The organism is Acinetobacter sp. 24-47-62 (assembly GCF_056779765.1).
This window is the reverse complement of record NZ_JBWYIN010000006.1, coordinates 1-57,671: the sequence shown is the minus strand read 5'-3', so window position 1 is coordinate 57,671 and position 57,671 is coordinate 1. Positions and strand designations below refer to the sequence as shown.

Genomic DNA, 57,671 nt, shown 5'->3' with positions numbered 1-57,671 from the left:
ATGAACATATGGATGAAATCAATTCTAAAGGAATTGAAGTTCGTTATATCGCGTGGCCACGTGGAGAACAGTATTTCCCAGCAATGGAAAGTGTCTGGTGTAGTAAAAATCGTAAAACTGCATTTGATCAAGCTATTGCAGGTCAACAATTAAACAATACCAACTGTGAAAATCCTGTTAAAGATCAGTACCAAATGGGTTTAAAAATGGGTGTCAATGGAACGCCTGCAATTTACAGCTCAGAAGGTGTTTATCTTGGTGGATACATGACAGCAGATGAAATACTAAGTAGCTTAAATAACTAATATTTATGAGATAAATTACTGCTTTTTATACATCAATATTTAACTCGATTGACCCTAGAGTCTGCCTCTTTTTTTAGCTATGATCTAGGTTCAATAAAATTTTACATATTTTTTGGAGTGTGACGTGAAACCAGTTCGTCTGGCAATACTCGGTCTAGGAACCGTAGGTGGTGGTGCCCTTAAACTATTACAAGAAAACGCTGCTGAAATTAGACGTCGCACCGGTCGTGAAATTCAAATTACTTATGTGGGTACTCGTCGCCCTCGCCCAGATTTAAATCTTCCAGACTCAGTTAAACAAAGTGCCGACCTTCTTGATATCGTTCGTCAACCTGATGTTGATGTTGTTGTTGAAGTCATGGGTGGTATTCACCCTGCTTATGAAGTCATCAAAGAAGCAATTGTTCATGGCAAACAAGTTGTCACTGCCAATAAGGCGCTTTTAGCTGAACATGGTAACGAATTATTTAAACTTGCTGAAGACAATGCTGTGCAGATCGCCTATGAAGCAGCTGTTGCTGGCGGTATTCCAATTATCAAAGTAATTCGTGAAGGCTTAGCTGCCAATAAAATCGAGTGGCTTGCAGGCATCATTAATGGTACAGGCAACTTTATCCTAAGTGAAATGCGTGAAAAAGGACGTGCTTTTGCGGACGTTTTGAAAGAAGCGCAAGAACTTGGCTATGCTGAAGCAGATCCAACTTTTGATGTAGAAGGGATTGATGCTGCTCACAAGTTAACCATTCTTGCATCTTGTGCATTTGGTATTCCACTTCAATTTGATAAAGTTTTTACTGAAGGAATAGGCAAAGTTACTGCTCAAGATGTGAAGTACGCCGAAGATCTTGGCTTCCGTATTAAGCATTTAGGTATTGCACGTCGTGCAGAAAAAGGCATTGAACTACGTGTTCACCCAACGCTCATTCCAGATGACCAGTTGATCGCAAATGTAAACGGCGTTAAAAATGCTGTTCTCGTACAAGCGAACGCAGTCGGCCCAACTTTATATTATGGTGCTGGTGCTGGTGCTGGTCCAACTGCTTCTGCCGTAGTCGCTGACGTTGTCGATATCGTTCGTGACATTTCTTATACTGAAGACGGTGCTGGAACTATTCCACAATTAGCATTTGAAGCACTCACAGACTTACCAATTCTAAGTCGTGAAGAAATGACAACGGGTTACTACATCCGTATTAATGCTGAAGATCAAACAGGCGTACTTGCTGAAGTTACTACGATCTTGAGTCGTGCAGGAATCAGTATTGATGCCATTATGCAGCAACCTCGCTTAAAAGACCTTATTCCTATCGTGATTCTGACAGATCCTATTGTTGAATCAAAAATGGATGAAGCGCTTTCACAAATTCAAGCATTACCCGTCATCCATGGCGAAATTGTACGAATTCGTTTAGAATCGCTTGATAATTAATCATCTCGGGTAGAGGGTACTGCTGCCCTCTCCAGCTCTACACACAATTGGAACATCATCATGTCTAATGCCAATCGTTACACTGGTTTAGTTGACCGTTATCGCGACCGTTTACCAGTGTCTGCAACTACTCGTGCAATCTCCCTAGGCGAAGGTAATACACCACTGATTAAGCTTGCGAATATTCCACGTTTAATTGGCAAAAATGTTGAAATTTATGTGAAGTACGAAGGCTTAAACCCGACTGGTTCATTTAAAGACCGTGGTATGACCATGGCAGTCACTAAAGCTGTTGAAGAAGGCTCTAAAGCGATTATCTGTGCATCTACAGGTAATACCTCTGCTGCCGCTGCCGCTTATGCTGCTCGCGCTGGTATTAAAGCATTTGTTTTAATTCCAGAAGGCAAAATTGCAATGGGTAAAATGGCTCAAGCAATGATGTATGGTGCGATCACAATGCAAATTCGTGGTAACTTCGATGACGGTATGCGCCTTGTTAAAGAAGTTGCTGACCAAGCACCTGTAACTATCGTAAACTCAATCAACCCTTACCGTTTGCAAGGTCAAAAAACGATTGCATACGAAATCGTTGATGAATTAGGTCGTGCACCTGACTATCACTGCTTACCAGTAGGGAACGCAGGTAACATCACTGCTCACTGGATGGGTTATACTGAAGCTGTTGCAAACCAACCTGCGGATCAATTTGAGCAAGTAATTTATGATGCTGAAACTGATCAGTTCACTGGTCCTAAACCTGAAGGTTTACCGACGATGGTTGGCTATCAAGCTTCTGGCGCAGCACCATTCTTACGTGGTGCACCTGTTCAAAACCCTGAAACTGTTGCAACAGCAATCCGTATTGGTAACCCACAAAGCTGGAACCATGCGAAAGCGGTAGTACGTGACTCTCAAGGTTGGTTTGATGAATTAACAGATGCTGAAATCTTAGAAGCTCAACGTTTGCTTTCTATGTATGAAGGTGTATTTGTTGAGCCTGCTTCTGCAGCTTCGATTGGTGGTGCAATCCGCGATATTAAAGCGGGCAAAATTGCTGAAGGCTCAGTCATTGTTTGTACTGTAACAGGTAATGGTCTTAAAGATCCTGATACTGCTATCAAACAGTGTTCTGATGCAGTCATGCTTTCAATAGATGCAACGATGGATCAAGTACGCGATTCAATTTTGTCTAATATGTAAGATTGCATCATAAAAAACCCTGCATCTGCAGGGTTTTTTATTTATGGTCTAGATCGCACGTGGTAACTGACTGGTCCAACGCATTAAGCGAACAGCATCATCATTACGAGCTTGAGTATTGCTTGCTCCTAAAAGCACAACTACAGCTGGACGATTATTCAAAGTCGTATGCATCACCACACAACGCCCAGCCTCATTAATAAATCCCGTCTTTGAAATGTTAATATTCCAGCCACCGTTACGAACGAGAGAGTTCGTATTGTTCGATTTCAACACACGATAACCGAGGTTAAAATCATAGGTTGGCGTCGTAGAAAATTGACGAATAAGACCGTACTGTGATGCGGTACTCACCAAGATGCCCAAGTCCCGCGCAGAAGCAACATTGCGAGGATCTAGACCTGTAGACTCAGTAAATTTAGATGAATGCATCCCTAAGGCACGTGCTTTATTATTCATAGCAGAGACGAAAGCCGCACGACCTCCTGGATATGTTCGAGCCAAAGCCGCAGCTGCAGGGTTTTCAGATTTCATTAAAGCGAATAATAAGGCTTCAGCACGATTCATTGTGTCACCTACACGCAATGTCGAGCTTGAGTTTTTACCACCCGCACCTGCAAAATCAATGCTTTGCAGCGTAATATTTTCAGACATATTTAATTGTGCATCTGCGATCACAACAGCTGTCATTAATTTTGTAACAGACGCAATCGGTAGAACAGTATTCGTGTTCTTACTAAATAAGACCTCACCCGTATTTGCATCCATGACCAATGCTGCACGCGCGTTCACAGAAGGTTGATTACTATAGCGACTGTTATCAAGAATCTGAGAGGTTGGTGATGTTGAGGTCGCAGGGCCTGTAGATTTACGAATTGTTGTTGTAATCGTGGTTGTTGCTTGAGGGGTATACTCTTCTGAAGAGGAAGTAGAAGCTTTGAGACTATCATTATTTAAGAATTGGCTTGCATCTTCAGATGACCAACTGATGCTCGCCTGCCCCGGTGCAGAATTAGCATGATTAATTAATTCTGCAAAGCTCAATGAGCTCATAGAGAGTAGTACTGATGTAGTCAGCACATGCATTAGCGTTAATTTCTGTTTTTTCACGATAACTTACTCATCTTACGGAGGCATTTTGCATCATTGCTAATCACCTCAAATATGACTTACATTTAGGTACAAACGTGATTAATATTAAACCACGTGATTATGCACAGTATTTTAGTAAAGATTAGGAATAGCATTGCTATTTTTGTTAGTCCAATGCAAGCAATTTTTGCATCATGTAACAAAAAAGTAAGAATAGATTTCAGAGGAGGTGTTTGTGATCACGGTATTAGTGGTAGATGACCATGAGTTAGTTCGTACAGGTATTTGTCGTATGCTTGAAGATCAAGCAGATATTCAAGTCATTGGTCAAGCAGAGTCCGGTGAAGAAGCCATTAGTCTTGTTCGTCAACACCACCCTAATGTCGTCTTGCTCGATGTGAATATGCCTGGTATCGGTGGCGTAGAAACCACTCGCCGTTTATTACAAACAGCACCTGACACCAAAGTTCTCGCCGTCAGTGGCCTAGCGGAAGAACCCTATCCATCACTACTGTTAAAAGCGGGGGCTCGTGGTTATATCACGAAGGGAGCTCCGATCACAGAAATGGTGCGTGCAATTAATAAAGTCATGCAAGGTGGTAAATACTTCAGTGCAGATATTGCTGAACAGCTTGCGAGTTCTTATTTATCTGATACACAAACCTCTCCTTTTGACGCACTTTCTGAACGTGAAATGCAAGTCGCGATGATGGTTGTGAATTGTATTAGTGCCCAAGAAATTTCAGACAAACTTTTCGTTAGCGTAAAAACAGTGAATACTTATCGGTATCGTATATTTGAAAAATTAGGAATCGATAGTGATGTCAAACTGACTCATTTGGCAATTCGTTATGGTTTGATTAAGCCTTAATTTGATCTGAGTATTCCAATGACGTCTGCTGCTTCAATTTCTATTTACCAAACGATCTACCGTCTTGGAACACTATATTCAAGTTATCGTGTCATTATCGCCCTAAGCTTAACGCTCATATTCCTACTGACGATTGATTCTGAACGTTATTTTTATCAATATGAATCAATCTATTTTTACGCTTTACTCCTTTATGTTGCAAGCAGCATCGTACAAACGATCGTTTTAAAATACTTACCACAAGCCATTTCTAAACAAATTATCACCTTATTTGCAGTTGACCTGCTCTTTCTAAATACCCTTACTTTTGCACTCGGTGGTCCCAATATCGCAATTGGGTTATTGTTTGTCATTTCCGTCTTTGCAGCAAATTTTTTACTCAGTAAAAACCAAGCCTTATTCATCACATTGGTCGCGGTGATTGGGGTCGTATATCAACAGTTTTTTGGTAGTTTGTTCTCCATTGAAAGTCTAAATAATATTGGTGACAGTGCCTTTCTTGCTTTTTTATTTTTTGTGGTTCATGGCATTGGTCAAGTATCAATACAACGATTTCAAGTACTCGAATCGGTCAATATACATCAAGCTAACGAACTCTTTAAATTACAAAATATTAATCGTTATATTCTTGAGCAAATCGAAGTTGGTTATCTGGTCTTAGATGATCACTGTAAAATTATCGTCTGCAATCCTGCTGCATGTTCCCTACTCGGTATTTCGCCACTCTATGCTCATGAACAATATAATCTTGCAAATTTTCAACCAGATCTCTATGAAATTCTCAAAAATACATTAGTTGCTCATGGAGAGCGCTTTCAATTTGAATCGCATCAATCATCCTATACGGTTGATATTCGCATTCAAAAACTGGTTACACCTCAACAAGCGCTCACGCTATTAATTTTGGAAGATGCGCAAAAGCTTAATCAGAAAGTTCAACAAATGAAATTAGCTTCTCTTGGTCAATTATCAGCCAGTATTGCACATGAAATACGTAATCCTTTAGCGGCAATCGTACAAGCTAATGAACTTAATGATGATTCGGATGAAGAACAAAAACGTATGCTCAATCAAATGATTGCCAAGCAAGCAAAACGTATTGATAAAATTGTCAAAGACACATTGGATATGGCAAAGAATAAAAAAACTGCTGGTGTACTAATTCATTTTGAACAGTTTATGCATGATCTTATTCACCAAGATTTAGCAGATATCAGTTCTCATATTCAATTACAGCTTGAAGCTAATCTTGAAGTTTATTTTGATGAAATCCAACTGCGACAAGTTCTGATTAATTTAATTCGTAATGCTATTCGACATAACGATCCGACCGCAGAATACATTTTTGTCAGAAGTAGTCATTCAGAAAATCAAATTTTTATTGATGTTATCGATTTTGGCAAAGGCATCCAACAACATGATTTATCTCAATTATTTCAACCATTTTTTAGTACTGAAACCAATGGAACTGGTTTAGGATTATATTTATCACAAAGTATTTGTGAAGCTAACCAAGCAAAATTGAGTTATATCGAGCAAGAACAGCAAGGTGCATGTTTTCGTATTACATGCCATAAGACAGACGTTTAGATGGATAAGATCAGGTTATGGTAAAGCAACAACCTTTAGTACTTTTAGTCGATGATGAACCTGATTTATGTATGTTGATGCAAATGACCCTTTCTCGGATGGGCATTAAAACGCATATGGCACATCATTTGAAACAAGCGCTACATTTTCTAAGAGAATATAAATACGATGCGTGTATCACCGATTTCAATTTACCAGATGGCAATGGCATCGATTTAGTTAAATACGTCACCCAGCACTATCCGAAGACGCCCATCGCGGTACTGACCGCCTATGCCAATATGGAGTTGGCAATCTCCGCTTTAAAAGCAGGCGCTTTCGATTTCGTCAGTAAGCCCATTAATCAACAACATTTGCATCAATTGCTTAAGAAAGCATTACATACCCCTGCAGTGGATGATGATCTCAATCAGCTTCCACTTGAGGAACAACTGCTGATTGGTGTCTCAGAACAAACTCAACAGCTTCGTACAGCAATCAAAAAAATAGCTCGATCACAAGCACCCGTCTTTATTACAGGTGAATCAGGGACTGGTAAAGAAATCGTTGCGAATCTTATTCATCAACTCAGTAATCGTCATGATCATGCCTTTGTCGCGATCAATTGTGGTGCGATGAATGAAGACCTGATGGAAAGTGAATTATTTGGTCATATCAAAGGCAGTTTTGTGGGTGCTGACCAAGACAAACAAGGGTTAATTCAAACAGCTGACGGTGGAACATTATTTTTAGATGAAATTGCAGAGCTTTCACTCGCCATGCAAGCTAAATTGCTACGAGCAGTTCAAGAAAAGAAAATACGTCCGATTGGCAGTGATAAAGAGCTTGATGTTGATTTTAGAATTGTCAGTGCAAGCCATCAAAATCTTGAGCAATTGGTTCAGCAAGGCAAATTTAGACAAGATCTATTTTTTAGAATTCATGTGATGGATTTACGTCTTACCCCACTCCGCGATAGACCCAAAGATATTCCCGTTCTAGCTCAACATTTTATTGATAAAATCAGTAGTGAATGGCGTATTGAAGCCCCTCAACTGTCTCAAGAGGCGATAAAATTCCTTAAACAACAACCATTTACAGGGAATGTACGCGAACTTAAAAATATCATCGAGCGTGCACTTACACTTTGCGATGATAAGCTCATCGCAGTCGAGCATGTAAAAAGCCCTTCATTAAGCTTAACATCCCCACCTTTAGCACAACAACCAAATAGTCCAATTGAAGCAACTACTGATTTACCTTCTCAGACACCCAAAGGTTTGCCCGAAGAGGGATTAGAGCAATACCTTGAGAAAGTAGAAAAGGAAGTTTTAATTAATGCGTTAAACTCAACGCATTGGAACAGAACCCTGGCCGCCAAAAAATTGGGAATGACATTCCGCTCATTACGATATCGTTTAAAAAAATTTGGTTTAGATACTGAAGATGAATAACTTAGCATCACCCCGATATTGATGATATTTAACGGCTTCTTAACAACAAATCGGCTGCGTGTTGGAGGTAAACCTCCTCCTTCATATCCTGCGGCCAAGGATATTCGATATTAGGGGCTATGCCTTGCCCATCAATCTCGACACCATTCGGTGTTAAGTAATGAGATACTGTCATTTGTAGTGCCGCACCATTTTCAAGTGGAAAGAGTTTTTGCACAACACCTTTACCATAACTCTTTTCACCAATGATTACGGCGCGTTGATGATCTTTCATTGCTGCCGTAAATACTTCTGCTGCAGAAGCCGAACGTTGATTAATCAATACTCCGACTTTAAGCCCTGTAAATTCATGTCCAGGTAAAGCTTGGAATTGTTGATCACCTTCTGAACGGCTACGTGTAGATACAATCAAACCCTGATTTAAAAATAAATCTGCCGTTTCCACAGCAGAAGATAATAATCCACCCGGATTATTTCTTAGATCTATTAAAACAGCTTTGAGTTGTTGGCTATGATGCTCATCGATATAACGTTTTATTTCATTCGCAGTATCTTGCTGAAAAACTTTCACCTTTAATAGTAAAACTTGATTACTCAGCATATGTGCTTGTATATCGGCAACATCTAGTTTTTGATTTCTCACTAAAATAATTGGAGATGAGTTCGGTGATCTTTGTAAACTGATGGTTGATCCAATCGAGCCGCTGAGCAAGTCTTTGACTTGATCTTGGTTTAACAATCTAAGCTCTTGTCCATCAATTTTGTAAAGTGTAACGCCGTTGGCCAATCCTAATTTTGCCGAGTCACTATCGGGATCTAAATTTTCGATCTGCCATAAACCTCGTGAGGTATCAAAGCTAAGATCAAAATCGATACTCGCTAAATCCTCCTCGGTATATTTGAGGAGTTGGCGATAATCTTCTGGAGATAAATAGCGAGAGTAACGATCTAGCCCACTCACCAAACCTTGGATCGCTTGTAAAAATAACTGATCGTCAGTGACTTCAGTGACATAGTTTTCTTTTACTGTACCGTAAATCTGAACAAACTGCTGTATAGATTCAATCGGAACTTCTGAACTGTTTGATGACCAGTCTTCTTCTAATGGATCAACTGCTGGACCCTTAGATCCAGCAGCGAAAGCATGAACCCCATTCAAACTTAAAGCTAGACCTAACATGAGTTTGAATAACAATGGATTCATACTGAATTCCTTCTTATTTTTTAAACTAAAGTCACTAAATTGCGACCTTTCATTTCAGCAGGAACAGGCAACTGCATTAAATTCAATAATGTCGGTGCAACGTCTGCAAGCACCCCACCCTCTGCAATTTTTGCTTGAGTTGGACCTACATAAATAAATGGCACATGCTCAGTTGTATGTTGAGTATGGACTTGACCACTTTCATAGTCCTGCATTTGTTCAACATTACCGTGATCCGCAGTGATCAACATATGGCCTTTCTTCGCCATCACTGCATCATAGACACGACCTAAGCTGACATCCACTGCTTCTACTGCTTTAACGGCAGCATCGAATACCCCTGTATGTCCAACCATATCGCCGTTTGCATAGTTCACAACGAGTAAGTCAAATTCACCTGAATTAATTGCATTCACTAACTCATCAGTGACTTCATAAGCACTCATTTCTGGTTTTAAATCATAGGTTGCAACATTTGGTGATGGAATCAAAATACGTTTTTCACCTGGATACTCATCTTCACGACCACCACTGAAGAAGAAAGTCACATGGGCATATTTCTCAGTTTCCGCGATACGCAATTGAGTTTTACCTAAATTAGACAGGTATTCACCAATTGAATTGACCAACGGTTCTGGCATATATGCCACCGGCGCATTAATTGTCGCTTGATAGCGCGTTAACATGACAAATTTCGCAAGCTGAGGCACAACTTTACGCTCGAAACCATCGAAGCCTTGTTCAACAAATGCTTTTGTCAATTCGCGAGCACGATCTGCACGGAAATTCATAAAAACAACAGCATCGCCATCTTGTACTGCGGCTACATCCCCAATACGTGTTGCTTTCACAAACTCATCTGACTCTTCAGCAGCATACGCTTGTTCGAGACCTTCCACAGCAGACTCAACTACGCGAACAGCCTCACCTTCTGTTAATAAACGATATGCTTGTTCGACACGATCCCAACGATTGTCACGATCCATTGCGAAATAACGACCGATCATCGTTGCAATTCGACCCTGACCTGGATATTGGGCAAATAGTGCATCTAATTTCTCTAAAGACGGCTGTGCACTTTTTGGCGGAGTATCACGACCATCTAAAAAAGCATGTAAATAGACTTGAGCACCTCTTTTTAGTGCCAACTCTGCCATAGCAACAATATGGTCTTCATGAGAGTGAACACCACCTTCAGACAACAATCCAAAAATATGTACTGCTTTTTGATTTTCTTTTGCTTTTTCTACAGCATCAACCAATACTTCATGTTTATAGAAATCACCAGTACGGATATCTTTGGTAATACGAGTGAAATCTTGATACAACACGCGTCCAGCACCAAGATTCATATGACCAACTTCTGAATTCCCCATTTGGCCATCTGGAAGACCAACATCTTCACCTGAACCTGAAATCAGACCATGTGGATGATTCTGTTTCATTGCAGTTAAATTAGGTGTTTTCGCTGCAAGAAAAGCATTATCTTCGACCGCTTCACGATGACCCACACCATCCATAATGACTAAAACGTGAGGGATTTTGCCAGCAGTTGCATCCGTCATGATATACACTCTTTTCTGTTTACAAATTAATCAACGTATCTTAACGAATTTTTCATTAAGACTCTATCTGAACACGATGGCTTTGATTGATCTAGACCATCTATTTTTCAATTTAAAAATTCTCTAGCGCGCTCGATATAGCAAATAGCTACCTACCGCAAAGATAAGCACAATTGGCAGAAAAACAAACCAAGCGGGAGATGGTGAATACACCAAACTCGCGTACCCTAAGAAGTCTTGTAGGTAGTAAAAACCAAGCCCTACAAATAACGCAATCACTAAACGAAAACCCATAGACTGTTGCCTTAAAGGGCCAAAAATAAAAGAGCAAGCAATCAGTACGAGTGCCAACAATGCAAATGGCGAAGCCACTTTTTGCCAGAATGCAAGTAAATACGTTTTAGGAACTTGACTATATTCATCCATATAGCGCATAAAACTGATCAATTGGCTTGGAGCTAAATCTTCAGGATCAATCGTCACCATATGAACATATTTAGGTTGAAGCGCTAAAGCAACATCCTGCTGAGGAGTTTGAATCAGTCTCGAATAGCCTTCAGGAAAAATATCCATCTGACTGGCTTCAATTAAAGACCATTGTCCATTTTGTACAAATTGACCTTGATTCGCAGTCAAGACTGACTTCAGACGATAATCTTGATCAAAGTCCATCATCTCAACTTGACGTAACTGCCCTTGCGCATTTGCATAGTCAATATAAATAAATCGTTGACCTTCTCTAGTCCAATACCCTTTGACTTCGCCAAGCTCAGCAACAGAACGACGGTCTTTAATACTTTCCGCCCGCTCATTGGTGTAAGGAATAACATATTCACTGAGTAAAAATGAAAGCAATACCAAGAGCATTGCTGAGCGCATGACCCAACCCACAATACGCCACAGGCTAATCCCTGAAGCGCGCATAACAATCAGCTCACTATTTGAAGCCATTGAACCCAAACCGAGCACTGCACCAATCAATGCTGAAATAGGTAAAATTTCATATAAATATTGCGGTGAAGCCCATAGAACATGAAGAAGCGCTTGCCAAGCTCCATACCCTTCTTTGAGGCTGCCTAATTCACCCATATAGGTAAAAAGAATTTGAAGGGCTGATAAAATCGCTGTAGCACCCAACATCGCCAGCGCTGTGGTTTTCGTCACATGTTTTGCGACAATTCGACGTGCCAACATTATGATTTCACCTGCTCAATTCGTTTTTTTAACTTAGGCGCTAGTTTTTGTTTACGCGAGAAAATCGCCGCACCCACTGCATAAACAATCAAGATAGCGGGATAAGCCCAAATACCAATCTCATCTTTACTAATTCTGGTTTTAATCGCCATTAATGCCACAATCAAACTGGCAAAAATTAAGAGTGCAGGAAATAATTTTAAATATCGTCCTTGGCGTGGAGTAACCTCAGACAATGCCGTTGCTAACATCAATGCCACAATCAATGTAAATGGCACAAATATTCTCCAGCCCAATTCACTGGCTACTACAGGGTCTTCACGAGTTTCAATCAACTTCGAAATTGGTAACGCTTCTACATCACCACTTTCGAATTTCGCCTCTTTATCACTTTCAAGACGCAAACGATATGAAGCAAACTCGGTATGACTATATTTCGGACTATCTTGATAAATTTCGTAACGACGACCTTGGGTTAAATCAACAACACTCGCTGTTTCACCGACCATTTCAACACGTGTCGCTTCTTTCGCTAAAATCATGATGTCAGGTTTTTCAGGCTTATCTGCACGCTGATAGAAGAAAATTTCTTTTAAGTTTTTACGATCTTCCGAAAGTGCACCAGCATAAATGGTATAAGGACCTGAGGAAATAAACTCTTTTGGACGTACCAAATCAAAGCCTGATCGAACCGCTTGGGTCGTCGTAAGCTTTTCAAATTCACGTATACCCCATGGAGACATCCATACCATTAATACCGTTTGAATGGCCAAATAAATGGCTGTGAGAGGTAACAATAAACGAGCCAATTGATTACGACTAACACCACTGCCATTGAGAACCGCCATTTCATGATCTACATACAGTCGGCCAAACACCAACATGAGACCAATGAAAAAACCTAAAGGTAAGATCAATGTCAAAAATTCTGGAAGACGGTAGCCAATGATGCTAAATAAAATACTTGCATCCATTCGACCCTGAGCTGCCACGCCAAAATACTTGATCAAACGCCCACCCAACATGATGAGTGTAAGCAATGAAATCACAACCACAGAGGTAGATACCACTTGTTTGACGAGGTAACGTCTTATAATCAAAGTAATCTTCCAAAATTAGGTTAAATCGGCTAGCGCTAGTTTACCCGAATGTTAAAAATATAAAACCTCATTGAAATTCTATCATTGGTAGTGTTTCAATGGTTTAATGATTTAAACGGTCTCAATAGGCACACAACAAGCATATGAAACTTTCAATTAATACATCATTAGCACAAATTTCAGAAAGCCAACATTTGGTTATTTTAGTCGACTCTGAAAACACCCATGCAGTTAAAAGCAACTATCAAATCAACAATTTAGACAGCCTAACTGAAGCAGCTCAATTCAAAGCAGGTTTCAATGAGTCTTTATCGTTATTGGGTCAAATTGAAAATCAACCGAATAGCATTTTACTTGGCTTAGGTAATGCACAAGAAGTTAAAGCTGCAAAATTAGCAAAAATTGCACAAACTATTATCAAAGCTTCACAAAAAAAATTCAAACAAATCAGTGTTGATATTTCAGCTTTGCCGAATGAATTGCACTACTTATTTGCACTTAAACTCACTCAATCTGCTTATGCTTTTGACGAGTTTAAGTCGAAAAAAAATGACTTTATACTCGAACAAGTTCATTTAATTGCATCAAACTCTACGCTAACGTCAAATCAACTCAACTTAATTCAAGCAATTGAAAGCGGTCAAAACGTTGCACGTGATTTAGCAAATCGTCCAGGAAATATTTGTTTTCCTGAATATTTAGCGGATCATGCAGTTGCATTGGCAGCAGAATTCCCAGATTTATTAAAAGTAACCGTACTAGATGAACAGCAAATTGCTGATCTTGGCATGAATGCATTCCTTGCAGTCAGCAAAGGTTCAGATCGCCCTGGACGTATCATTACTCTAGAATATCAAGGTCAACTTGAACAAGCTCCTATCGTCCTCGTGGGTAAAGGGATCACTTTCGATACGGGCGGTATTTCATTAAAACCAGGTTTAGGCATGGATGAAATGAAGTACGATATGGGTGGTGCAGCCTCAGTTTTAGGAACCATGCGCTCACTCTGTGAAGCTCGCCTTCCAATTCATGTTGTAGGTGCAATTGCGGCGGCTGAGAACATGCCATCAGGTCATGCAACTCGACCAGGTGATATCGTCACCACGATGAGTGGTCAAACTGTTGAAATTCTAAATACAGATGCCGAAGGTCGCTTAGTCCTCTGTGACACGCTGACCTATGTCAAACGCTTTAACCCAGAACTTGTAATTGATATCGCAACATTAACAGGCGCTTGTGTTGTTGCCCTAGGCTCTGTTTTAACAGGTATGTTCACACCAGATGATGAACTGGCAAATGAACTTTCTCAAGCTGGTGAACAATCATTTGACCGTGTATGGCGTATGCCTGTCTATGATGACTACCAAGAACAGCTTGACTCTCCATTTGCCGATATTGCCAATATTGGTGGTCCAAAAGCTGGTGCTGTTACAGCTGCTTGCTTCTTGCAACGCTTCACGCGTGAATATCGTTGGGCACATTTAGATGTTGCTGGTACAGCTTGGACATCTGGCGCAGCAAAAGGTGCAACTGGTCGCCCAGTTCCATTATTGGTTCAATTTCTCGCAAATCGCGTAAATTAATGTCTAAAATCAGCTTCTACTTATTTGAAAAGAGTCCAGAACGACAGGTCCAAAGTGCCTGTCGTTTATGTCGAAAAATTCTGCGTCACCCTGCAAAAATATGGATTCATTGTCCAGAATTGAGCATTCAAAACGAACTCGATGATTTACTTTGGAGTTTCGATCCGCAGAGTTTTTTGACACATGGCATTGATGATCAATCAGCAGCTATTTGTATTTCGTCTAAGCTCCCTGAAACTCAGGAATGGATCGTGTTTAATTTTCACATTCATGCACTTGAAGATCCTTCACGTTTCAGTCACATTATCGAAATTATTGAAAACAACGAAGCTGCCAAAGAAATTGGACGAGAGAAATATAAAACCTATCGAAAATTAGGTATCTCACCTCAAACACATAAACTTTAGCGCGTTGTCATTGGAAAAAGGAGAATCACGGTGGCCATTAATGTCGGTCAAGATTTTAAAAAACGTTGGTTGAAAGCGCCAGAAGCGGTTCGCCAAGCTTTTATCGACGACCTTAATCGCATCAGTGATTTACTCGAATCTCAAACTCAACCAGAGCAATGGTTAGACCATGATAATCGTGCCCAGCAAGTGGCTCAATTGAAGGTTGAACAGGCTTATGCAGATGAAAAAGCACGATTAATTGAAGAAGCTCGTATTCGTAAGCAAATGGCTTTAGAAAAATCATTAGCAGAAAAACGTGCACTGCAAGAGGCTTATAATCAAAAGCTTCTACAAGATGAATATCTTAAATTTCAACAACAAACCGATTCGCTCGTACAGTTACGACAAGTGATTGATGCAGAAATCGATGAATATACTGAAAAATACCAAAAAGTGACTACACCCCATCGGGACTTTTCAGGAAACTCTCCCGCGCATTTATCAATTCATCAAGATTTAGATACGATTCGTTTACGTCTCGAGCTTGAAGCTGAAACCATGATTGAAGATGCCGTACAAATTTTTAAATCAAAACTCCAAGCAGCAGCAAAAGAAGAGATCGAACTTATTTTAAAAAATACATCTCTACCCTCTTAGAGGCTCGAACGGTGGATGCTTAGTGTCATCAAAATGAAACATATTTGTCACACCATGAATGTGATTTAAATGCTCTCTGCGATTTGACGGACATGAGGAAAGTATCACCATGGATCTTTTAAGCAACATCTCTGAACGAATCACTCATTTGAAATCTGGCGAACATGTCACGATCAGTGCTCAAGAACTATTGATTAGTCGAGCAGATTTTCAATCGGTTTTAGTGTATTTAAAACATGAGTCAAAAAAAGGCGACTTTTTAATTCAAGATGAAGCTTTGGTAGAGAATTGGTTTGATCGCACATCACTCACCATTAATAAAATTTAAAAGAGCCCACTGAGAGCTTTTTTTATCAGGTTTGAAGTATCAATTTAAGCAAAAAAATCTAAAACGGCTGAGAATATATTTCCCATGCCATACCCCATACCTAGTAAAAGTGCGATCCAAATCCAAGCACCAATAATATTGTAAAACATGAAACTGCTATAGCTCATATATCCAGAGCCAGCAGCGAATGGTGCAAAAGAACGTACAAAAGGGATAAAGCGCGCCATTAAAATGGTCTTACCACCATGTTTTTCGAAATAAGCATTGGTTTTGGCAATATACTCAGGTTTTAACCAACGTGAGTGCTCGCTAAAATATTTAATACCAAGCCATCGCCCTGTATAGAAATTGAGAATATAACCTAGGACTGAGGCGATAAATAATAACAATCCCATATAGTGCAAATGAATCAACTCAGTGGTCGAACATAAAGCACCGATGGCAATGAGCAAACTGTCCCCAGGTAAAAAAAACATGAAAACGGAACCATTTTCCGCAAATATCACTAAAAATAAAATTGCGTAAATCCATACGCCATATTGCTCTAATAAACTCGGTAAAAGCTGCTCCAAATGCAGTAAAAAATCAATCATTCTGAAGTTCTCTGAGCATGTTGCTTTCTCCTTTAGATAGATTGTATACCTAATTTATTTAAACAAAAAAACAGCCTAAAAATTTAGGCTGTTTTCTATTTTAATCATTTTTTAACGTAAAAAGCCATTCTGTGCTAAAAATTCCATGCTCAATTTAGACTCAGGTTTATGTTCAGCAGCCTTATCCCCAAGCAATAAACGTTCAATATATCGTGCAAGTACATCGACTTCTAAGTTTACTTTAGTCCCAACTTTCCACGTACTAATATTGGTCCGCTCTGCAGTATGAGGAATAAGATTTAAACTCAACACATTGCCACGTAGATGATTGATTGTAAGACTAATTCCATCAACTGTGATGGAACCTTTCTCCGCTAAATATTTTGCAATTTCAGGCGGGGCCGTTACCTCAAAATAGAGTGAACGTGCATCTTGACGTTGCACCGTAATTTCACCAACTACATCTACATGTCCACTAACAATATGACCACCAAAGCGAGTTGTTGGTAACATCGCTTTTTCTACATTGACGGTTTGCCCAACCTTCCAACTCGATAAAGTTGTACGATGAATACTTTCAAGTGACACATCTGCTTCGTACCATTGATTGCCCCATGCAATAACAGTTAAGCAGATGCCATTAGTCGCAATAGAATCACCCAAGTGAACATCAGACATATCAAGATCAGTCTGTATACGCAAGCGGATATCACCACCTACATTTTGTAAACTTTCGACTTTTCCTAAACTTTCTACAATGCCTGTAAACATAATGGGTACTCTTAAATTTGTTCTATTTTTACCATAAATCCAATTGTTCAGCGACGCCTGTAGTGTCAACACCACCCAATTCAGCATAGTGGTGTAACTGACCAAGTAACTGTCGAATTGGCGGTCCTGATTTTGCGTGCGTGTCTGTAATCACGATAAACTCAAGAACGCGCGCACGCTCAGACTGACGCTGCTTACTCACACGATATCTTGGAACATCTTGAGTCAAAATGGTGACTCGTCCACGCTCTAAATTCGCTTTAAGTAAATCACCAGCCTCAATATTTCCATCTGTTGAATAGCTGGTCAAAATATAGCGTGCATTAATGGTTTGCAAAAGCTTTTCATACGCTTCTTTGGCATGTTTAGAAGAATTGTATGGGCTTGGTCGTTCTTTACGCCAAGCACGGTCGATTCCGCTCTTGAAACCCTTAGTATCTGGACTTGGTAAATCTACCTGATCCCATAAAGTCAAAGCATTCAATACATGATAGTTGCTACTATACGCATGCTGATTATAGGGTGGATCCAAATATGCCACATCGACTTCGAAACCACTCATTTGGTTTGCTAAGTGTTGAGCATCCACACACCACATTTCAGCTGCTGGGCCTGTCAGATTTGAATTTTCACAAAAACGACTTGGGGTCAGCCATAGTAATGATTCAATTCGCTCTAAAGCCGTCTGAGTTTTACCGCCCCAGCCGTGATGGAAACTCTTAAATACGCCTGACGTATTACTCACAAAACTTGCTGAATACAATAAAGGTGCAAGTAAAGCGCTCATTTCCACATCATCAATTGCACCTTGAGCTTGCCAAGTTGCAATTTGTTGACGAATTGCATCAATCCGCATGCCATTTCGACGTTTGAAGAATAAACGGTCTCGTGAAGGATCATAGATCTCATCATTACGAGGACAGAGATTGTGTGTTACCCATCCTTTAACTTCAGGCAAGCGATTAAGATAATCAATTGCTTTCTGATATCCGCCTAATTCTTTAAAAGCAGGAGCTTCAGTACATGACAATATGGCATGATTAAGTGCGTGGCTGTAAGGCTCCCAATCGTTCGCTATTACTCGGTAGCCATTTTGACGAGCCAAACGAGAAACCACACCGCTTCCAGCAAAAAAGTCCGCAAAGATAGGCGCTCGACCTGAACTCGTATTCAAAGTTCCAGTGCTTTCTAATGCCTCAAGAATCAAATGTAATAAACGACGCTTGTTGCCTAAATAAGGCACAAGTTGATTAAACAAATACTCATCTGTCGTACGTGCTGCATGGCGACGTTTATGATAAACCGTTGACTCTGTACTCATAGCGACTCTTGATCAGGGATTAATTTTAAACGGATGTCATCACCTAACTGAGTTACATCTTGAAGTTTAAAACGGAGTTGTTCTGTCATTTGTTTAAATTCAGCATTAAACATTGGACGAGCTGATTGACCTAATAGTGTAGGCGCAATATAACTAATCAATTCATCTACCAAATTTTCCTGCAAAAATGCAGTAGATAGGGTTGCACCAGCTTCCACCATCACATCATAGATTTGAAAATCTTTTAAAACTTTTAGCAACTCAACTAAGGGCTGAACTTCGAGTTGAATCACGCCAAGTTGTCCAAGCTCTGCTCGAAATGGCCCCATGACCATGACAGTATCAGGATTCTCTAACACTTTAGCATCTAAAGGTAAGCGACCTTGACGATCTAAAATCACACGTTTAGGCTGCACAACTCGTTCTAATTGAATATTCGGTAAAGCTCGGACATTCAACTGACAATCATCAGCCAACACTGTTTCAATACCCGTGATCACCGCACCAGAAATTGCACGCCAATGTTGAACATCCTGACGTGCCAATTCACCTGTAATCCACTTCGACTCCCCTGAAGCCATTGCTGTACGACCATCGAAACTCGACGCGACCTTTAAACGTACATAAGGTAATCCCTTAGACATAGCTTTAAAGAAGCCTAAGTTCAAAGGATGCGCTTCCAACTCACAGATCCCGACTTCAACGTCTATACCTGCCTGTTGTAGGATAGCCACACCTTTACCAGCAACCAATGGATTAGGGTCTGAACAAGCCACTATCACTTTTGCAATGCCCGCTTCGACCAAACCTTTCGCACAAGGAGGAGTACGACCATAATGCGCACAAGGTTCTAATGTGACATACGCGGTTGCACCCTGTGCTTGCTCCCCTGCTTGACGAAGTGCAAACACTTCGGCATGTGGTTGCCCAGCTTGGGGGTGAAAGCCTTCACCAATAATCTGTCCGTCTTTGACAATGACACAACCTACATTAGGATTTGGTTTTGTCGAATATTGACCTTGCTTCGCCAATGCTATTGCACGACGCATCCACATTTGATCTTGATCGATCTTTTGTTGCGAGAACTCAGACATTCATAACCTTGAAGTTGAATTTGGGGCGAGATTAATGTTCTTGATCTCGGTGTTGCATTTGTTCGATTTGACGGCGGAACGCTTCTACATCTTGGAAATCTTGATATACAGAGGCAAAACGTACGTATGCGACATGATCGAGTGCAAATAAAGCCTTCATTACAATTTCGCCTATAGTACGCGAACGCACATCACGTTCACCTAGTCGACGAATTTGAAGTTGAATATCACTGACCACCGTTTCAATTTGTTCTTGTGTCACGGGACGTTTTTGTAAAGCATGCATGAGTGAACGACGAAGTTTCGCTTCATCATAAGGTTCATTTTTACCATCGGACTTAGTGACACGAGGCATCACCACTTCAAAACTTTCAAAAGTTGTAAAACGCTCATTACAACTAATACATTCACGACGACGGCGAATTTGGCAGCCTTCAGCAGCTAAACGTGAATCAATCACCTTACTATCAGCGGCGTTGCAAAATGGACAATGCATAGCAGTTTAATTGAACAAATTCTATTTACACCAAGTGTATCAAAAAATTCTGCTCATGTTGAGCTTTCATCAATATATAGCAAAAAAACAGCCCCAAAGGGCTGTTTCACACTATATATTGATTTTTGTGTTTAATCGTTATTCAACACGCTCACCATGTTGACTTAAATCCAGACCCATACGCTCATCGTCTGACTCAACACGAATACCGATGATTAGATCAATGACTTTTAAGATGATGAATGTCAGGATTGCTGAATAAGCGATTGTTGCAAGAACACCTTCAACTTGTACCCATAATTGGCTTAATACGTTTGTAGGTGCTGCATCGCCCATGATGAACTCACTTGCAAAGAATGCGGTTAGAATTGCACCGACGATACCACCAACACCGTGAAGTCCAAAGGCATCTAATGAGTCATCCGCTTTCAATGCACGTTTTAATGCAGTAATACCCCAGAAGCACACAACACCACCAATAAGGCCCATGGCCAAAGCACCACCTACTGTCACGAATCCAGCAGCTGGCGTAATCACAACCAGACCAGCTACCGCACCTGATGCCGCACCCAACACTGAAGCTTTGCCACGAACGACTTTTTCAGTGATTAACCATGAAATGGCAGCAGCGGCAGCAGCAACTTGAGTTACAACTAATGCATAACCTGCTGAACCATTTGCACCTAATGCAGAACCACCATTGAAACCAAACCAGCCGACCCAAATTAAACTCGCACCAATGACAGTCAATGTAAGGTTATGTGGTGCCATTGATTCTTTGCCTAGCCCCATACGCTTACCAAGCATATACGCCGCAACTAAACCAGCAACACCTGAGTTAATATGAACAACAGTACCACCTGCAAAATCAAGTGCACCATCGTTACCTAACCAACCACCACCCCATACCCAATGTGTAATAGGAGCATAGACAACCACCACCCAAATTGCGATAAACGCAACAAAAGCACTGAATTTCATACGCTCAGCAATAGAACCACTGATAATGGCAACGGTAATGATTGCAAATGTCATCTGGAAGATGACAAATAAAATTTCTGGAATTGTTCCACTCAATGCTTCTGTAGTGATACCAGACAACATAAATTTATCTAGACTTCCAATAAAGGCATTACCTTCACCAAAAGCAAGTGTGTAGCCAACCACTACCCAAGCGATACTGACCACCGCAGCAGCGACAAAGCTGTGTGCCATGGTACTTAAGACATTTTTTTTACGTACCATACCGCCGTAGAACAGCGCTAAACCAGGAATGGTCATGAGTAAAACGAGTGCAGTTGAAACTAAAATCCAGGCAGTGTCACCCGTATCAAGAACTGCGGCTTCTTCAGCAGGAGCTTCTTCTGGAGCTGCTGGTAATGTTTCAACCAAATTAGAATCTGTAGATGAAGCCTCAGTTTCAACAACTGCAACTTCAGTAGAAGTTGGTTCTGACACTGCTTCTTCAGCCCATGCGACAGAACCACCTAAGAGTGCGCCAGACAAGCTCAGCGCCATTAGCATTTTTTTCATTCGTATCCCCCAACCTAGTTTTTGTGAGTTATTCGCTACTCAGCAAACTTCATGCCAAATTAAACTGCGTCAGCACCAGTCTCACCAGTACGGATACGGATAACTTGTTCTAGATTCGTCACGAAAATTTTTCCGTCACCAATTTTGCCAGTACTAGCTACACGTGTAATTGATTCAATCACTGAATCAACCATTTCGTCACTGATTGCGATTTCAATTTTTACTTTAGGTAAAAAATCAACCACATATTCAGCACCACGATAAAGTTCAGTATGACCTTTTTGACGACCAAAACCTTTTACTTCAGTTACGGTGATCCCTTGAACGCCAATTTCAGAGAGTGCTTCACGCACGTCATCTAATTTGAATGGTTTTACAATTGCTGTTACGAGTTTCATGTTGTTTTCCTTCGGCTTTTTTCACCAGTAAGGTTTTATGTTCAAATTTCATGCCAAACTTCATAATGGTTGGGGATATTAATCAGCCAGCATGAACTTATTTATAACCTATTTTATACGCCTACACGGTCTTATGTTCTAAAAATATTGGGAATTTTGATGGATTTTTTTTATGTTCTTATTGGTTTAACCTATGAAATGTAGTTAACACTAGGGTCAATCCAAAACGGATGTTAAACTTCAATGTTGATGACTTATTATTCGGAAGAACTATGATTGAAACTTTATTACAGGCAATCTTAGAACAGGTTGACCAACCCAAAAAAGATTTAGAAAAAAATGTGAGAGCGTTGTTAAACGAAGCGATTAGTAAAATGGATTTGGTTTCTAAAGAAGAAATCGAACGTCAGAAAACTGCACTAAACAATGCCAATTCCCGTTTAACAGAACTTCAAACGCAATTAAAATCACTAGAAAGCTTAATTTCCGATCAAAAATAAGCAACATTGCACCAATACAGTGCTTAAACACAAAGTCAGTGATTAAAAATAAAGCAATTCTAAAAATAATATAATAATGGTTCAGTTTTATGTCATTTGCAAAAATTTATACCCGAGGTCTTCTTGGTTTACATGCACCACTGATTGAAGTCGAGGTTCATGTCAGCCAAGGATTACCTTCACTCACCATTGTAGGTCTTCCAGAAGCTGCTGTTCGAGAAAGTAAGGATCGTGTCCGTTCTGCAATCATTAATAGCGGTTTTCAATTTCCAACCAAACGGCTGACGATCAATCTAGCCCCTGCTGATTTACCCAAAGATAGTTCAAGGCTTGATTTACCTATTGCTTTGGGGATTTTAATCGCTTCAGGGCAACTACATGATCAAAGTATTGACCGTTTTGAATTTATAGGTGAATTGGCACTCGATGGTCTGTTAAGACCTGTAACTGGAACTTTGACAATCGCAATGGCATGTCAAACCGCAGGTCATGAGTTAATGATTCCTGTGAATAATTTGGATGATGCAGCACTTCTTCCCAATTTTGAGGTGTATACAGCCAAATCTTTAAAAGATGTTTGCCAGCACTTTGATCAGTCGAGTCCAATTCAACCCATATTAGCGAATAAAACGATCCAACCTCAAAAAAATCGATTTGATCTCGCTGATGTCAAAGGTCAATTACGTCCAAGACGTGCCTTAGAAATCGCAGCAGCTGGTGGACATTCGATTTTATTTAAAGGCCCGCCAGGCACTGGTAAAACACTGCTTGCCTCAAGATTGTCTGGCATCTTGCCCCCATTAACCAATCAAGAACACTTAGAGGTCGCAAGTATTTACTCCATTGCAAATACACCTTATCAATTTGGTCATCGCCCCTTTAGAGCGCCACATCATACGGCATCCGCTGTGGCCTTGGTTGGTGGTGGATCACACCCTCGACCAGGTGAGATCACCTTAGCCCATTTAGGTGTACTTTTTCTCGATGAATTACCTGAGTTTGACCGAAAAGTCTTAGAAGTATTGAGGCAGCCTCTTGAGTCGAAAGAAATCGTCATTTCCAGAGCATCAAGACAAATTACTTTCCCAGCTAATTTTCAATTTGTCGCTGCAATGAATCCATGTCCATGTGGATATGCCTTCAATCAAGACAGTCGTTGTCAATGTTCACCTGAATCAATTAAGCGCTATCAAAATCGAATTTCTGGCCCTTTACTAGATCGGATTGACTTACATATTGATGTGCCACCTTTACCTCCCCAAGACATGCAAAGCACTACACCGATGGAGAATTCTGAAACAGTCAGAAAACGGGTGATTCAGGCCTATGAGTTGCAAATTCAACGACAAGGTGTGACAAATCAAAATCTAAGTTCTCAACAGCTTGATCAAGTGGCTCAACTAGATGATTCTGCAAAAAAGATTATCGCTATGGCTCAGCAACGTTTGAATTTATCAGCACGTTCTTACCACCGAATCTTACGTGTCGCTCGTACAATTGCTGACTTAGCGAGTTCTGAACATATACAAACAGCTCACTTAACCGAAGCACTCTCTTATCGTAAACAGGAATAAAAAAAGCGACTCAGTTGAGTCGCTTTTTTTATTTGAGTTGAGTTTAGAAGCTATAACCCAATGCTAATACCATTTTATTCTTTAAATTGTTTCCATAACGATCATCACCACCAATAATATAATTCATGCTTGCTGTGACACCTGTTTCCCCTAAAGCTTTACTTAGACCAATATCAAAGTGACGGAAATTAAAACTTTCTGACTCTGGTGTTTCTGCAACATACTTACCGTCTTTTTCATAAACATATAAACCCAAAGCTGTGTCCAAGCTAAAATCGTTTGGTAGAGGATAACTATATGTAGCTTTTAAATATGTGTCTCCAGCGTTCCCCCAACCTGTATCTTCCAACAAAGTTTGAGCAGTTACTCCAACATCTTTGTAATTCAGACCAAGTAATAATTCAAAGCCATCATAAACTGACGTTTCAACGTCATAATAATAGTAATAAGTTGTACCTACAGTAAAACCAGTGTTTTCATTGATTGAACCGTTGTAACCCACATAAAAATTATTTTCCATTGGATTGGTAGTACCGTAAGCATCTGTACCTAACGTAGATGTCCACCACCCTGCGTACAATCCAGAACTATGGCTATAGTCTAATCCACCTTGTAATGTAGCTTCAGTATTTTCAGGAGCTGCCGTATTACCACGCAATATATAACTTGATAAAACACTGATATTACCCGATACAGAATGCGGTGAAGTTGGTACCTCAGCAAAACTAAATGTTGATGCAGATGCTACAACTGCTAGACCCAATGCTTGAATTGCTAATTTCATATTTATGTTACCCCACATCATGATTAGATGCTTTTTCGGTTTATTTGTTGAACTCATATGTGAATTAGCAATAGCTATGCCAAAGTTAAAGGTGTTTAGATAAAAAAGGAATTTAAACAACGAGATAAAATAATTTAAATTAATGATTTTATTATTATATTTATTTAAATTTCTTATTTTCAAAAATATTCAAAGAAATTTTTTTTGACGATCCACTTGAGTTAAAGGCATATCTTTTTAGATTACACATTCATTTACAAGATGCATCATTTTAAGGCTATTTTTTAATCAACTTTAAAGTTGGAGTATCAAATTAGTGCAACACTAAAAGAAAATGATGTCTTAACCACATTAAAATTAAATGAAAATGAACTGAATAAATATCATTCTTATTTAAAATCCTTTATTCATCCTTATTTACTTCTGATGTTACAAAAAAAAACGTGCCAGATTGACTAAATTAAATAAAAAAAAGAATATCAGGTTAAAAATAAATATATGTTATTAATAGTTAAATTTAATTTTATAATACTTTTAATCTTTAATAATTCACAACTTAGTTCAATTTATATACTTTTTGCTTATGACTTTAGGTGCGAAATTGTGAATAATAGAGCCAATTTTGTTATACATTACGTATACAAATACTAAACATTAACCATAATCATTTTGTATGAGGCTCTCTCCCAATGCAAAAATTCCAAAAACTAAGCTTAGCAGTTCTTATTCAAACTGCTTTAATTTCTACTGCATTTGCGAGTGAGCAAAGTGAATCAAAGGGATTCGTAGAAGATGCTGAAGGATCAGTATTATTCCGTACAGGTTTCTTGCATCGTGATAAAAAGAACGGTGTCGAAGATACCAGCTCAGCAGCTCAAACAGCCATGGTTAAAATTGAGTCTGGTTTCACGAAAGGTATCGTTGGTTTCGGTGTTGGTGTTATTGGTGATGCTTCTTTCAAAATAGGAAAAAATGGTCACACAGGCAATCAAATGATTCCTGTTAAAGATCAGTTAAATTCAGATGGCACTAAAGATGCATATGATCACTGGGCTAGAGGTGGTGCATTTATAAAAGCTAGAGTATCAAACACTACTGCAACTTACGGCACTCAAGTTTCTGAAATTCCTGTAATCGCAAGTAATACAGCACGTTTAACTCCTGAATATTACACCGGTCTCTCCATCGTTAGTAACGAAATTGAAAACTTAAGTTTATATGCTGGAAAATTTACAAAAAATCAGTGGTCTAACGAGATTAGTTCTGATGAACAAGAATTAGATCGTGCAGTCTATTGGGGCGCTAAATATAAGTTTAATGATCAACTAAATACTTCGTATTATGGCGTTGATGTTAAAAATAAATTAGACCGCCATTATGCGAATATAAGCTATACCCAACCTTTAAAAAATGATTCATCACTAGTTTTCGATGCTATGGGATATCATACTAAATGGGCTGCTCAAGCAGCTACTGGATCACATTTAACCAATGATCTAAAAGATCGTCAAAATACAATTTGGGGTGTCTCAGCTACTTACAGTAAAGATGTTCACAATGTCATGATAGCTTATCAAGACAATGCTGGAAACACAGGCTATGACTATGCTTATAACAAAGATGGCTTACAAAGTATTTGGGTTCCTAACTCGTATTTATCTGACTTTAATAGTAATGATGAGAAATCTATAGGTCTTCAATATAACTACAATTTCAAAAATCATGGTTTAGCTGGTCTGAATTGGACGACTGCTTTTGTGTATGGTTGGGACATTGATTTAGCCGATCGAGATAACCGTACTCAAATTATCGATCAAGCTGAGGAACATGAATTCTTCAATCAAATTAAATATACCATCCAAACAGGTGCTTTGAAAGATGCTAGTTTACGTTTGCGTCATTCATACTTGCGTGGCAGTGACTCATTTAATAACCCTAATTTCACAAGTGAAGGAATTGGGGACACCAACGAATGGCGTATTTGGTTAGACATCCCAGTGAAATTATTCTAATTTTCAACTAAAAAGATCAATAAAAAAACCTGCACTTTGTGCAGGTTTTTTATAAAAGCTACAAGATCAAAGTTTGTAGCTTTATTTATACATCAGGCAAATTATTTGTTTGCTTCTGCATAAGCAGCAATTGAGCTTAACACTTCTTGTTTAGCAACATCTGCACCTTCCCAACCACTTAACTTGACCCACTTACCTGGCTCTAAGTCTTTGTAGTGTTGGAAGAAATGTTCAATTTGACTAATCAATAAAGGAGGAAGGTCAGTATATTCTTGAACATCTTTATAGATTGGCGTTAATTTATCGTGTGGTACAGCGACAAGTTTCGCATCAACACCACCATCATCTTCCATATTTAATTTACCCACTGGACGGCAACGGATAACCGAACCTGGTTCTACAGGATGTGGAGTAACAACTAATACGTCTAATGGATCGCCATCAAGAGATAATGTATTTGGTACATAACCGTAGTTTGCTGGGTAGAACATTGCAGTACCCATGAAACGATCTACGAAAAGTGCATCTGAATCTTTATCAATTTCATATTTAATTGGTGCTGCATTTGCAGGGATCTCGATAATTACATAGATATCGTTTGGTGCATCTTTACCTGCAGGGATATTACTGTAGCTCATAGCAAACTCTTTACTGTCAGTGTTCATTAAAATGGGGTTGATTATAACGCTTTATTCAGCAATCATCATTCGATTATACAAGCTGAAGATGTATTTTAGGTATGGTGTTAGTCTGTTTTTCTTAGAGCAATCGAATAATTAATAAAAGCAATAAGATCGGACAAAGCATTGATAAGAACCAAACAATTGATCTAAGGGTCGCCCAATTACATAAATAACAAATCCCATAGATGATTCGTAAGACGATATACGCCGAACCTAATAAAATCACTAATTGTTGTTGAACAACCATATACTCAGCCATCAAAACTGCCGCAATAAATAATGGCAAACTTTCAAAGCTATTTTGCTGCGCAGCATTCGCTCGAGCCGCTAAGCCTGTGGTTTTAGACATGAATTCACGCGGATTTTGATTATCCTGCCCTTTGAAACCACCTGCAATTTTAGCAATGACTGTAAATAAATAAGGGAGTAAACAAGCAATTAAAATAAGGTAAATAACACCTTCAATACCGTGCATGGATTTCAGTCCAATGATTTAAGCTGGTTTTATCTTAGCATGATGTTTGTGCGATAATTTTAGTTAAATTATTTTGTTTATTAAAATTCTGAGTAATGGCATGACCAATTCTGACCAAAAAAAGTTATTTGATGTTCTCGAGTTACAAAAGCAACATCAAAAACGTGTCGATCGTGTGCTTTATATCGTTCTTCCGATTATGGCTTTCTTGATCAGCGTAATTTGTGCCAATATGAATTGGCAATCGACTCTCGGCACATTGCTGGTTCTCATCATCGCCTTTATCGCGGTAGGGATTAAACGAGCAAATAAATGGATCTGGCTGAGCATTATTTCAGTATATAGCTTAGTTGATATTTACTTCAGTTATTCAGGACAGTTACCGAGTTCTGCTGTAGGACGTCATTTAGGTACAATGCTGACATTCACATTTATTATTGCAACAGCGCGACCTTATATCGACCGTTGGCTAATGAAAGAATAAAATAAAAAAAAGCGCCTTACGGCGCTTTTTTTATTTGAATTATTTGCGTAAATCTTTACGAAGGATTTTACCGACATTCGATTTTGGCAATTCATCCATGAATTCAACATAACGAGGACGCTTATATCCTGTTAAGTTTTCTTTCGCAAAAGCTAATACTTCTTCTGTTGTTAATGATGGATCTTTCTTCACAACAAACAGCTTAGGCACTTCACCTGATTTTTCATCAGCTACACCAATCGCTGCAACCTCGAGTACTTTAGGATGTGTTGCAATTACTTCCTCGATTTCAGATGGGTATACGTTAAAGCCTGATACCAAGATCATATCTTTCTTACGATCAACAATCTTGAAGTAACCACGAGCATCCATGATACCGATATCACCAGTACGGAAGAAACCATCTGCTGTCATCACCTTAGCTGTTTCATCTGGTCGGTTCCAATAGCCTTTCATGACTTGAGGACCACGAATTGAAATCTCACCTTGCTCACCTTGTGGAACTTCATTGCCATCGTCATCCAATACAGCGACATCCGTTAAAGGTAATGGTATACCAATCGTACCGCTAAACTCTTCAGATGCCGGTGGGTTTGCCGTTGCAATAGGTGAAGTTTCAGAAAGACCATAGCCTTCAATAATATTTGTACCTGTGATTTTTTTCCAAGCTGCAGCAGTTGAAGGCAATACAGCCATACCACCACCCATCGCCATTTTTAATTTGCTATGGTCAAGTTGTTTGAATTCTTCATTATGAACGAGTGCGTTGAATAAAGTATTCACTGCTGGGAAGAAACCAGGCTGATATTTGCGTAGCTCTTTAATGACTGCAGGAAGATCACGAGGGTTAGGAATCAATACGTTTGCTTGACCCTTGTACATACCATAAAGTGCACAAACCATGAATGCAAAGATATGATATAGCGGTAATGCACAGAAAATGCGATCGTCGCTCGCACCATCTTGAGCACCAAATTTAGATTGGAAAATACCATCTGCTTGCATTAAGTTTGCAACAAGGTTGCGATGTGTTAATTCCGCACCTTTTGATACGCCTGTTGTACCACCTGTATATTGCAATACAGCAGTGTCGCTCAACGTTGTTGCTGGGCGCTTATAATTTGCAGAACTGCCTTTAGACATCGCAGTCGTGAATTTCACATGTCCTGGGATACTCCAAGCTGGAATTTGCTTACGCACTTTACGTAAAACAAAATTCACGAGTGTACCTTTTAAGGTACCTAACATATCACCTACTGTCGCCACGATCACATGCTTAACTGGCGTTTTACCAAGAATTGATTGATAAACAGAAGCGAAGTTTTCAATAATCACAAGCGCTTCAGTGCCTGAGTCATTCAGTTGATGCTCAAGTTCACGAGCTGTGTAAAGTGGGTTCACGTTTACAAGGACTAAGCCCGCACGGAATACACCAAGTGCCACCACTGGATATTGCAGTACGTTTGGCATCATGACCGCTACGCGAGAACCTTTTGCTAAACCAAGGCTTTGAAGATAGGCTGCAAATTGACGGCTCGCCGTATCAAGTTCATTGAACGTTAATGTTTTATCCATAAAGATAAAAGCATCACGCGAACCAAATTTCTGGAAGTTTCTCTCAAAAATATCAACAAGAGAGGTATTTTCTGGTGGTAATTCTACTGTTTGTGGAATTCCAGTTTTTTGGTATTCAGCGAACCAAATCTTTTCCATAATGCCATATTCTCCAATTAGTAATACTTGGTTTTAAACTCTTATTTTCGATAATGTATTGAGCATCTTATTTAATTTATTGCTCAATAAAGCATCCATAGCCATAAATACATTTCATATATAACGTATTTTGTCGACTAGATGCTAGCTTTATCTTTGAATGAAGAGTTTATTTGCTTTTTGATAACCTCGTGGTAATACCTGCCCTTTTGAAGCACGTTTACCGATGTATTTCAGCAGATCATCACCTTTTAATTTCAATTGTTGTTGTCCAGCAACGACCTGAAGCACATCATCCAAGTTAAGTGTTGTCATAGACACAATGCGTTCCTTTGCATCCAACTGCATCAATTTATTACCTTTTCCTTTATTGAGCATTGGTAATTCTGTCAGCTCTGTCAGTAATAATCGTCCAGAACTGCTGAGTACAGCGATATGTGTACCATCAATTTGTTGCAATGGCATTGCGCTTGCATCATCTGCAAGCGTTAAAAACGCTTTACCCGCTTTAGCATTGGTGTCCAATTGTTTCGCTTGTGTTTTAAAACCATATCCTTTGGAGCTGATCGCTAATATTTCCACCTCATCTTCAGCAATCAGAATTTGTTGGAAATTTACTCCATTTGCTGGCGATAATTTCGAGCTTAATGGTTCACCTAAGCCGCGCGCTGAAGGTAATCCTGTAATTGGTAATGCGTAACTTCGACCAGATTGATCTAATACATACACTTTTTGATTAGATTTACCTTGTGCATGACTTAAATATTGATCTCCTGCACGGAAATTGACTTTATCTAGATCGATCTCATGTCCTTTCGCACAACGAATCCAACCCGCTTCCGATAAAATGACAGTGACAGGATCAGCTGGCATCAAATCTTGTTCACTAATCGCGGTCGCTTCTTCACGCTGAACAATTGGAGATCGACGATCATCACCAAACTTTTTCGCATCTTCTTTTAATTCTGAAATGATCAGATTTTTTAAAGATTCAGGATTCGCCAATTGCTCTCGAATCACGGCTGCTCGACCTTCAAGCTCTTCTTGTTCACGGCGAATTTCCATTTCTTCGAGACGCGCCAAATGACGTAATTTAAGCTCTAGAATGGCTTCGGCTTGAATTTCATCAATACCGAAATGTGACATTAACACTTCTTTCGGATGATCTTCCTCACGAATAATGCGAATTACCGTATCAATATCTAAATACGCAATTAAAAGTCCCGCCAGAATATGTAGACGTTTTTCAATTTTATTCAAATGGTATTGCAAACGTCTCGTCACAGTCGTTTTACGAATTTCAATCCATTCCAATAAAATACGACGGATTGATTTTACTTGTGGACGACCATCAGCACCAATCATGTTCATATTGACGCGGTAGCTCGACTCAAGATCGGTCGTGGCAAATAAATGGCTCATGACCGCATCTGCATCGATACGATTTGAACGCAAGACAATTACCAAACGTGTTGGACATTGATGATCTGATTCATCTCGTACATCACTTACCAACGGTAATTTTTTTGCCTGCATTTGATCAGCAATTTGGCTGATAATTTTAGAGCCAGAAACCTGATATGGTAATTCACTGATGACAATTTCATTTTTTTCAACCGAATATACCGCACGCATGCGATAACTGCCGCGCCCAGTGCTTTGTAATTTCAGTAATTCATCAGCAGGTGTAATAATTTCTGCTTGAGTCGGTAAGTCTGGACCAGGAATATATTCAGCAACTTTTTCATCAGACAAATTCGGGTTACGAATCAGTGCAATGGTACCCTTAACAACTTCCCGTAAATTGTGTGGTGGAATATCTGTTGCCATTCCCACCGCAATTCCCGTCGTACCATTTAAAAGAATATTCGGTACGCGTGCTGGTAAATTTACAGGCTCTTTTAATGAACCATCAAAGTTATCTTGCCAGTCGACAGTTCCTTGACCTAACTCAGAGAGCAGGACTTCACTATATTGTGATAGTTTGGCCTCGGTATATCGCATTGCAGCAAACGACTTTGGATCATCTGGTGATCCCCAGTTGCCCTGCCCTTCAATAAATGGATAACGATAACTAAATGGCTGTGCCATTAAGACCATTGCTTCATAACAAGCAGAATCACCATGCGGATGATATTTACCTAAAACATCACCAACTGTACGTGCTGATTTTTTGGGTTTACCACTATGCTTTAGACCAAGCTCGCTCATCGCATATACGATACGGCGTTGTACAGGTTTTAATCCGTCACTAATATGAGGCAATGCACGATCCATAATCACGTACATCGCATAGTTTAGGTAAGCTTGTTCTGTAAATTCTGCTACAGAACGATTCTCTGTCGCTTGGTGCGCAAGGCTTGTCATTGAATCGTGAAATCCTAATGAATGAATAGTTTAAGGGTGTATGCTAGTCTCCCAAACTGCGAAGAACAAGCAAGGTTGGACACTTTGTAAAGATAAAATAACAAAAAAAAGGCCAGTTGGTTTTATTTCATTTTAAATTGGACTTTTTTCTTGTATCCAATTAATTTTATTGAATATACAATAATCAAAACACAACTTTATAACGAATGCTTTTACATACGCTCATCGTATGAACGGAACAAACATGCATAATTACATTCCTTATGATCTTCGCTCAAAATTATTTCAAATTGACCCTAATCTAGATGTTCATTGGCAAACGCGTTTAAAAAATATTTTTAATAGTGTTCCCGCACCAATACAAGGTCTGATCCAGGAACAATTCCTGACTGCGAAGAATATTTACTGGGATCAACATCGACAATCATTCACTTTTAAGGGCATTGTTGGTCTTCAGGATTTAAGCAGTCATTTAATCTCACCGAAAATGCGAACTTTGGCTGAAAAGATCGCAGCCACTTTAGAAACGCTTAAATCATATCAAGACGTAATTAAAATCGCCGATTACTTAGAAACTGTACAAAATCAAATTGATCGTATTGAAACAGAAGAAGATCAAAGTTTTCTTAGAGACAAACAACTCCTACGAAAAACTTTTTTATATGATGCTGCAAATATCATCAAAACACTCGACTTAAATGTTCCTGATAATTGCCGACATTTAACAGCTGAAGAAATTCGTACTTTTATTCTTGAAGTTCATATTAAACATCAAATTTTAGGCTATTGGTTCAAAACCATCCTCCCGAGACAACTGAAGCAAATTAGCCATCCATTATTCCAGGACTTTATTATTCAAGAACAAAAAATTCGTGATTTTGATGTGATTGAAAGCAGTCAGTATTTATATCTGGTCGCGACCATTCATGACTTTAGACAGAACCCATATTCTATCCGCCGCTTTTTAATGGAAGAAAAGCTAGGTCTTGAAGATCGTGTTTACCTAAATGGCGTGGTGTTGGATAAGAAACGTTTAAATGATCCAAGTTATTTAGAACAATTTAAATGGCAAGTCAGTCGAATTATTACGATTCAACGACAGATCACGACTCCTATTTTGGATCTGATGGAAAAATTTCATAACGTCAATTTTGATCTGTTATTACCGTTACTCAAAAAACCGCTCGATGCTTCTGGATTTTCAGTCGAACAAGTCATTAACGAGCGCCTTTTAGATTTCGAAAAAGCTTTAACTCTTGAGATCTTGCAACCTTTTCAATATGCACTGCGTCATTCAATTCGTCACCCTGATGAGTTTGATTATTGTTTTATCAGTATGCATCGTCTGTTCTCTGATATTGCGAGTTTTTATAAAGACTTTTCAAGTGAACCCATTATTGCCTTCAATACTCAAGCTCAAATTTTCGAATATAAAATTTTATCCTATTTAAAATTGATGGAAAAACGCCGTCATACCATTTTTGTGAGTTTAGATGCAGAGTCTTATGCGGCAAGTCATAGCAAATCTCAAGCAGCGATTGAGCAAGTCAAAACGATTATTGCCGATGCTCTAGACCAACATAAAGTCAATCAAATTGCTTTCAATCAGAAAAAAAGAGAACTCGAAAGCCAATCAAACAAAGGATTCTTTCAAAAAATGTTTGATAAAACTGAAAAGTTAAAATCGGAGCTTGAAGCGCTTAAATTGGCTGGAATTAATAATCGACGAATTGCATATTTAGATCTCGTGAAAGTGCCTAAAAAACATGATGAAACGACGGTGTACCTTGAGTTTGAAAGTTTGATTTCAATTAATCAGACTGAGCGTCACTATGCTTTTGTCAATGGCGACAATGGGGTATCAGCCTTGCCTATTTTAATTCAACTCCCTGAAGATAAAGAAAAATTCAATCTTCAGCAAGTGTCGAACACATTACATTTTGACTTAACTAAAGCACGTCAAAAATGGGTCTAAAAAAGAGGAGCTTAGCTCCTCTTTTTTCACAGATTTACATCCCCATAGACTCAAGTGTCTTACCTTTGGTTTCCTCACCGAGCACCAAGATCACGGCTGCAACTGCCAATAATACAGCGGTAAACATCATAAATACTTGGCTAAATCCATTTGAAGCCACCATCATATGGGTAACCACTAAAGGTGCAACAATCCCACCAATACGCCCAATTGCTGCTGCCCAACCTGATCCGAAAGCACGAATATTTGCAGGATATTGTTCAGGCGTGTAGGTATATAAAACGCCCCATGCACCAAGATTAAAGAATGACATCAAGCATCCCCAGAACATGATCATCGCTACGGTATCAGCCTGCCCAAAGAAATATGCTGATACTGCACACATTGCAATAAAGCCTGAAAGCGTCGCTTTACGCCCTAACTTTTCGACGAGCCATGCCGCGACAATATAACCTGGCAATTGTGCTAAAATCATCCCGAGAACATATTCAAAAGACTGCACAATGGTATATCCCTCTTTGACTAAAAGACTTGGTAACCACGTGAAAATACCGTAATACGAATAAACAATCCCAAACCAAATTAACCACAACATTAAACTGCGCTTTGCGAAACCGGTTGACCATAACTGACCAAAACTGACATTTGAATGTGTTGAAACTGGTTTCACTTCAATTTTGTCGATGACTTCAACACCACACTGCCGCTCGATTTTTTGTACAATCGCGTGCGCTTGATCAATACGACCTCGATTGATCAAGTAAGGAATAGATTCCGGAACTTTTTTTAGAATAACGAAGACATAAAGTGCAGGCAAACCACCCAATAAAAATACAACATGCCAATCAAATTTAGGGATGACGAAATACGAAACCAGTGCAGCACATAACCAGCCTAGCCCCCAGAAGCTTTCAAGTAACACAATAAAGCGACCACGAACATGGGCTGGAATGTATTCACTCACTAAAGTCACGGCAACTGGTAACTGTCCGCCTAAGCCTAAACCTACAATAAATCTAAAGATTAATAACCATGTTAAATTTGGTGCGAAAGCACAAAGAGCTGTTGCTATACTATAGATGACCAAAGTTGTAGCAAATACTGCTTTACGCCCGATTCGATCCGCCAGTCCACCAGAGAATACTGCACCTATCGCCATTCCCACAAAGCCGATGGATACAACCCAACCTTTTTCAGCAGGCGTCATTTGCCAGTCTTCAGCCATCTTCGCCAAGATAAAGGAAATTAGTCCAGTATCCATTGCATCAAACATCCAGCCTAATCCAATCACCCACAACAAGGTGTAGTGAAATTTACCAATAGGTAAACGCTGTATTCGTGAGATTAAATCCATAGCATGCTCTCTGTGAGGAGTGATTTAAATACAACCAATGACAATCGCTGTTTTCTCAACACTGCTTTTTTTTTATTTTCTAAAGAACCATATAAAAATGACCGATCACATTATCGGCCATTTTGAAAGATGAGTGTAAAAAGTTTAATTTACATCTTTTGATGACGCCGACTGTTCATCATCATCTTTATAAATAAATTTTGGCATTTCAAGGCCAAAGTAAATTGCGATACAACGCAATGTGAAACCAAAAACAAGAGTAGAAATAATGGTGATATCTTGTGAAAAACCGACTTCGATACAGCCCCAATAGAAAATGACCGCAACAAAAGAAATACTGGCATAAAGTTCGCGACGGAAGACTAAAGGCACATCGTTACATAAGATATCTCGTAAAATACCCCCTGAAACGCCTGTCAATACACCTGCCACTGCACAAACCACGAAACCCTGTTCCATTTGAATCGCAATTTGACAACCAATAATGGTAAAACCTATCAGACCTAAGGCATCTAGAAGTAAGAATACCGAACGTAGATGTCGCATCCATTTTGCGATAAAAATCGTAAATAATGCTGCACAACATGTAAGTACTAGATATTCAGGATGTTTCACCCAAGTTAAAGGATAGTGCCCTAGCAAAACATCACGAACTGATCCTCCGCCCAAAGCAGTCACACAGGCAATAATAATGACACCAAACCAATCCATACTTCGTCGACCTGCAGACAAGGCGCCTGTCATCGCTTCCGCAGTAATCGCAATAATATAAATAACGGTGAGTAACATTGCCCTACTTCCAAATGAGGGTTTTTAATGCGCAATATTCTAAGTTAATTAAAAATTAATTCTAGAGAAATCGCGCACAACATTGCTTAAATTTTTTTCCTGATCCACAAATACAAGGCTGCTTCATCGTCACAGTTTGATCTGTCGTTGGGTCTAAAAAATGCCACTGTCTATTGATGAATACGAAATTTGAGGTTTCATGATGGACATGTACCTGATCGACATGTTGGTAATGTGCTTTGAATTCAACTTGAGCATGGGTTTTATCCAGACGAGGTAAATGCTGAATAACCTCTAATTTTAACCACTGATTGCTCATCGCCCAATCCCGAATGGCAGCAATGTCTAAATGACTTTGCTGACCTGATGCTGTGGTACTCACAATATAGTCGATTTCATGTTTAGCGAATGCACTATAGCGAGAACGCATGAGCTGTTCAGCACTTTCTGCATCACGCTGACCACGATGTAAAGGTTCACAACAGTGTGTATAAATTCCACGCCCGCAAGGACAATTGAGTTCGGACATCAATATTCCAAAAAAAATAGCACCTAATCAGATGCTATTTTAACTGAGTTTAAATCATTCTGATGGGTCTTGTTTTACGATGGGTACAATATGTACTTTTTCGATTTTATGACCATCCATTGTAACCACCTCAAATAGATATCCTTCTGCTTCAAAGGTTTCTCCACTTTCAGGTAAATGTCCTAAATGGAATAAGATATAACCAGACAGCGTAGAATACTGTTCTGACTCATCAACTAAATCACGATCAAGCAATAATGAAATATGACGAATATCAGTTGAACCCTCGAGCATGAGTGAACCATCCTCTAAGCTTTCAACTGCAGTTTCTATTTCATTTTCGTTCGGGAACTCACCGGCAATCGCTTCTAAAATATCAATCGGCGTTGCAATACCCTCAATGGAACCATATTCATTGAGCACAATCGCCATTTGTAAGGGTGCCTGACGCAATTGATCCATCACCATTAAGACTTGAGCGCTTTCATGGACAATGACAGGCTCTCGAATGTGTTTTTCGAAATTAAAATCGCCTGATTCAATATAGTCATTCAAAACGTTATGCGTGAGCACCACCCCAGCAATATTGTCTAGCTCGCCATGTGCAACGATCAAACGTGAATGTTTCATAGAAAGCACTTGATGTTTAATACTTTCAGGATCGTCATCTAAATCGATCCATTCGAGTTCTGGACGTGGGGTCATTAATGATTTGACTGGTCGCTCAGATAAACCTAATACACCTTGCAACATCACGCTTTGGTATACAGCATTCTCATCCGAGAACATTTCCTCTACCAACGCTTGGGTAGCCAAAACATCATCCGTATTTGCCGATTGAGCATCTGCCGTTTTTGACTTACCACCAAGCATACGAATGACGGCAGATGCTGTTTTGAAACGTAAATCAGTCGTTGTTACCGTTTTTTCTTGGTTACGGCGCATCAATTGATTTAAAAACTCAATCAGGACAGAGAAACCAATTGCAGCGTATAGATAACCCTTCGGAATGTGGAAGCCTAGGCCTTCGACAACCAATGAGAAACCGATCATCATCAAGAAACAGAGACACAGAATCACCACAGTTGGATGCTTATTCACAAAGTCCATGAGGGCTTTAGAGGCCCATAGCATGATTCCTATCGCAATAATTACGGCGATCATCATGACCGAAAGATCTTTGACCATACCGACTGCTGTAATCACACTGTCGAGTGAGAACACTGCATCCAATACCACGATCTGTACAATGACCATCCAAAATGCAGCATGAACAGGATTTTCTTCTTTAACATGAACTTTACTTTCTAGACGTTCATGTAGTTCTAAAGTTCCCTTCATTAACAAGAAAATACCACCAAAAATCAAAATAAGATCTCGGGCTGAAAACGGATGATCAAAGATATGGAATAATGGATTCGTTAACGTGATAATCCAAGCGATTGACGCCAAAAGGATTAGGCGCATGCCAAGCGCGAGCGTTAAGCCTAAAATTCTGGCTTTATTGCGTTGCTCAGGCGGCAGTTTTTCCGCCAAAATCGCGATAAAGACGAGATTATCAATCCCGAGAACAATTTCTAAAATAATTAAAGTTAAGAGTCCCACCCATGCGGAAGGATCAGACATCCATTCAAAAATCATGAGTTACACTCCCACGTTTCAGGAAGATGGGATTCATTTAAACCAAAGTGATGAGGCAAAGTTATAAATGCAGTATTTAAATTTAGAAAATAAATAATATTTTGTTCTATTGAGCGATGTCGATCACTACTCATATTGATGTATTGGTTGCCGAACAGATTTTCAGTATAGAAAAGATTTTATTGCAATTCACTATTTTTTCGGTGAATCAAGATTGGCTTTATCAATCATTTTGGAATGAAACTACAAAATATTTCAAAAAAATCTTATTTATCTATACAGTTGTCACCTTTCTTGCTTAGATTAAACTACATGATGAAGTTAATTTAAAAAAGGTGAGTAAATAAATATGAATACAAGCATTCTTAATAACACCTTAGAGACCGATACATCAGTTAAATCAAAAGCAACTCAATGCCTTATTGCACTTTATTGTGGTTCTCGTTTTGGCAATAATCCTATTTACCAACAAAAAGCCATTGCTTTGGCTGAAAAAATTGCAAGGCAAGGATTTGGCATCGTATATGGTGGTGCAAGTATCGGATTAATGGGACAAGTCGCAGATACAGTCATTGAAAACAATGGTGAAGTTGTTGGTGTTATTCCTGAATTTATGCTTGATTACGAGGTTGCCCATAATCAGTTAACAGAACTTCACGTGGTAAGAACAATGCATGAACGCAAAGCCATGATGGCTGAACGTGCTAGTGCTTTTGTTGCGCTCCCAGGAGGTTTAGGTACATTTGAAGAAATCTTAGAAATCGCAACTTGGGGACAGTTAAATCAACACCAAAAACCAATGATTATTTATAACGTCAATGGATTCTATAATGCCTTGATTGCACAACTCGATCATGCAGTACAAGAAGGTTTTCTACCTGCTCAACATCGGGCAAAAATCATCGTATGCGAGCATTCACATCAAATCATCAATGCCATCGCAAACATGAAATGCCCTGAACAATTCGTGGTCTAAATTCGACAAGACTTTAAAGCATTACGCATGACGAGTAAAAAATAAAAGAGCCATATGGCTCTTTTATCATACATCTACACGATCAGGCTCTATTTCAACGTGATTTGATACGTTGCTGTAGTACCACTGACTTCATTCCCTACAATCAGTAAAGGCGTACCCGTTGGAGATTCTTTTGCGGAAACAAAGGTTAATCCTTCAGGACCTAAGTCTCCTGCCTGACCTTCCTCGATATCGGCAGTGGTTGCATCAAGTTTTCGCGAATGAATATATTGCACAAATTGGGGTTGGGCAGGATTGGAGATGTCATATACCATCACGCCTCCAACTCGTTCTAAACCAATAAATGCATAAGTTTTCTGGCCGATTTGACCTATCACCACGCCTTCTGGCTCTGGTCCCTTATTGTCACTACGATTATCGAACCCTGCTTCTTCATGGTTTGCATTAAAGATCTCAGGATGGTGCTGAGCAATATATTGTTCAAAATCATCACCCGAATCCCAAACCAGCTCTAATCCTGTTTGAGCATCATTTTCTGTCCAAATACTGACAGATCGTGCCCCGAAGCTATATAAATGATCATAAACCAAATTGCCTCGAGCATTGAGTTTAGGTGTGCCATCAGTATTCTTTTGATAACCTTCAGTCCAAGTGATATTCAAACGACCAAGCATCTTGTCTTCACGGCATCCTTTAGCATCTCCATCGATCGCTCCACAATATGCAAAATGCAGAGGATTCAATTCAGCACCTTTCGCCAGTGCTCGTAACTGTGGTGGCAGATCTTCCCCTTGTCGTCTATCGAAACCATCTTTATGGACTAGATTCTTCACACGCCATTCTTCAACAAAACCCTTTTTAATATTACCTTGAGCACTCGGATTATCCTTTAATTTTTCTCCCCAATATTCAGGATCATCTTCACCCCAAGCACGAGCATCCCCTTCATTGGCAGTGACAATATACGTTTTACCATTGACTTCGTAACTTGAGATCGCATCTGGCATATATAAGCCACGAACATGCTGCCAAGTTTGAATATTGATCTTCGCAAGACCATTTTCACCATCGGCATCACTGACATCTAAACCATGACCTTGTAAGCCATGATCTTTAAAACCGAGCGGATAAACAGCCATGACTTTGGCATTTAAAACATCCACCTTAGCTAAGGCATTATTTTCCTGTAATGCGACCCATGCAATTTTGCCATCTGCGCTGAGTGTGATGTATTCAGGTTCAAAATCTTGCGCTACTGTTGCATTTGGACCATAAATTCGCACACCTTGATTACGTAATAGCTGTGCTTGACTGTTAAAGGCTTTGAAATCAGCTGTTTTTGCAACTGGTTTGTTCAAATTTGAGAGATCAATGATTGAAATCGAACCTTCGGGATCAATCGCATAATCATGAGATGGCTCTCCTTCATTCGCCACCAATAAGGTTTTACCATCTGCACTAAAGGTCAGCATATCAGGTAGAGAACCCACTGGAACTTGGGCAATAAAGCTCGAATCATTGGCATTAAAAAGTGCCACGATTCCTGGATCTGTTTTATCTTTGGCTTGTACAGCCAAGGCAACAATTCCATTTTTTACAGCAACACTATTTACTTCTGAGTCTGTTAAATAAGATTTAGCATCTAAAGAGCCAATCCATTTAGGTTGCTGAGGTTGGCGATAATCAAAAATATCAACCACGCCTTCTTTTGCGTTTACAACAAACAATCTTTGGCTTTGTGCATCATAGGCAGGTATCTCTGCTGCGCTGACCGCAAAACCAGGACTTTCTGTACGACTGAGATAGTTGAGTTCAATCGATTCAGGCGTAATATCTGGTACTGATGTGATATTGTTAGTGTCATCATTACATGCCCCTAGCCCCAATGCACACATTGCGATCACAAGTGCGTTAGATTTTAGCTTCATTCTTTTAATCTTCTTATGATGTTGTTGGCAACAACTCTATGACCATGCGATGACAATGCTGTGACCATTAGATTGCAATTTTGTTGCAAATCCTTCGTAAATAAACCACAAGTGATACTGAGAAACTGTTTTAAAATATTAACTTACTAATATGATCCTACAAGATGAGCAGCACAGCACACCAACCCTTACAGCCTGAGTTTAGATTATTGGTGTTTTTGGTTTCGATCGGCTTTTTTATGCAAGGTCTAGACACAACTATCATCAATACTGCGATTCCTGCAATCGCTCATCACCTCAATGAAGATCCTCTACACATGCATAGTGTCGTGGTGGCTTATGTATTGTCAGTCGCAGCCTGTATTCCACTCAGTGGTTGGCTGGCTGACCGATTTGGTGTCCGAAATGTTTATTTTTCTGCAATTATCATTTTCACTTTGGCATCGCTCGGATGTGCATTTTCTTCTAATTTAAATGAGCTTTTATTTTTCCGAGTGATTCAAGGGATTGGAGGTGCTTTACTGCTTCCAGTTGGGCGTCTTGCAATGTTGAAAATAATTCCTAGAACGCAATTCCTTGCAGCCATGTCTCTGATGAGTCTTGCAGGTCTGATTGGCCCCTTAATCGGTCCTACTCTTGGCGGATGGCTAGTGGAGTACGTGACTTGGGAGTGGATTTTCTTAATTAATATTCCTATTGGACTCATTGGAGTTTTTCTCACATTTAAAGCCATGCCAAATGTGACCGAGACCCATGTTGCTAAATTTGATTTTTTTGGCTTCTTGTTATTAGTCATCGCGATGGTTGGCTTAAGTTTAGGGATTGAAAATTTTGCTAGCCCCTATCTTCCATTATGGTGGAGTATTGTTCTTATTGTGTTTGGTTTATCTGCAAGTGCTTGGTACATGGTGCATGCCCATACCCACCAAAATGCTTTATTTCGTGGGAAACTATTCAAAAATCCAATTTTCGCGATTGGTATTGTAGGCAACTTTTTTGCCCGCTTAGGCGGCAATGCGATGCCTTTTCTTATCCCCTTAATGCTACAAGTTGCTTTTGGTTTTGAACCATTTATTACCGGTTTACTTATGATTCCAACGGTATTGGGTTCACTGGCATCAAAACCGATCATTCGCCAAATTATTCAACGATTTGGGTATCGTCGGGTGTTATTAGTCAATACCTGCCTTATTGGCTTATGTATTGCAAGTTTTGCCCTCACCTCAGCCGAAACACCTTTATGGCTAAGAACATTACATTTCTTCATTTTTGGTATGTTGAACTCACTGCAATTTGTTTCTATGAATACGCTAACCTTAAAGGATTTGCCTCAACAAGATGCTAGTAGTGGTAACAGTTTTCTCTCGATGATTATGATGGTATCCATGAGTATTGGTGTAGCGCTTGCAGGTACACTGGTCAATGTATTCACCGCTTATCTTGGTACTGCACAAATGCAACAGGCCTTCCAATGGACCTTAATTTTAATGGGCTCAATTAACATTATTACCATGTTTATTTTTTGGAAAATTCCGAAAGAAATGGATGATGACTAATGGATATGGATTCTAGATACTGTCACTACCATTTACGTTTATTCGCGTTATGATATTAATCATATTTCGCACCAATCTTTAAGTGCTCATGAATTCAAAAAATAAGCAGCATATCTATTCGCAGAAGATTATCTTGTGGACTTCCCTTTTAGGTGCAGCCCTGATCGCACTCATGGTCGGATTATTGAGCTTTTTCTTTTTGCCGTTTCAACCAGCAACAGCTCAAGAATATCCAATCAAAGGATTTGATGTCTCACATCATCAAAAAGAAATTCGCTGGTCACAAATTCCCAAAAAGGAATATCAATTTGTCTACCTCAAAGCGACAGAAGGTGGCGACTTTAAAGATCGAAAATTTCAGGATCATTGGCTGAAAGCACGCGAGCATGGTTTTAAAGTCGGAGCGTATCATTTCTATCGACTTTGCCGTGATGGTAAAGTTCAGGCATTAAATTTCATTGATTCTGTGCCACGTAAAGAAGATGCCCTTCCTCCAGTCATTGATTTGGAATACGACAGCAATTGCATCAATACCTATAGCAAAGAACAACTGTTACATGAAATCGATGTTATGCACGATTTGCTGCATCAACATTATGGCAAACAACCTATCTTTTATGTTTCTAAAGCCTTCTATAACATCGTACTTGCTGGCGCTTTTACAGATACCCCACTCTGGGTACGTGAATACACCACTCAACCTGAATTAAAAGACAATCCAGATTGGATCTTTTGGCAACACACCAATAAAGGCAAAATTAAGGGTATTTCTACACCAGTGGATTTGAATGTATTTAATGGCGATCAAAACGACTGGATAAAATTTCTAAAATTAAATCAAATTGAGCCATAAATCTTAAGGAGTCAGTACGTTACAACTAAAGAGATCTAACAAAAAATAGAGTGCAACGGGGCTCAAGCAAGCGAGTTACGCTTTATAAGGATGACATGATGTCGCTTAAAAAAGGGATTTTAACAGTGGTTGGTCTTTTGGCTGTCACGCTCATGGCTGCGTTTTTTTATTTATGGCAACCATCAGGAAAGCTCTCCGAATTTAATCAATGGAAGGCTAAAATAGACCAACCCGTCAGTGAACAAAAATTAAATGTTCGCTTTTTTGGCGTTTCCACATTGCTATTTGATGATGGTAATTCACAAATTCTAATTGATGGTTTTTTTAGTCGACCATCTCTCATGAACATTGCTTTACAACGCCTCTCCAGTGATCAAGCACTGCTTCACAATATGATTCAGGACCATGAGCTTAAACGCCTCAAAGCCATATTGGTGACCCACAGTCACTATGATCATGCTTTGGATATTTCAGTGCTCGGAAGTTCACTCCCAAAAACTCACATCATTGGTTCGTTGAGTACACTAAATATAGCACGAGGCGGCAAAGTGCCTGAGCATCAATTGAAACTGGCTGTGCCTTTTCAAGCACTACAATTGGGTGCATTTCGTATTACGCCTATTCCCTCACAACATACGCCACCTACAGCAGTGAACAATGATTTAGGTGAAGAGATTCTGCATCCACTGCCTCAGCCAGCACGTTTTTATGAGTTTAAAGAAGGCGGTAGCTTTGACTACTTGATTGAGCACAATAATCACAAAATTTTAGTTAAAGCCAGCACAGGTGCGCTTCCTAATCAATTTCAAAAGTTAAATGTAGATGTCTTGTTTTTAGGAATTGCTCAGCTTTCAAAACAATCACCCGAGTTTCAACAACAGTATCTCGCTGAAACCATTGATCAGTTACAACCGAAAGAAGTCATACCAATTCATTGGGACAATTTCTTTAAACCACTTTCACAACCTTTAGAGTTTCTACCACGAATAGCAGATCATTCTCCGAAAAGCCTACAACTCGTGATTGATCATGCACAGCATCAAGGTCGAAAGGTGACTTTACTGACGGAGCCTTACGCATACCCAATAATCAGCTCAACGATGCCTTAATTATGGGTTAAAATTAAGGCATCTCATGATTGATTGAACATTTTGCGAAAGATAATTCATATCGATATGGATGCTTTTTACGCTTCTGTGGAGCTTAGAGAGCGTCCAGAATTACAACACTTACCTGTGGTCATTGCATCTCATCACCCACGGGCCGTCGTTGCAGCAGCATCATACCCAGCTCGTGAGTATGGCTTACGTTCGGCCATGTCGATGACACAAGCCAAAAAACTTTGCCCACAAGTGATCGTCATTGAGCCAAATTTTTCTAAATACCAACATGTGTCAGCCCAAATTCATGAGATATTTCAAAAATATACCAGCATCATCGAACCCTTATCGCTGGATGAAGCATATCTGGATGTCACTGAAAATTTACAGCAGATCCCAAGCGCTACTGAAGTTGCGATGCATATTCGTGATGAAATATTTCAGCTTACTGGATTGACCGCCTCAGCAGGCGTTGCACCAAATAAGTTTTTAGCCAAAATTGCATCTGATTGGAATAAACCGAATGGCATTTGTGTGATCAAACCCAATCAGGTGCAACAGTTTATCTATGATCTTCCACTCAAAAAAATCCCTGGTGTAGGAAAGGTCACACAGGAAAAATTAAAAGCTTTGCAACTCGAAACACTTGGGGATTTACAGCAGGTGGAAGAAAAATTTCTCACTCATCATTTCGGAAAATATGGCAAACAATTATTTCTCTATGCTCAAGGGATTGATGAGCGACCTGTTCAAAGCGAACGCCAAAGACAGCAAATTTCTAAAGAAACCACGTTTGATGAAGATCTTTTTTTAAACCAATGTGATCAATTTTGGACTTCACTGCTTTCTCGTGTTTGGCAAAACCTTCAAAACAAGGAAATGATCGCTAGAGGTATCAGCGTCAAACTCAAACTTAAAAATTTTCAAGTTTTACAACACTCTAAAAGCTTTAAACAACCTTTCAATCACATAGAGGATTTGCAACTGGCACTCAAATTATTGTTAATGGAAATGAATATTCCTGATGAATATCAGTTTAGACTCATTGGTGTTGGGGTGTATCAACTTTCAGAAAAACAACAAGACACGCAACTCAATTTATTCGGATTGTAAATTTCGTCTAGTTTTCATGCAAAAGAACAAAATTAAGTCAATTTTTTTCGCCTTTTTTTCCTTTTTAGAGTAATCTAATCGCGCAATACATTTACCCATGTGTCTGCTGAGATGTTGTTAGAAGACCTATATCTAACACATTTGTCCTGTGATTGGCGTGACAATCCATCCGAATATTACAGGGCACTCTAATCTGAATGGGTACAATGTCTTTTTCCTCCAAATATTTCTGATCTCCTCCCATAAAAATAAACTTTCAGAGATACAGCAATTAAACCGAATTCATAGTTCCAATTCCCCTATACTTTCTGAATCCTATACTGCGTTTCATAATCTATATTTATATCTATAAGGGATGAGTTTTATGTCTGTTCAACGTTTACACGTTCAAAAACGTTTTTCTGAGGTCGCTATTTTTGGTCACTTCGTTCATCTGGCAGGTCAGTTAGCAGAAGACACGTCGCTCGACATTCGTGGACAGTCACAACAAACCTTTGACATTATTGACCGTTTATTGGCTGAAGCAGGTACAGATAAAAGCCATATCATGTCTGTGACAATTTATCTAAAAGATATTGAAAAAGATTATGCAGCATTCAATGAAGTTTGGGATGCATGGGTTTCTGATATTCAAGCTCTACCGCGTACATGCGTAGAGGCTAAACTGTATCATCCCGATGTTCTTGTTGAGCTAACGGTAATTGCCGCGAAACCTTGATAAAAAAAAGCATGCCTGAGCATGCTTTTTTATTTCAAAGATGATTAGCTAAATGCGCGAATATCTGCCAATCGCCCAGCACTATACTTTTCTAATTTATGCTCAATCACGGATTCATCTCCCCATTCAATTGGCATATCCTCAGTGTATTCATCCAAAAAATCACGTCTTAACTGCACATATTCTGGGACAGCATGGTAAGAGATCACTTTGTATCCCGCGGTTTCAAGTAATGCATTTTGAAACTGTAAAGTATGTCCACGCTTGAATGAAAATTTATCTTCTAAACTGACAATGGCAAGAACTTTACAATCCTTATTCATCACCACAAAATCAGCAAACATTGACTCATATTTACGGCGTGTACGCGGTAACTTTGTGGTCAGTAAGGCGTCAAAAGAGACATGTGCCAAAATATGCGCATTTGGCATGATTTCTTTAAGACGATTGAAAGTTACTTGCTGATAGGGGCTAAACACTGCTCTTTGACGGAGCATGCTATCAGAGGGTTGTTGATGCTTTAATCCTTTATAAGCAATGAACAACACCACAGCGAGTATGATCACACTCGCGATGATCATGATATCCATGACTAGTATCCTTATTTGAATTCTTATCGTTAATTTCTTTTTTAAACTACTTCAAAAAACACAACTTTTATTATTGTTTCATTATGCTGATGTTAAACATCGCATAGTCCAAGTGAAAAGCGCTCCAGACCAAGCTTATATTAAACATGTTCTGCACTTATTGGCTATAGTTTAAAACATGAACCACATCACACTATTACATAATTGTTGGACAATGATGAAAATTTCATTTGAAGATAATACAATATCACCTGAAATGAAAAACTCAAAACCTCACTAAACCACTAATTTAAATGATTATTTTAAAATAAAAAAGAGACTTACCCAAATCAAGCCCAATATTCCGATAAAATGAGCATCATCGAAAATATTGTATAGAAAATGTTCAAAAAAGGACGCCGCAGCGTCCTTTTGAAAGAAATTATCATTTATGCACGAGACTTGGGTTTGGATTTACCCTTAGGTTTCCCCTCGCCAAAAGGTTTTTTGCGATCTCCAGTCTCACGTGGTGGCAAACCAGTGTGCTGTGTCAAGATTTGGCCTTTCTTCGGACGATTATTTTGTCCTTGTGATTGACCACGATTAGCGGTTTGACCCGTACGTTTTTGTGAATCACCTGCAACAGTTGAATTTTTCTTACGTGCAGATTGATATTGACCATCCGTGCCCTGAGGCTGATACGTCGGAATCAAATGTTGCTTAGAATTACCAATTAAGTCCTGACGACCCATTTCTTTCAAAGCTTCACGCAGTAAAGGCCAGTTATTTGGATCATGGTAACGTAAGAAAGCTTTATGTAAACGGCGGCGTTTTTCACCTTTTACAATGTCGACATCTTCAGTATAACGTGCCACTTTCGCAAGCGGATTTTTACCGGTGTAGTACATGGTGGTCGCAGTTGCCATTGGTGATGGATAGAAGGTTTGTACTTGGTCAGCACGGAAACCATTCTTTTTCAACCAAATTGCAAGGTTCATCATGTCGTAATCGGTTGTACCCGGATGCGCCGCAATAAAGTAAGGAATAAGATATTGTTCCTTACCTGCTTCTTTACTAAAACGATCAAACATTTGCTTAAAGCGGTCATACGTCCCAATACCCGGCTTCATCATTTTATTGAGAGGGCCTTTTTCGGTATGTTCAGGTGCAATCTTTAAGTAGCCACCGACATGATGCGTGACTAATTCTTTGACATATTCAGGGTTCAATACTGCAAGGTCATAACGTAAACCCGAACCGATCAAAATCTTTTTAATACCTGGTAAAGCACGAGCTTTACGATATAACTGCGTAAGAGGTGCGTGATCAGTATGCAAGTTTTGACAAACACCTGGGAACACGCACGATGGCTTACGACAGTTCTTTTCAATTTCTGGATCTTTACATGCCAAACGATACATATTGGCTGTCGGACCACCTAAGTCCGAAATAATACCTGTAAAGCCTGGCGCCGTATCACGAATCTTTTCAACTTCACGTAAGATCGATTCTTCAGAACGGTTTTGAATAATTCGACCTTCATGCTCCGTAATCGAACAGAAGGTACAACCACCAAAACAACCACGCATGATGTTCACGGAGAATTTGATCATGTCAAACGCTGGGAAACGCGCATCTCCATAAGATGGATGTGGTAGACGTGCATAAGGCAAGTCGAACACATAATCCATTTCTTCTGTGGTTAATGGAATTGGCGGTGGATTAATCCAGACATCACGCTCACCATGCTTCTGCACGAGTGCGCGCGCATTCCCTGGATTGGTTTCTAGATGCAAAATACGGTTTGCATGGGCATAAAGCACTGGATCATTGGCAACTTCTTCAAAAGAAGGTAGACGAATCACAGCCAATTCACGTGGTGGCAATTTATGTTTAATCGCCTTAGATGATGGCTGTAACTGCACGATTTGCGTATCTGCATCCAAATTGTCGCCTTCACGAACAATCGGATTGCTGACCACTTCTTTTTGGAAATTCTGATACTGCGTTAAGCTGTTGCCTTTGTCTTTCTCAATTTCACAGCCATCAATATCTTCGGTCATCACATATGGATTGATGATTGGATCAACACGGCCTATGGTATCGACATCATTTGATGCGATCTCAACAAACTTGGCTTTTGCTGCACGGTTATGCTTATTAATAATAAATGCAGTACCACGAACATCAGTAATGTCTGTAATTTTTTCGCCTTTGGCTAGACGGTGCATCACTTCAATGATTGAGCGTTCACCATTACCATACATTAATAGATCTGCTTTTGAATCCATTAAAATAGAACGACGAACTTTGTCAGACCAATAGTCATAATGCGCGATACGACGTAATGAGCCTTCGATACCGCCTAGCAGAACAGGAACATCAGGGAACGCTTCACGACAACGTTGACAATAGACTGTTGCTGCACGGTCAGGACGTTTATTCGGTTGGTTATCTGGAGAATAAGCATCATCTGAACGGATCTTACGGTCAGCCGTATAACGGTTGATCATAGAGTCCATGTTACCTGCCGATACGCCCCAAGCAATATTTGGTTTACCAAGTACACGGAATGCTTCAACATTCGTCCAGTCTGGTTGGGCAATAATACCAACACGGAAACCTTGCGCTTCAAGCACACGGCCAATGATACCGGTTACAAATGATGGATGATCGATATAAGCATCACCACAAACAAAAATAAAGTCACAACTATCCCAACCGAGTTGGTCCATTTCCTCGCGTGACATCGGCAAAAAAGGCGCGGGTTCAAAACAAGACGCCCAATATTTGTCGTAATCAAACAACGCTTTTGGCGCAGTCTGAGCGGTATAAGCAGTAGACATGGCTAGCAATTCTCGGCTGGCAGATGGAAGATCAAAAATTAGATCAAAGATGAAAGCCGATAATTTTACCATGAATTCAACTCAACTTGCTTGATTAAAAAACAATCAAATACAACTGCTTAAATTTTCTATTCATCACTGATGACCTAAGACCTATTTTTGTACATTTAACATACAACCAAATCTAAACAAAAAATAATATGCATTTAATTTCAGCAACTTAAGCTTAACAATTGACTCAATTCTTTTACGACTGATGATTTGGGTAATAAACAAAGTTGCTTTTCATTTTTATAGTGTTTGAAAAAAATGAAAGGCGTTTAAGCGTGCTCAAAATAATACTCACAACCGTTGCCACTATGATGGCTTTATTACTTTCTAATTTGGCTTGGACTCAATCTAAAATTCCACAGTCTTACCAGCAACAAGCAGCTTGGCAACAATTACAACAAAGCCTCCCTTTGAAGTTTCGTATCAACGACCAAAACAAACCACATGAGTACTACTGGAGTTGGAATGATTACCGTGTACATGTCGATGCTTATCCCAATACTAAAGCGCCAGCCAAAGTCATTTTATTACATGGCGTAGGTACAAATGGTCGTCAGATGAGTTTAATTCTTGGGCGTCCACTTGCCCAAAAAGGATATGAAACCTTCGCATTGGATTTACCCGGTTATGGTCTGACACAATATCCTTCAAAAAAAGAAATTCGTTATGATCATTGGGTGAAATTGGTCAATGATTTTGTGAACGAACAAGCGCAAAAAGATGATCGTCCTATTTTCCTTTACGGACTCTCAGCAGGTGGAATGCTCACGCTACATGTGGCCATGCAGAATAAACATGTCGATGGCATCATCGGAATGACCTTTCTCGATCAAGAGTTTAAAGACGTTCAAAAAGGAACCATGCGTTTTAGTGCTCTAAGCCCTGTTCTTTTGCCAAGTATGAAAGCAGTTGCACATACCCCTTTGAAGCAAATCACCTTACCTATGTCCTTGGTCTCAAAGATGTCAAAACTCACCAATGACCCTGAAGCCCTACGCATCATGCTGGCTGACAAAACATCTGCAGGTAATAGTATGAGCGTGGAGTTTTTAAACAGCTATATGCATTACCAAAAACCATATCCTTTGACTCAGTTTAATCAAGCACCTGTGTTACTGACTCAACCTGAACAGGATCAATGGACTCCTTTAAAATTGAGTCAACCTGTTTTGACACAGTTGAAAGTACCTTATCGTGTGATGAGTTTACAAAATGGTGGGCACTACCCTGTTGAGCAACCTGCATTAGATCAGCTGGTAAAATACAGTGATCAATTCATTCGTGAAAATATAAAACGCTAAATTGATCTATTGAACGATAAATGAATCACTTAGATTGTTTTGTAAGCATTTTCCTACAATCATCTCTTCCATTGTCGGCTATGCATATCAACGACACTGGACTATTCTTAAACCATCAGGAAACAGGAAGTTTCCCAAACAAAAAACAACAATAATAAGTTTGAGCATCAGGACGTGAGGTACGACAGGAGTTATACCTAAAAGCAGCCGATACGAAGAAAAGCCCATCAGGAAGATGGGCTTTTCTTTTTCTTACACATAAAATTTTTTAAGCACACTACACGTTGTCACGCTTGTAAAACAATTATGCATCATGCTTTTTCGCTTTCACAACACTTTCATGCATTCTATTTGTTAGCTTTAAAGTGTGTCACGCAACAACTCTTACTGTAATTTCCAAAGTGCAAGCGACTTATCCTGTTCCTACAACACGGAATAGCCTAGAGCAAACCGCTTACATACAAAATTTTAAAGATTGAGGATGTGAACATGGCAAAAGCTTTATTTATTACTGCAAATTTTGGTGTTGAAAAAGATGAATTAATCAAACCCTTAGCATTTTTAAAATCAAAAGGGATTGAAACCTATCATGCTGCTGAAGAAAAGAAATCTGTTCAGACTGTGGTTGGGGATCAAGAGCCTTCAGATCAAGTTCAACCTGATTTAAGCTTCGATGAAGTCATCGCAAATGACTATGACATCCTGATTATTCCTGGGGGGACGGTGAATGCGGATAACTTGCGAATTCTTCCACAGGTTCAAAAATTGATTCAAATTTTTGCTGACCATCAAAAACCAATCGCAGCTATTTGTCATGCGCCTTGGACATTAATTGATGCGCAACGTATCAAAGATAAAAATCTGACGTCTTATAAGTCAGTAAAAATTGATTTAGAAAATGCAGGCGGTAAATGGGTCGATGAAGAGGTTCATCGTTGTAATACTGGCGGTTGGCCGCTCATTACTTCACGTTGTCCTGATGATATTCCTGCATTTAATGAAGCCATTTATAAAGAATTGACGCAGTCTTAAAAGATTAAAACCCCTTTTTAGGGGTTTTATTTTGCATGTTTTACAGACTTTTTAAGTAATCTACGATTTCTTGCTCGCCTGCCATTTCAGCAAGTTCTAAGGCCGTAAATTGACCTTTGTAAGCTACATTTGCACCTTTTGCGACTAGCAGTTGTACTACATCTAAGTACCCATTCTCTGCGGCTGCTTGAAGTGCGCTATAACCTTCATCATCAATTTGGTTTACATCAGCTCCGTTGTTTAAAGCTGTTTCAACTTCTGTGATTTCGCCTAATGAAGCCCAATAGATCAGTTCAGGAAGATGAAGTTCGCTATCATCGTCAGGGAGTGGGGAGAATGAATTGAGTTTCATAGGAATATAATCAATTTAAATTACTTTAACTGATACTATAACTCATTTCGCTGTAAAGACTCCTTTTCAAATTTTAAGGCTTCTTTGTTTGAGCCTAAATATCTGTTGATTCCATCAATAGCAAAAAATCCACTAATTGGATTTTCATGATGACCAATTATTAAACCTCCTAAACAATTCTTTGCAGTACAGTTTGCAATAAGAGTACTGTTATTAGTGATTAAAATATTTGTTGGGCGTATTAGAATTTCTACTCCGTTCCGAAGAAATCTACCCCTTTTGAATATTACTTTATTAGGGGGACAGAATTGTATTTCGATTAAAATCTTTCGATGGTTTTCTTTAACTGTAAGAGTAGTACCAATTAATTGGATATCCCAAGCTGATGGTTTGTAAATTAATTGATTATTTTTAATATGAAGTACTGGAGAATTATACTCATTAAAAATTACTAGGTTTAATAAAAAATGACCGTCAGCCAATATCAATCCAATTAGAGGTATTCCATCAACACTTAGTGGAATCATTGCAGTGCCATAACCATTATCACTACAAGTGAAAGTATTACCCCCCTATTTCAACAATTGCTTCTTCACCTGAAAAATGTAATAGATATGGTTTTGATACTCCTTGTCGCAGGTTGAAAGGATCTTCATTAGCTTTTCTAACAACCTCCTTCGGTAATAATCCATTAGTTTTCTCACGATGATGATGATCACAAAGTAGCGTTATCTCTTCAGCTATATGACGCTTAACTAAAGCCCATTCTTCCATATGCTCATATTCATATAATGGCATTCCACAAATAACGCATCCAAAACCACATCTTTGTCTAACTTCTCTTTGTATAGGTAATGGAATATTTCTACTACTTACTTTTTCTTCGAGCATATTTTAAAATTAATCTTATCAAAATTAGTAATTTATAACATAAAAAGCCCCCTTACGGAGGCTTTTAAATCATTCAATTATTTAAGCTTTTGCAATACTTGGCTGACTTGAACCAATCTTTTCAGATTCACTCTCATTCATAATCAAAGCCACTGCAATTGCGGTAATCAACACAGGTAAACCTACTGCCATAAAGTTAAAATGCGCTGGTAAGTTCATCCCAAGTAAGCCGCCAATCAAGATTGGACCTACAATTGCTCCCATACGACCAATCGCAGATGACCAGCCAATCCCTGTTGAACGAACTGCCAATGGATAGTACTGAGCTACGTAGCTATATAACAACATCTGTGAACCAATCGATGCAGCACCTGCCAAGAACACCAAGATGTAAAGTAACAGCATATTCGACTGGAAGCCCATTAAGCTCATCACTATCGCACCCATTAAACCCAAGAACATCAGTACAGGTTTTAAATGGTAACGGTCTGCCAAGATACCACCGCCAACGATCCCCACTACCGCACCAACATTCATGACCATCATGAACATTAAGCTATTATCCATTGAGTAGCCCGCAGCCATCATCAATTTCGGTAACCAGCTGCTGAGTGCGTACATGGTTAATAAGCATGTAAAGAATGCAACCCAGAACAACAATGTATTTACAGCGCGGCCTCGACGGAACAAGCTGACAACAGTTGCCGATTCAGGCTCATCTACTTGATCTAGCTCGAAAGTTGTATCTTTCTCAACTTTTACTTTAGGTTCAATCTTCGCCACAATTTGACGAGCTTCTTCCTGACGATTTTCTTTTACGATGAAAGTTAAAGACTCAGGTAAGAATTTCCAAATAATTGGAAGTAAAAGTAATGGAATACCTGCGATAAAGAACATGATTTCCCAACCAAAACTTGGTGTAAACCAAGAACCTAATAATGCAGCCATCACACCACCTACCGCATAACCACTAAACATAGTAGTTACCAAGGTGCTACGCATTTTTTGAGGTGCATATTCTGAGGTCAAAGCCACAAGGTTTGGCATAACACCACCAATCCCTAAACCTGCCAAGAAACGCAAAATACCGAACTCAGTTGGATTGGATGCAAAACCACCCGCAAAGGTTAATCCACTGAATAAAATAATACAGATCATAATGACTTTTTTACGGCCAATCTTATCTGCTAAAGAACCAAAAATCATTGCGCCAAACATCATCCCTGCAAGTGCAGTACTTGCGAGCATGCCTGCTTGAACAGCACTTAAACCCCATTCATCCATCAATAATGGTAAAACTACGCCATTAATTGCTAAGTCATAACCATCAAACAGGATAATGAGTAAACACCAAGCGACAACATTGAAGTGAAATGGTGTGAATTTAGCATGGTCAATAATTTTATTGACGTTCATTGCTTGCTGTGACATTCCTCACCTCCTGTGAGAGATCGTATTTCAATAATCTTTAAGCACGATCCAACCAACTTTGAATTTAATTGTTGTGAGCGACGCATCAAAATTGTGTGCTTAAAGTCTGTGAGGTAAATTTCACATAATTCTGTGTTAATAAAAATTGAACGTTAGTCTAAAATCCAATCAAAATTAGGTTTTTTATCTAAATATCGCATTAGACCAAAGTTGGTTTGACTTATGAAAATCAGTGTTTCCATCATTTTATTGGTGAGTAATGATGATATCTCGCTCAAATACGAATTTATTGAATCAACCACTCCATTATTATATTTTTCACTTAATTTACTAAAAAAACCTCATAGATCAAAATCCATGAGGTCTCGAACAATTAATATAACTTTTTGTCTAATTTAATCTGAATAATTTCATTATCATCTGCAAGTTTTTCATTACGTCCACTCGAACCCGGGAAATTATTGTCATTCAACACTGTGATTAAATCAGGTCCTTCAATCACAATATCTTCAATGGTAAAGAATGGAAAACCGAAACGCTCACCCGTCATAATATCGCTCTCACGTGGCGTACCATATAATAAATTTGGATTCGCAATATCCATTAAATTGACCAAGTCAGTCTTATTAACCAACTGCTTCGGTTCATTCAGTTGTATGCGAACTAATTTCTTAAAACCACCAACATTATTTTCAGTATCATCACGCTCAATCACAACACCTTCATTTTGACTAAATAACTGGAAATCACCAATTGCTGTTGCTTTAGGGTCGAGCTCAAAATAGTAATGGTCATTTGTATATGCTTTTCTAGCAATATCAAATTTTGAAATTAATAAATGTCTTTGCGCATTCTTGCTTAATGGTTTTTCCAGCATTGGATATAAATATTGACCATCTAGAGAAATAGCCATACCTTCAAATCCACCACTTCTTTGCACGAGCGCATTTTCTATTTCAGCCGCACTTTGATGAAGTTGATTTTGTGGAGATCGAAGCTCTTCTCCTTCTTTTTCAGGATGAGGCAATGCAATCGGAGCACTCTTTAAGACACCATCAGCACTAAAATGCAGTAAAAATGGACCGAATTCATCTCCGATCCAAATATCGCCATTTTTATCACGCTGTATAGATTCCGGATCAAAATCAGCACCTGTTAAAAGTCGTTCTGGCGTACTCTCATTGACAATTTTGAATGGTACTAACTTATTCGGATCACGAAGCTGTATATGAGACAGTACTTTAACGTTATTTGAGTTGGTCTTAGTAGTTCTAAAATCTACTGAAATATTATAAAGACGTAATAGATAGTCTGCTGAGTTATCTTGTGCACCAAATCCATTATCAGACATTACAAGATACGTTCCATCAGCATTTTTTAATGCCCCAGAAAATCCTTGAACTGGCTGACCTTTAAATGGTGGATAAATACCATTTGCACCTTTAACATAAAGTCCTGAATCTGGTCCATCGGCATAGGTAGCCACATCAAGCTTTGCAAATGAAACAAGTGTAGGTTCATTTATTTGATTTTGTTGATCTGAGGTGATCTTATCATCAGAATCATTACAACCGCTAAGGGCTAAAAATGACAATAGCACTGTGCTTAAAAGTGTCTTGTTCATAAATCCATATGTATCACTTAATTAAGGACTCATGATTAAACGGCATGATGGTGTCATTCCTCTGACAGATCAATGAAGATTTGATGAAGGCTTTTATTATTAGTTCCTCACTATATAAAAATCTTTATCAGTGAGTTCTAAGATACATTTCCCTTTATATTTAATTCTTTATTTTTTTCTTTACTGCATAAAAAAACACCCCCTTCAATAGAAGGGGGTGTTTAGAATAATGAGCTGGCGATGACTTACTCTCACATGGGTAACCCCACACTACCATCAGCGCTAAGAGGTTTCACTTCTG

General features: G+C 39.2%; 52 protein-coding genes (1 of these 52 running past the window's edge). 23 read left to right on the top strand and 29 right to left on the bottom strand.

The window, feature by feature from the left end; translation table 11 throughout:
- The 3 genes from AC1M87_RS06120 to thrC form a co-directional block, all read left to right on the top strand.
- Positions 1 to 305: the 3' end of a DsbC family protein gene (locus tag AC1M87_RS06120; protein WP_481593230.1), read on the top strand. The gene continues 511 nt to the left of window position 1, outside the view; only the last 305 of its 816 coding nucleotides appear in the window; its start codon lies off the left edge, out of view; its stop codon occupies positions 303 to 305.
- 124 nt (positions 306 to 429) lie between these two features.
- Complete coding sequence (locus AC1M87_RS06115) at positions 430 to 1,734, top strand: homoserine dehydrogenase (RefSeq protein WP_035263907.1); 1,305 nt, start codon at positions 430 to 432, stop codon at positions 1,732 to 1,734.
- A 60-nt stretch (positions 1,735 to 1,794) separates the two neighbouring features.
- Positions 1,795 to 2,934, top strand: coding sequence for a threonine synthase (gene thrC, locus AC1M87_RS06110; RefSeq protein ID WP_092767330.1), 1,140 nt, complete (start codon positions 1,795 to 1,797; stop codon positions 2,932 to 2,934).
- A gap of 48 nt (positions 2,935 to 2,982) precedes the next feature.
- Here thrC and AC1M87_RS06105 read toward each other — a convergent pair whose 3' ends face one another.
- Complete coding sequence (locus tag AC1M87_RS06105) at positions 2,983 to 4,044, bottom strand: serine hydrolase (RefSeq protein WP_481593229.1); 1,062 nt, start codon at positions 4,042 to 4,044, stop codon at positions 2,983 to 2,985.
- A 217-nt stretch (positions 4,045 to 4,261) separates the two neighbouring features.
- Here AC1M87_RS06105 and gacA point away from each other — a divergent pair, with 217 nt between their 5' ends.
- The 3 genes from gacA to AC1M87_RS06090 are packed head-to-tail and all read left to right on the top strand — an operon-like array spanning position 4,262 to position 7,920.
- Entirely contained in the window at positions 4,262 to 4,897 is a 636-nt protein-coding gene (gene gacA, locus AC1M87_RS06100; RefSeq protein WP_092767334.1) for a response regulator transcription factor GacA, read from the top strand.
- Positions 4,898 to 4,915: 18 nt separating this feature from the next.
- Positions 4,916 to 6,487 (top strand): sensor histidine kinase, encoded by a 1,572-nt coding sequence (locus AC1M87_RS06095; protein WP_481593228.1) that lies wholly within the window; start codon positions 4,916 to 4,918, stop codon positions 6,485 to 6,487.
- Between the two features lie 17 nt (positions 6,488 to 6,504).
- Entirely contained in the window at positions 6,505 to 7,920 is a 1,416-nt protein-coding gene (locus AC1M87_RS06090) for a sigma-54-dependent transcriptional regulator (protein WP_481593227.1), read from the top strand.
- 28 nt (positions 7,921 to 7,948) lie between these two features.
- Here the strand turns inward: AC1M87_RS06090 and AC1M87_RS06085 are convergent, their stop codons facing one another.
- The 4 genes from AC1M87_RS06085 to lptF form a co-directional block, all read right to left on the bottom strand.
- Positions 7,949 to 9,124: a S41 family peptidase gene (locus AC1M87_RS06085; RefSeq protein WP_228143113.1), complete on the bottom strand. Its 1,176-nt coding sequence runs from the start codon at positions 9,122 to 9,124 to the stop codon at positions 7,949 to 7,951.
- A 20-nt stretch (positions 9,125 to 9,144) separates the two neighbouring features.
- Positions 9,145 to 10,689, bottom strand: coding sequence for a 2,3-bisphosphoglycerate-independent phosphoglycerate mutase (gene gpmI / locus AC1M87_RS06080; RefSeq protein WP_035263895.1), 1,545 nt, complete (start codon positions 10,687 to 10,689; stop codon positions 9,145 to 9,147).
- Positions 10,690 to 10,812: 123 nt separating this feature from the next.
- Positions 10,813 to 11,883 carry an LPS export ABC transporter permease LptG gene (lptG, locus tag AC1M87_RS06075; RefSeq protein WP_481593226.1) on the bottom strand — a complete coding sequence of 357 codons (1,071 nt, stop codon included), beginning with the start codon at positions 11,881 to 11,883 and terminating at the stop codon, positions 10,813 to 10,815.
- Positions 11,883 to 12,983: an LPS export ABC transporter permease LptF gene (gene lptF / locus AC1M87_RS06070; protein WP_035263893.1), complete on the bottom strand. Its 1,101-nt coding sequence runs from the start codon at positions 12,981 to 12,983 to the stop codon at positions 11,883 to 11,885. Before lptF ends, lptG begins: the two co-directional genes overlap by 1 nt.
- A gap of 143 nt (positions 12,984 to 13,126) precedes the next feature.
- Here lptF and AC1M87_RS06065 point away from each other — a divergent pair, with 143 nt between their 5' ends.
- The 4 genes from AC1M87_RS06065 to AC1M87_RS06050 all read left to right on the top strand — a co-directional run bounded on the left by AC1M87_RS06065 (position 13,127) and on the right by AC1M87_RS06050 (position 15,940).
- The gene (locus tag AC1M87_RS06065) at positions 13,127 to 14,566 is read left to right on the top strand and encodes a leucyl aminopeptidase (protein ID WP_481593225.1); all 1,440 of its coding nucleotides are present in this window, start codon (positions 13,127 to 13,129) and stop codon (positions 14,564 to 14,566) included.
- On the top strand, positions 14,566 to 14,973 hold the full coding sequence (locus AC1M87_RS06060) for a DNA polymerase III subunit chi (RefSeq protein ID WP_092767347.1): 408 nt from the start codon (positions 14,566 to 14,568) through the stop codon (positions 14,971 to 14,973). The genes AC1M87_RS06065 and AC1M87_RS06060 overlap by 1 nt, the downstream gene beginning before the upstream one ends.
- Before the next feature lie 30 nt (positions 14,974 to 15,003).
- The gene (gene blhA / locus AC1M87_RS06055; protein WP_481593224.1) at positions 15,004 to 15,612 is read left to right on the top strand and encodes a cell division protein BlhA; all 609 of its coding nucleotides are present in this window, start codon (positions 15,004 to 15,006) and stop codon (positions 15,610 to 15,612) included.
- 109 nt (positions 15,613 to 15,721) lie between these two features.
- Positions 15,722 to 15,940: a hypothetical protein gene (locus tag AC1M87_RS06050; RefSeq protein WP_481593223.1), complete on the top strand. Its 219-nt coding sequence runs from the start codon at positions 15,722 to 15,724 to the stop codon at positions 15,938 to 15,940.
- A gap of 44 nt (positions 15,941 to 15,984) precedes the next feature.
- Here AC1M87_RS06050 and AC1M87_RS06045 read toward each other — a convergent pair whose 3' ends face one another.
- The 7 genes from AC1M87_RS06045 to glnK form a co-directional block, all read right to left on the bottom strand.
- The gene (locus AC1M87_RS06045; protein WP_481593222.1) at positions 15,985 to 16,533 is read right to left on the bottom strand and encodes a VTT domain-containing protein; all 549 of its coding nucleotides are present in this window, start codon (positions 16,531 to 16,533) and stop codon (positions 15,985 to 15,987) included.
- Positions 16,534 to 16,644: 111 nt separating this feature from the next.
- On the bottom strand, positions 16,645 to 17,304 hold the full coding sequence (locus AC1M87_RS06040; protein ID WP_092767353.1) for a riboflavin synthase: 660 nt from the start codon (positions 17,302 to 17,304) through the stop codon (positions 16,645 to 16,647).
- Between the two features lie 28 nt (positions 17,305 to 17,332).
- Positions 17,333 to 18,625, bottom strand: coding sequence for a DNA adenine methylase (locus AC1M87_RS06035; RefSeq protein WP_180028158.1), 1,293 nt, complete (start codon positions 18,623 to 18,625; stop codon positions 17,333 to 17,335).
- A complete protein-coding gene (gene ribD / locus AC1M87_RS06030; protein ID WP_481593221.1) occupies positions 18,622 to 19,719 on the bottom strand; it encodes a bifunctional diaminohydroxyphosphoribosylaminopyrimidine deaminase/5-amino-6-(5-phosphoribosylamino)uracil reductase RibD in 1,098 nt (365 codons plus the stop codon). The genes AC1M87_RS06035 and ribD overlap by 4 nt, the downstream gene beginning before the upstream one ends.
- Before the next feature lie 31 nt (positions 19,720 to 19,750).
- On the bottom strand, positions 19,751 to 20,215 hold the full coding sequence (gene nrdR, locus AC1M87_RS06025; RefSeq protein WP_035263879.1) for a transcriptional regulator NrdR: 465 nt from the start codon (positions 20,213 to 20,215) through the stop codon (positions 19,751 to 19,753).
- A gap of 138 nt (positions 20,216 to 20,353) precedes the next feature.
- Complete coding sequence (locus tag AC1M87_RS06020) at positions 20,354 to 21,748, bottom strand: ammonium transporter (protein WP_035263878.1); 1,395 nt, start codon at positions 21,746 to 21,748, stop codon at positions 20,354 to 20,356.
- A 59-nt stretch (positions 21,749 to 21,807) separates the two neighbouring features.
- On the bottom strand, positions 21,808 to 22,146 hold the full coding sequence (gene glnK, locus AC1M87_RS06015) for a P-II family nitrogen regulator (protein ID WP_004650081.1): 339 nt from the start codon (positions 22,144 to 22,146) through the stop codon (positions 21,808 to 21,810).
- 272 nt (positions 22,147 to 22,418) lie between these two features.
- Between glnK and AC1M87_RS06010 the strand changes: the two genes are divergently transcribed.
- Positions 22,419 to 22,646 carry an accessory factor UbiK family protein gene (locus tag AC1M87_RS06010; protein WP_035264082.1) on the top strand — a complete coding sequence of 76 codons (228 nt, stop codon included), beginning with the start codon at positions 22,419 to 22,421 and terminating at the stop codon, positions 22,644 to 22,646.
- Between the two features lie 89 nt (positions 22,647 to 22,735).
- Entirely contained in the window at positions 22,736 to 24,220 is a 1,485-nt protein-coding gene (locus AC1M87_RS06005; protein ID WP_481593220.1) for a YifB family Mg chelatase-like AAA ATPase, read from the top strand.
- A 43-nt stretch (positions 24,221 to 24,263) separates the two neighbouring features.
- Here the strand turns inward: AC1M87_RS06005 and AC1M87_RS06000 are convergent, their stop codons facing one another.
- Positions 24,264 to 25,004, bottom strand: a complete 741-nt coding sequence (locus AC1M87_RS06000; protein WP_180028850.1) for a TorF family putative porin — start codon at positions 25,002 to 25,004, stop codon at positions 24,264 to 24,266.
- A gap of 689 nt (positions 25,005 to 25,693) precedes the next feature.
- Between AC1M87_RS06000 and AC1M87_RS05995 the strand changes: the two genes are divergently transcribed.
- On the top strand, positions 25,694 to 27,016 hold the full coding sequence (locus AC1M87_RS05995) for an OprD family outer membrane porin (RefSeq protein WP_092767367.1): 1,323 nt from the start codon (positions 25,694 to 25,696) through the stop codon (positions 27,014 to 27,016).
- Between the two features lie 101 nt (positions 27,017 to 27,117).
- Here the strand turns inward: AC1M87_RS05995 and ppa are convergent, their stop codons facing one another.
- On the bottom strand, positions 27,118 to 27,654 hold the full coding sequence (gene ppa / locus AC1M87_RS05990) for an inorganic diphosphatase (protein ID WP_005233448.1): 537 nt from the start codon (positions 27,652 to 27,654) through the stop codon (positions 27,118 to 27,120).
- Between the two features lie 121 nt (positions 27,655 to 27,775).
- On the bottom strand, positions 27,776 to 28,174 hold the full coding sequence (locus tag AC1M87_RS05985; protein ID WP_035268067.1) for an MAPEG family protein: 399 nt from the start codon (positions 28,172 to 28,174) through the stop codon (positions 27,776 to 27,778).
- A 100-nt stretch (positions 28,175 to 28,274) separates the two neighbouring features.
- On the opposite strand from AC1M87_RS05985, the gene AC1M87_RS05980 reads away from it, so the two are divergent.
- The gene (locus tag AC1M87_RS05980; RefSeq protein WP_035268065.1) at positions 28,275 to 28,658 is read left to right on the top strand and encodes a hypothetical protein; all 384 of its coding nucleotides are present in this window, start codon (positions 28,275 to 28,277) and stop codon (positions 28,656 to 28,658) included.
- Positions 28,659 to 28,697: 39 nt separating this feature from the next.
- Here AC1M87_RS05980 and AC1M87_RS05975 read toward each other — a convergent pair whose 3' ends face one another.
- Complete coding sequence (locus tag AC1M87_RS05975) at positions 28,698 to 30,371, bottom strand: long-chain-fatty-acid--CoA ligase (RefSeq protein WP_179998903.1); 1,674 nt, start codon at positions 30,369 to 30,371, stop codon at positions 28,698 to 28,700.
- A gap of 150 nt (positions 30,372 to 30,521) precedes the next feature.
- Entirely contained in the window at positions 30,522 to 32,738 is a 2,217-nt protein-coding gene (gene parC / locus AC1M87_RS05970; RefSeq protein WP_092767371.1) for a DNA topoisomerase IV subunit A, read from the bottom strand.
- A gap of 244 nt (positions 32,739 to 32,982) precedes the next feature.
- Here parC and AC1M87_RS05965 point away from each other — a divergent pair, with 244 nt between their 5' ends.
- Complete coding sequence (locus tag AC1M87_RS05965; RefSeq protein ID WP_481593219.1) at positions 32,983 to 34,713, top strand: hypothetical protein; 1,731 nt, start codon at positions 32,983 to 32,985, stop codon at positions 34,711 to 34,713.
- A 34-nt stretch (positions 34,714 to 34,747) separates the two neighbouring features.
- Here AC1M87_RS05965 and niaP read toward each other — a convergent pair whose 3' ends face one another.
- The 4 genes from niaP to AC1M87_RS05945 all read right to left on the bottom strand — a co-directional run bounded on the left by niaP (position 34,748) and on the right by AC1M87_RS05945 (position 39,026).
- Positions 34,748 to 36,067 (bottom strand): niacin transporter NiaP, encoded by a 1,320-nt coding sequence (gene niaP, locus AC1M87_RS05960; RefSeq protein ID WP_481593218.1) that lies wholly within the window; start codon positions 36,065 to 36,067, stop codon positions 34,748 to 34,750.
- Between the two features lie 144 nt (positions 36,068 to 36,211).
- Entirely contained in the window at positions 36,212 to 36,856 is a 645-nt protein-coding gene (locus AC1M87_RS05955) for a trimeric intracellular cation channel family protein (RefSeq protein WP_035268119.1), read from the bottom strand.
- Positions 36,857 to 36,917: 61 nt separating this feature from the next.
- Complete coding sequence (locus AC1M87_RS05950) at positions 36,918 to 37,388, bottom strand: YchJ family protein (RefSeq protein ID WP_481593217.1); 471 nt, start codon at positions 37,386 to 37,388, stop codon at positions 36,918 to 36,920.
- Positions 37,389 to 37,439: 51 nt separating this feature from the next.
- Positions 37,440 to 39,026, bottom strand: coding sequence for a TerC family protein (locus AC1M87_RS05945; RefSeq protein ID WP_481593216.1), 1,587 nt, complete (start codon positions 39,024 to 39,026; stop codon positions 37,440 to 37,442).
- Positions 39,027 to 39,375: 349 nt separating this feature from the next.
- Between AC1M87_RS05945 and AC1M87_RS05940 the strand changes: the two genes are divergently transcribed.
- Positions 39,376 to 40,002: an LOG family protein gene (locus tag AC1M87_RS05940; RefSeq protein WP_035268124.1), complete on the top strand. Its 627-nt coding sequence runs from the start codon at positions 39,376 to 39,378 to the stop codon at positions 40,000 to 40,002.
- A gap of 89 nt (positions 40,003 to 40,091) precedes the next feature.
- Here AC1M87_RS05940 and AC1M87_RS05935 read toward each other — a convergent pair whose 3' ends face one another.
- The gene (locus AC1M87_RS05935; protein WP_481593215.1) at positions 40,092 to 41,933 is read right to left on the bottom strand and encodes a choice-of-anchor I family protein; all 1,842 of its coding nucleotides are present in this window, start codon (positions 41,931 to 41,933) and stop codon (positions 40,092 to 40,094) included.
- A 164-nt stretch (positions 41,934 to 42,097) separates the two neighbouring features.
- Here AC1M87_RS05935 and mdtD point away from each other — a divergent pair, with 164 nt between their 5' ends.
- The 5 genes from mdtD to AC1M87_RS05910 all read left to right on the top strand — a co-directional run bounded on the left by mdtD (position 42,098) and on the right by AC1M87_RS05910 (position 47,273).
- Positions 42,098 to 43,489 carry a multidrug transporter subunit MdtD gene (gene mdtD / locus AC1M87_RS05930; protein WP_481593214.1) on the top strand — a complete coding sequence of 464 codons (1,392 nt, stop codon included), beginning with the start codon at positions 42,098 to 42,100 and terminating at the stop codon, positions 43,487 to 43,489.
- A gap of 88 nt (positions 43,490 to 43,577) precedes the next feature.
- Positions 43,578 to 44,342 carry a glycoside hydrolase family 25 protein gene (locus AC1M87_RS05925; RefSeq protein WP_481593213.1) on the top strand — a complete coding sequence of 255 codons (765 nt, stop codon included), beginning with the start codon at positions 43,578 to 43,580 and terminating at the stop codon, positions 44,340 to 44,342.
- 98 nt (positions 44,343 to 44,440) lie between these two features.
- Positions 44,441 to 45,451, top strand: coding sequence for an MBL fold metallo-hydrolase (locus tag AC1M87_RS05920; RefSeq protein ID WP_481593212.1), 1,011 nt, complete (start codon positions 44,441 to 44,443; stop codon positions 45,449 to 45,451).
- Between the two features lie 42 nt (positions 45,452 to 45,493).
- The gene (gene dinB, locus AC1M87_RS05915) at positions 45,494 to 46,555 is read left to right on the top strand and encodes a DNA polymerase IV (RefSeq protein WP_481593211.1); all 1,062 of its coding nucleotides are present in this window, start codon (positions 45,494 to 45,496) and stop codon (positions 46,553 to 46,555) included.
- A gap of 364 nt (positions 46,556 to 46,919) precedes the next feature.
- Positions 46,920 to 47,273 carry a RidA family protein gene (locus tag AC1M87_RS05910; protein ID WP_481589192.1) on the top strand — a complete coding sequence of 118 codons (354 nt, stop codon included), beginning with the start codon at positions 46,920 to 46,922 and terminating at the stop codon, positions 47,271 to 47,273.
- Between the two features lie 44 nt (positions 47,274 to 47,317).
- On the opposite strand, the gene AC1M87_RS05905 is transcribed toward AC1M87_RS05910, so the two are convergent.
- Positions 47,318 to 47,863: a DUF2726 domain-containing protein gene (locus AC1M87_RS05905; protein ID WP_092767397.1), complete on the bottom strand. Its 546-nt coding sequence runs from the start codon at positions 47,861 to 47,863 to the stop codon at positions 47,318 to 47,320.
- A gap of 428 nt (positions 47,864 to 48,291) precedes the next feature.
- Positions 48,292 to 50,688 carry a YgiQ family radical SAM protein gene (locus tag AC1M87_RS05900; RefSeq protein ID WP_035268131.1) on the bottom strand — a complete coding sequence of 799 codons (2,397 nt, stop codon included), beginning with the start codon at positions 50,686 to 50,688 and terminating at the stop codon, positions 48,292 to 48,294.
- A 326-nt stretch (positions 50,689 to 51,014) separates the two neighbouring features.
- Here AC1M87_RS05900 and AC1M87_RS05895 point away from each other — a divergent pair, with 326 nt between their 5' ends.
- Together AC1M87_RS05895 and AC1M87_RS05890 are read left to right on the top strand one after the other, a co-directional pair.
- The gene (locus tag AC1M87_RS05895; protein ID WP_481593210.1) at positions 51,015 to 52,040 is read left to right on the top strand and encodes an alpha/beta fold hydrolase; all 1,026 of its coding nucleotides are present in this window, start codon (positions 51,015 to 51,017) and stop codon (positions 52,038 to 52,040) included.
- A gap of 489 nt (positions 52,041 to 52,529) precedes the next feature.
- Positions 52,530 to 53,072 (top strand): type 1 glutamine amidotransferase domain-containing protein, encoded by a 543-nt coding sequence (locus AC1M87_RS05890; protein WP_481593209.1) that lies wholly within the window; start codon positions 52,530 to 52,532, stop codon positions 53,070 to 53,072.
- A 40-nt stretch (positions 53,073 to 53,112) separates the two neighbouring features.
- Here AC1M87_RS05890 and AC1M87_RS05885 read toward each other — a convergent pair whose 3' ends face one another.
- From AC1M87_RS05885 to AC1M87_RS05865, 5 genes are all read right to left on the bottom strand, one after another.
- Positions 53,113 to 53,424, bottom strand: coding sequence for an ankyrin repeat domain-containing protein (locus AC1M87_RS05885; protein ID WP_035268134.1), 312 nt, complete (start codon positions 53,422 to 53,424; stop codon positions 53,113 to 53,115).
- Between the two features lie 35 nt (positions 53,425 to 53,459).
- Positions 53,460 to 53,951 (bottom strand): hypothetical protein, encoded by a 492-nt coding sequence (locus AC1M87_RS05880; RefSeq protein WP_481593208.1) that lies wholly within the window; start codon positions 53,949 to 53,951, stop codon positions 53,460 to 53,462.
- A gap of 37 nt (positions 53,952 to 53,988) precedes the next feature.
- Positions 53,989 to 54,315, bottom strand: a complete 327-nt coding sequence (locus AC1M87_RS05875) for a hypothetical protein (RefSeq protein ID WP_481593207.1) — start codon at positions 54,313 to 54,315, stop codon at positions 53,989 to 53,991.
- Between the two features lie 81 nt (positions 54,316 to 54,396).
- A complete protein-coding gene (locus AC1M87_RS05870) occupies positions 54,397 to 55,746 on the bottom strand; it encodes an aromatic acid/H+ symport family MFS transporter (RefSeq protein ID WP_092767403.1) in 1,350 nt (449 codons plus the stop codon).
- A gap of 373 nt (positions 55,747 to 56,119) precedes the next feature.
- Positions 56,120 to 57,370: an esterase-like activity of phytase family protein gene (locus AC1M87_RS05865; RefSeq protein WP_481593206.1), complete on the bottom strand. Its 1,251-nt coding sequence runs from the start codon at positions 57,368 to 57,370 to the stop codon at positions 56,120 to 56,122.
- Between the last annotated feature and the right edge of the window lie 301 nt (positions 57,371 to 57,671).

Coding starts and splice junctions, on each gene's coding strand:
- thrC (WP_092767330.1), top strand. CDS start 1,795: ATGTCTAATGCCAATCGTTACACTGGTTTAGTTGACCGTTATCGCGAC.
- AC1M87_RS06095 (WP_481593228.1), top strand. CDS start 4,916: ATGACGTCTGCTGCTTCAATTTCTATTTACCAAACGATCTACCGTCTT.
- AC1M87_RS06090 (WP_481593227.1), top strand. CDS start 6,505: ATGGTAAAGCAACAACCTTTAGTACTTTTAGTCGATGATGAACCTGAT.
- AC1M87_RS06085 (WP_228143113.1), bottom strand. CDS start 9,124: ATGAATCCATTGTTATTCAAACTCATGTTAGGTCTAGCTTTAAGTTTG.
- gpmI (WP_035263895.1), bottom strand. CDS start 10,689: ATGACGGATGCAACTGCTGGCAAAATCCCTCACGTTTTAGTCATTATG.
- lptG (WP_481593226.1), bottom strand. CDS start 11,883: ATGTTGGCACGTCGAATTGTCGCAAAACATGTGACGAAAACCACAGCG.
- AC1M87_RS06065 (WP_481593225.1), top strand. CDS start 13,127: ATGAAACTTTCAATTAATACATCATTAGCACAAATTTCAGAAAGCCAA.
- AC1M87_RS06060 (WP_092767347.1), top strand. CDS start 14,566: ATGTCTAAAATCAGCTTCTACTTATTTGAAAAGAGTCCAGAACGACAG.
- AC1M87_RS06050 (WP_481593223.1), top strand. CDS start 15,722: ATGGATCTTTTAAGCAACATCTCTGAACGAATCACTCATTTGAAATCT.
- AC1M87_RS06045 (WP_481593222.1), bottom strand. CDS start 16,533: ATGATTGATTTTTTACTGCATTTGGAGCAGCTTTTACCGAGTTTATTA.
- AC1M87_RS06040 (WP_092767353.1), bottom strand. CDS start 17,304: ATGTTTACAGGCATTGTAGAAAGTTTAGGAAAAGTCGAAAGTTTACAA.
- AC1M87_RS06035 (WP_180028158.1), bottom strand. CDS start 18,625: ATGAGTACAGAGTCAACGGTTTATCATAAACGTCGCCATGCAGCACGT.
- ribD (WP_481593221.1), bottom strand. CDS start 19,719: ATGTCTGAGTTCTCGCAACAAAAGATCGATCAAGATCAAATGTGGATG.
- nrdR (WP_035263879.1), bottom strand. CDS start 20,215: ATGCATTGTCCATTTTGCAACGCCGCTGATAGTAAGGTGATTGATTCA.
- AC1M87_RS06020 (WP_035263878.1), bottom strand. CDS start 21,748: ATGAAAAAAATGCTAATGGCGCTGAGCTTGTCTGGCGCACTCTTAGGT.
- glnK (WP_004650081.1), bottom strand. CDS start 22,146: ATGAAACTCGTAACAGCAATTGTAAAACCATTCAAATTAGATGACGTG.
- AC1M87_RS06010 (WP_035264082.1), top strand. CDS start 22,419: ATGATTGAAACTTTATTACAGGCAATCTTAGAACAGGTTGACCAACCC.
- AC1M87_RS06005 (WP_481593220.1), top strand. CDS start 22,736: ATGTCATTTGCAAAAATTTATACCCGAGGTCTTCTTGGTTTACATGCA.
- AC1M87_RS06000 (WP_180028850.1), bottom strand. CDS start 25,004: ATGAAATTAGCAATTCAAGCATTGGGTCTAGCAGTTGTAGCATCTGCA.
- AC1M87_RS05995 (WP_092767367.1), top strand. CDS start 25,694: ATGCAAAAATTCCAAAAACTAAGCTTAGCAGTTCTTATTCAAACTGCT.
- ppa (WP_005233448.1), bottom strand. CDS start 27,654: ATGAGCTACAGTAATATCCCTGCAGGTAAAGATGCACCAAACGATATC.
- AC1M87_RS05985 (WP_035268067.1), bottom strand. CDS start 28,174: ATGCACGGTATTGAAGGTGTTATTTACCTTATTTTAATTGCTTGTTTA.
- AC1M87_RS05980 (WP_035268065.1), top strand. CDS start 28,275: ATGACCAATTCTGACCAAAAAAAGTTATTTGATGTTCTCGAGTTACAA.
- AC1M87_RS05975 (WP_179998903.1), bottom strand. CDS start 30,371: ATGGAAAAGATTTGGTTCGCTGAATACCAAAAAACTGGAATTCCACAA.
- parC (WP_092767371.1), bottom strand. CDS start 32,738: ATGACAAGCCTTGCGCACCAAGCGACAGAGAATCGTTCTGTAGCAGAA.
- AC1M87_RS05965 (WP_481593219.1), top strand. CDS start 32,983: ATGCATAATTACATTCCTTATGATCTTCGCTCAAAATTATTTCAAATT.
- niaP (WP_481593218.1), bottom strand. CDS start 36,067: ATGGATTTAATCTCACGAATACAGCGTTTACCTATTGGTAAATTTCAC.
- AC1M87_RS05955 (WP_035268119.1), bottom strand. CDS start 36,856: ATGTTACTCACCGTTATTTATATTATTGCGATTACTGCGGAAGCGATG.
- AC1M87_RS05945 (WP_481593216.1), bottom strand. CDS start 39,026: ATGATTTTTGAATGGATGTCTGATCCTTCCGCATGGGTGGGACTCTTA.
- AC1M87_RS05940 (WP_035268124.1), top strand. CDS start 39,376: ATGAATACAAGCATTCTTAATAACACCTTAGAGACCGATACATCAGTT.
- AC1M87_RS05935 (WP_481593215.1), bottom strand. CDS start 41,933: ATGAAGCTAAAATCTAACGCACTTGTGATCGCAATGTGTGCATTGGGG.
- mdtD (WP_481593214.1), top strand. CDS start 42,098: ATGAGCAGCACAGCACACCAACCCTTACAGCCTGAGTTTAGATTATTG.
- AC1M87_RS05925 (WP_481593213.1), top strand. CDS start 43,578: ATGAATTCAAAAAATAAGCAGCATATCTATTCGCAGAAGATTATCTTG.
- AC1M87_RS05920 (WP_481593212.1), top strand. CDS start 44,441: ATGTCGCTTAAAAAAGGGATTTTAACAGTGGTTGGTCTTTTGGCTGTC.
- AC1M87_RS05910 (WP_481589192.1), top strand. CDS start 46,920: ATGTCTGTTCAACGTTTACACGTTCAAAAACGTTTTTCTGAGGTCGCT.
- AC1M87_RS05905 (WP_092767397.1), bottom strand. CDS start 47,863: ATGGATATCATGATCATCGCGAGTGTGATCATACTCGCTGTGGTGTTG.
- AC1M87_RS05900 (WP_035268131.1), bottom strand. CDS start 50,688: ATGTCTACTGCTTATACCGCTCAGACTGCGCCAAAAGCGTTGTTTGAT.
- AC1M87_RS05890 (WP_481593209.1), top strand. CDS start 52,530: ATGGCAAAAGCTTTATTTATTACTGCAAATTTTGGTGTTGAAAAAGAT.
- AC1M87_RS05885 (WP_035268134.1), bottom strand. CDS start 53,424: ATGAAACTCAATTCATTCTCCCCACTCCCTGACGATGATAGCGAACTT.
- AC1M87_RS05880 (WP_481593208.1), bottom strand. CDS start 53,951: ATGATTCCACTAAGTGTTGATGGAATACCTCTAATTGGATTGATATTG.
- AC1M87_RS05875 (WP_481593207.1), bottom strand. CDS start 54,315: ATGCTCGAAGAAAAAGTAAGTAGTAGAAATATTCCATTACCTATACAA.
- AC1M87_RS05870 (WP_092767403.1), bottom strand. CDS start 55,746: ATGTCACAGCAAGCAATGAACGTCAATAAAATTATTGACCATGCTAAA.
- AC1M87_RS05865 (WP_481593206.1), bottom strand. CDS start 57,370: ATGAACAAGACACTTTTAAGCACAGTGCTATTGTCATTTTTAGCCCTT.